At 70.1% G+C, this 53,748-nt stretch carries 61 protein-coding genes and 1 tRNA gene (2 of these 62 only partly in view); 29 read left to right on the top strand and 33 right to left on the bottom strand.

The annotated features are described in order from the left end of the window. The 3 genes from cbiQ to AB0J76_RS00325 all read right to left on the bottom strand — a co-directional run. Window positions 1-113, bottom strand: the 5' portion of a protein-coding gene (gene cbiQ, locus AB0J76_RS00315) for a cobalt ECF transporter T component CbiQ (RefSeq protein WP_352322300.1). The gene continues 643 nt to the left of window position 1, outside the view; 113 of the gene's 756 nt are visible here — the first part of the coding sequence; it begins with the start codon at window positions 111-113; its stop codon lies off the left edge, out of view. A 23-nt stretch (window positions 114-136) separates the two neighbouring features. Continuing rightward, the gene (locus AB0J76_RS00320; RefSeq protein WP_352322302.1) at window positions 137-1,144 is read right to left on the bottom strand and encodes an energy-coupling factor ABC transporter permease; all 1,008 of its coding nucleotides are present in this window, start codon (window positions 1,142-1,144) and stop codon (window positions 137-139) included. Between the two features lie 74 nt (window positions 1,145-1,218). Next, window positions 1,219-3,072 (bottom strand): glycosyltransferase family 2 protein, encoded by a 1,854-nt coding sequence (locus AB0J76_RS00325; RefSeq protein WP_352322304.1) that lies wholly within the window; start codon window positions 3,070-3,072, stop codon window positions 1,219-1,221. A 271-nt stretch (window positions 3,073-3,343) separates the two neighbouring features. On the opposite strand from AB0J76_RS00325, the gene AB0J76_RS00330 reads away from it, so the two are divergent. Beyond that, a complete protein-coding gene (locus tag AB0J76_RS00330; RefSeq protein ID WP_352322306.1) occupies window positions 3,344-3,736 on the top strand; it encodes a hypothetical protein in 393 nt (130 codons plus the stop codon). Between the two features lie 313 nt (window positions 3,737-4,049). After that, the gene (locus tag AB0J76_RS00335; RefSeq protein WP_352322308.1) at window positions 4,050-4,991 is read left to right on the top strand and encodes a D-2-hydroxyacid dehydrogenase family protein; all 942 of its coding nucleotides are present in this window, start codon (window positions 4,050-4,052) and stop codon (window positions 4,989-4,991) included. A 6-nt stretch (window positions 4,992-4,997) separates the two neighbouring features. Here the strand turns inward: AB0J76_RS00335 and AB0J76_RS00340 are convergent, their stop codons facing one another. Continuing rightward, window positions 4,998-5,567, bottom strand: a complete 570-nt coding sequence (locus tag AB0J76_RS00340) for a CGNR zinc finger domain-containing protein (protein ID WP_352322310.1) — start codon at window positions 5,565-5,567, stop codon at window positions 4,998-5,000. 71 nt (window positions 5,568-5,638) lie between these two features. Between AB0J76_RS00340 and AB0J76_RS00345 the strand changes: the two genes are divergently transcribed. From AB0J76_RS00345 to AB0J76_RS00370, 6 genes are all read left to right on the top strand, one after another. Next, window positions 5,639-6,388 carry a class I SAM-dependent methyltransferase gene (locus tag AB0J76_RS00345; protein ID WP_352322312.1) on the top strand — a complete coding sequence of 250 codons (750 nt, stop codon included), beginning with the start codon at window positions 5,639-5,641 and terminating at the stop codon, window positions 6,386-6,388. Between the two features lie 54 nt (window positions 6,389-6,442). Next, window positions 6,443-7,213: an arylamine N-acetyltransferase gene (locus AB0J76_RS00350; protein ID WP_352322314.1), complete on the top strand. Its 771-nt coding sequence runs from the start codon at window positions 6,443-6,445 to the stop codon at window positions 7,211-7,213. A gap of 41 nt (window positions 7,214-7,254) precedes the next feature. Then, window positions 7,255-7,809 (top strand): class I SAM-dependent methyltransferase, encoded by a 555-nt coding sequence (locus tag AB0J76_RS00355; RefSeq protein ID WP_352322315.1) that lies wholly within the window; start codon window positions 7,255-7,257, stop codon window positions 7,807-7,809. 143 nt (window positions 7,810-7,952) lie between these two features. Then, the gene (locus AB0J76_RS00360; protein ID WP_352322317.1) at window positions 7,953-8,771 is read left to right on the top strand and encodes a hypothetical protein; all 819 of its coding nucleotides are present in this window, start codon (window positions 7,953-7,955) and stop codon (window positions 8,769-8,771) included. A 231-nt stretch (window positions 8,772-9,002) separates the two neighbouring features. Beyond that, window positions 9,003-9,575 carry a DUF6461 domain-containing protein gene (locus tag AB0J76_RS00365; protein WP_352322319.1) on the top strand — a complete coding sequence of 191 codons (573 nt, stop codon included), beginning with the start codon at window positions 9,003-9,005 and terminating at the stop codon, window positions 9,573-9,575. A gap of 126 nt (window positions 9,576-9,701) precedes the next feature. Continuing rightward, on the top strand, window positions 9,702-10,295 hold the full coding sequence (locus AB0J76_RS00370) for a hypothetical protein (RefSeq protein ID WP_352322321.1): 594 nt from the start codon (window positions 9,702-9,704) through the stop codon (window positions 10,293-10,295). Between the two features lie 268 nt (window positions 10,296-10,563). Here the strand turns inward: AB0J76_RS00370 and AB0J76_RS00375 are convergent, their stop codons facing one another. Next, a complete protein-coding gene (locus AB0J76_RS00375; protein WP_352322323.1) occupies window positions 10,564-10,860 on the bottom strand; it encodes a hypothetical protein in 297 nt (98 codons plus the stop codon). A gap of 54 nt (window positions 10,861-10,914) precedes the next feature. Between AB0J76_RS00375 and AB0J76_RS00380 the strand changes: the two genes are divergently transcribed. Continuing rightward, window positions 10,915-11,397 carry a hypothetical protein gene (locus AB0J76_RS00380; RefSeq protein ID WP_352322325.1) on the top strand — a complete coding sequence of 161 codons (483 nt, stop codon included), beginning with the start codon at window positions 10,915-10,917 and terminating at the stop codon, window positions 11,395-11,397. 601 nt (window positions 11,398-11,998) lie between these two features. On the opposite strand, the gene AB0J76_RS00385 is transcribed toward AB0J76_RS00380, so the two are convergent. From AB0J76_RS00385 to rlmB, 4 genes are all read right to left on the bottom strand, one after another. Then, a complete protein-coding gene (locus AB0J76_RS00385) occupies window positions 11,999-14,734 on the bottom strand; it encodes a hypothetical protein (protein ID WP_352322327.1) in 2,736 nt (911 codons plus the stop codon). A gap of 17 nt (window positions 14,735-14,751) precedes the next feature. Continuing rightward, window positions 14,752-14,979, bottom strand: coding sequence for a hypothetical protein (locus AB0J76_RS00390; RefSeq protein WP_352322329.1), 228 nt, complete (start codon window positions 14,977-14,979; stop codon window positions 14,752-14,754). Between the two features lie 357 nt (window positions 14,980-15,336). After that, window positions 15,337-15,409 (bottom strand) — tRNA-Thr (locus AB0J76_RS00395). 20 nt (window positions 15,410-15,429) lie between these two features. Further along, a complete protein-coding gene (gene rlmB / locus AB0J76_RS00400) occupies window positions 15,430-16,401 on the bottom strand; it encodes a 23S rRNA (guanosine(2251)-2'-O)-methyltransferase RlmB (RefSeq protein ID WP_352322330.1) in 972 nt (323 codons plus the stop codon). 304 nt (window positions 16,402-16,705) lie between these two features. Between rlmB and AB0J76_RS00405 the strand changes: the two genes are divergently transcribed. Both AB0J76_RS00405 and AB0J76_RS00410 read left to right on the top strand, forming a co-directional pair. Then, window positions 16,706-17,392, top strand: a complete 687-nt coding sequence (locus tag AB0J76_RS00405; protein WP_352322332.1) for a class I SAM-dependent methyltransferase — start codon at window positions 16,706-16,708, stop codon at window positions 17,390-17,392. 112 nt (window positions 17,393-17,504) lie between these two features. Next, window positions 17,505-17,837 carry an NIPSNAP family protein gene (locus AB0J76_RS00410; RefSeq protein WP_352322334.1) on the top strand — a complete coding sequence of 111 codons (333 nt, stop codon included), beginning with the start codon at window positions 17,505-17,507 and terminating at the stop codon, window positions 17,835-17,837. A 111-nt stretch (window positions 17,838-17,948) separates the two neighbouring features. On the opposite strand, the gene cysS is transcribed toward AB0J76_RS00410, so the two are convergent. Both cysS and AB0J76_RS00420 read right to left on the bottom strand, forming a co-directional pair. Next, complete coding sequence (gene cysS, locus AB0J76_RS00415) at window positions 17,949-19,340, bottom strand: cysteine--tRNA ligase (protein ID WP_352322336.1); 1,392 nt, start codon at window positions 19,338-19,340, stop codon at window positions 17,949-17,951. A 43-nt stretch (window positions 19,341-19,383) separates the two neighbouring features. Beyond that, on the bottom strand, window positions 19,384-19,800 hold the full coding sequence (locus AB0J76_RS00420; protein ID WP_352322338.1) for a PPOX class F420-dependent oxidoreductase: 417 nt from the start codon (window positions 19,798-19,800) through the stop codon (window positions 19,384-19,386). Between the two features lie 29 nt (window positions 19,801-19,829). On the opposite strand from AB0J76_RS00420, the gene AB0J76_RS00425 reads away from it, so the two are divergent. Beyond that, window positions 19,830-20,849 carry a DUF2637 domain-containing protein gene (locus AB0J76_RS00425; protein ID WP_352322340.1) on the top strand — a complete coding sequence of 340 codons (1,020 nt, stop codon included), beginning with the start codon at window positions 19,830-19,832 and terminating at the stop codon, window positions 20,847-20,849. Between the two features lie 99 nt (window positions 20,850-20,948). Here AB0J76_RS00425 and AB0J76_RS00430 read toward each other — a convergent pair whose 3' ends face one another. The 4 genes from AB0J76_RS00430 to AB0J76_RS00445 all read right to left on the bottom strand — a co-directional run bounded on the left by AB0J76_RS00430 (window position 20,949) and on the right by AB0J76_RS00445 (window position 22,765). After that, complete coding sequence (locus AB0J76_RS00430; RefSeq protein WP_352322341.1) at window positions 20,949-21,218, bottom strand: GlsB/YeaQ/YmgE family stress response membrane protein; 270 nt, start codon at window positions 21,216-21,218, stop codon at window positions 20,949-20,951. A gap of 98 nt (window positions 21,219-21,316) precedes the next feature. Then, window positions 21,317-21,607 carry a GlsB/YeaQ/YmgE family stress response membrane protein gene (locus AB0J76_RS00435; RefSeq protein ID WP_352322343.1) on the bottom strand — a complete coding sequence of 97 codons (291 nt, stop codon included), beginning with the start codon at window positions 21,605-21,607 and terminating at the stop codon, window positions 21,317-21,319. A 187-nt stretch (window positions 21,608-21,794) separates the two neighbouring features. Beyond that, a complete protein-coding gene (ispF, locus tag AB0J76_RS00440) occupies window positions 21,795-22,265 on the bottom strand; it encodes a 2-C-methyl-D-erythritol 2,4-cyclodiphosphate synthase (RefSeq protein WP_352322345.1) in 471 nt (156 codons plus the stop codon). Window positions 22,266-22,282: 17 nt separating this feature from the next. Next, window positions 22,283-22,765 (bottom strand): CarD family transcriptional regulator, encoded by a 483-nt coding sequence (locus AB0J76_RS00445; RefSeq protein WP_043624891.1) that lies wholly within the window; start codon window positions 22,763-22,765, stop codon window positions 22,283-22,285. Window positions 22,766-23,016: 251 nt separating this feature from the next. On the opposite strand from AB0J76_RS00445, the gene AB0J76_RS00450 reads away from it, so the two are divergent. After that, window positions 23,017-23,598, top strand: a complete 582-nt coding sequence (locus AB0J76_RS00450; protein WP_352322347.1) for a copper chaperone PCu(A)C — start codon at window positions 23,017-23,019, stop codon at window positions 23,596-23,598. Window positions 23,599-23,653: 55 nt separating this feature from the next. Here AB0J76_RS00450 and AB0J76_RS00455 read toward each other — a convergent pair whose 3' ends face one another. After that, window positions 23,654-24,346 carry a response regulator transcription factor gene (locus tag AB0J76_RS00455; RefSeq protein WP_352319693.1) on the bottom strand — a complete coding sequence of 231 codons (693 nt, stop codon included), beginning with the start codon at window positions 24,344-24,346 and terminating at the stop codon, window positions 23,654-23,656. After that, the gene (locus tag AB0J76_RS00460) at window positions 24,343-25,524 is read right to left on the bottom strand and encodes an ATP-binding protein (RefSeq protein WP_352319694.1); all 1,182 of its coding nucleotides are present in this window, start codon (window positions 25,522-25,524) and stop codon (window positions 24,343-24,345) included. Before AB0J76_RS00460 ends, AB0J76_RS00455 begins: the two co-directional genes overlap by 4 nt. 123 nt (window positions 25,525-25,647) lie before the next feature. Here AB0J76_RS00460 and phoU point away from each other — a divergent pair, with 123 nt between their 5' ends. Together phoU and AB0J76_RS00470 are read left to right on the top strand one after the other, a co-directional pair. Further along, entirely contained in the window at window positions 25,648-26,292 is a 645-nt protein-coding gene (gene phoU, locus AB0J76_RS00465; RefSeq protein ID WP_352319696.1) for a phosphate signaling complex protein PhoU, read from the top strand. A 226-nt stretch (window positions 26,293-26,518) separates the two neighbouring features. After that, window positions 26,519-27,256: a class I SAM-dependent methyltransferase gene (locus AB0J76_RS00470; protein WP_352319697.1), complete on the top strand. Its 738-nt coding sequence runs from the start codon at window positions 26,519-26,521 to the stop codon at window positions 27,254-27,256. Between the two features lie 27 nt (window positions 27,257-27,283). Here the strand turns inward: AB0J76_RS00470 and AB0J76_RS00475 are convergent, their stop codons facing one another. From AB0J76_RS00475 to mshA, 4 genes are all read right to left on the bottom strand, one after another. Next, window positions 27,284-27,490, bottom strand: coding sequence for a hypothetical protein (locus AB0J76_RS00475; RefSeq protein WP_352319699.1), 207 nt, complete (start codon window positions 27,488-27,490; stop codon window positions 27,284-27,286). Between the two features lie 252 nt (window positions 27,491-27,742). Then, window positions 27,743-28,486 carry a phosphoglyceromutase gene (locus tag AB0J76_RS00480; RefSeq protein ID WP_352319700.1) on the bottom strand — a complete coding sequence of 248 codons (744 nt, stop codon included), beginning with the start codon at window positions 28,484-28,486 and terminating at the stop codon, window positions 27,743-27,745. A 39-nt stretch (window positions 28,487-28,525) separates the two neighbouring features. Beyond that, a complete protein-coding gene (locus tag AB0J76_RS00485; RefSeq protein ID WP_352319702.1) occupies window positions 28,526-29,005 on the bottom strand; it encodes a YbjN domain-containing protein in 480 nt (159 codons plus the stop codon). A 42-nt stretch (window positions 29,006-29,047) separates the two neighbouring features. Continuing rightward, a complete protein-coding gene (gene mshA, locus AB0J76_RS00490; protein ID WP_352319704.1) occupies window positions 29,048-30,325 on the bottom strand; it encodes a D-inositol-3-phosphate glycosyltransferase in 1,278 nt (425 codons plus the stop codon). A 94-nt stretch (window positions 30,326-30,419) separates the two neighbouring features. On the opposite strand from mshA, the gene AB0J76_RS00495 reads away from it, so the two are divergent. Together AB0J76_RS00495 and AB0J76_RS00500 are read left to right on the top strand one after the other, a co-directional pair. Continuing rightward, entirely contained in the window at window positions 30,420-31,166 is a 747-nt protein-coding gene (locus AB0J76_RS00495; protein WP_352319706.1) for an SDR family NAD(P)-dependent oxidoreductase, read from the top strand. Between the two features lie 5 nt (window positions 31,167-31,171). After that, entirely contained in the window at window positions 31,172-31,963 is a 792-nt protein-coding gene (locus tag AB0J76_RS00500; RefSeq protein WP_352319708.1) for a class I SAM-dependent methyltransferase, read from the top strand. A 41-nt stretch (window positions 31,964-32,004) separates the two neighbouring features. On the opposite strand, the gene AB0J76_RS00505 is transcribed toward AB0J76_RS00500, so the two are convergent. Continuing rightward, a complete protein-coding gene (locus AB0J76_RS00505; RefSeq protein ID WP_352319709.1) occupies window positions 32,005-32,514 on the bottom strand; it encodes an O-acetyl-ADP-ribose deacetylase in 510 nt (169 codons plus the stop codon). Between the two features lie 88 nt (window positions 32,515-32,602). Between AB0J76_RS00505 and AB0J76_RS00510 the strand changes: the two genes are divergently transcribed. From AB0J76_RS00510 to AB0J76_RS00530, 5 genes are all read left to right on the top strand, one after another. Then, on the top strand, window positions 32,603-32,959 hold the full coding sequence (locus tag AB0J76_RS00510; RefSeq protein WP_352319711.1) for a BlaI/MecI/CopY family transcriptional regulator: 357 nt from the start codon (window positions 32,603-32,605) through the stop codon (window positions 32,957-32,959). After that, entirely contained in the window at window positions 32,956-33,861 is a 906-nt protein-coding gene (locus tag AB0J76_RS00515) for a M56 family metallopeptidase (RefSeq protein WP_352319713.1), read from the top strand. Before AB0J76_RS00510 ends, AB0J76_RS00515 begins: the two co-directional genes overlap by 4 nt. Before the next feature lie 61 nt (window positions 33,862-33,922). Next, window positions 33,923-34,417, top strand: coding sequence for a helix-turn-helix domain-containing protein (locus AB0J76_RS00520; RefSeq protein ID WP_352319715.1), 495 nt, complete (start codon window positions 33,923-33,925; stop codon window positions 34,415-34,417). A 3-nt stretch (window positions 34,418-34,420) separates the two neighbouring features. Continuing rightward, complete coding sequence (locus tag AB0J76_RS00525) at window positions 34,421-34,831, top strand: hypothetical protein (protein ID WP_352319717.1); 411 nt, start codon at window positions 34,421-34,423, stop codon at window positions 34,829-34,831. A gap of 124 nt (window positions 34,832-34,955) precedes the next feature. Beyond that, a complete protein-coding gene (locus AB0J76_RS00530; protein ID WP_352319719.1) occupies window positions 34,956-35,315 on the top strand; it encodes a DUF2516 family protein in 360 nt (119 codons plus the stop codon). Window positions 35,316-35,331: 16 nt separating this feature from the next. Here AB0J76_RS00530 and AB0J76_RS00535 read toward each other — a convergent pair whose 3' ends face one another. Continuing rightward, window positions 35,332-35,940 carry an SGNH/GDSL hydrolase family protein gene (locus tag AB0J76_RS00535; protein ID WP_352319721.1) on the bottom strand — a complete coding sequence of 203 codons (609 nt, stop codon included), beginning with the start codon at window positions 35,938-35,940 and terminating at the stop codon, window positions 35,332-35,334. 115 nt (window positions 35,941-36,055) lie between these two features. On the opposite strand from AB0J76_RS00535, the gene AB0J76_RS00540 reads away from it, so the two are divergent. Then, window positions 36,056-36,790 (top strand): alanyl-tRNA editing protein, encoded by a 735-nt coding sequence (locus AB0J76_RS00540; RefSeq protein WP_352319723.1) that lies wholly within the window; start codon window positions 36,056-36,058, stop codon window positions 36,788-36,790. On the opposite strand, the gene AB0J76_RS00545 is transcribed toward AB0J76_RS00540, so the two are convergent. After that, complete coding sequence (locus tag AB0J76_RS00545) at window positions 36,787-37,704, bottom strand: GntR family transcriptional regulator (RefSeq protein WP_352319725.1); 918 nt, start codon at window positions 37,702-37,704, stop codon at window positions 36,787-36,789. The genes AB0J76_RS00540 and AB0J76_RS00545 overlap by 4 nt on opposite strands. A gap of 110 nt (window positions 37,705-37,814) precedes the next feature. Between AB0J76_RS00545 and AB0J76_RS00550 the strand changes: the two genes are divergently transcribed. After that, window positions 37,815-38,903 (top strand): FAD-dependent monooxygenase, encoded by a 1,089-nt coding sequence (locus tag AB0J76_RS00550; RefSeq protein ID WP_352319727.1) that lies wholly within the window; start codon window positions 37,815-37,817, stop codon window positions 38,901-38,903. 27 nt (window positions 38,904-38,930) lie between these two features. After that, the gene (locus AB0J76_RS00555) at window positions 38,931-40,535 is read left to right on the top strand and encodes a DUF2207 domain-containing protein (protein ID WP_352319728.1); all 1,605 of its coding nucleotides are present in this window, start codon (window positions 38,931-38,933) and stop codon (window positions 40,533-40,535) included. Window positions 40,536-40,570: 35 nt separating this feature from the next. On the opposite strand, the gene AB0J76_RS00560 is transcribed toward AB0J76_RS00555, so the two are convergent. Continuing rightward, complete coding sequence (locus tag AB0J76_RS00560) at window positions 40,571-41,479, bottom strand: asparaginase (protein ID WP_352319730.1); 909 nt, start codon at window positions 41,477-41,479, stop codon at window positions 40,571-40,573. Window positions 41,480-41,539: 60 nt separating this feature from the next. Here AB0J76_RS00560 and dtd point away from each other — a divergent pair, with 60 nt between their 5' ends. Further along, window positions 41,540-41,971, top strand: coding sequence for a D-aminoacyl-tRNA deacylase (gene dtd, locus AB0J76_RS00565; RefSeq protein WP_352319732.1), 432 nt, complete (start codon window positions 41,540-41,542; stop codon window positions 41,969-41,971). A 5-nt stretch (window positions 41,972-41,976) separates the two neighbouring features. On the opposite strand, the gene AB0J76_RS00570 is transcribed toward dtd, so the two are convergent. The 4 genes from AB0J76_RS00570 to AB0J76_RS00585 form a co-directional block, all read right to left on the bottom strand. Then, the gene (locus tag AB0J76_RS00570; protein ID WP_352319734.1) at window positions 41,977-42,915 is read right to left on the bottom strand and encodes a folate-binding protein; all 939 of its coding nucleotides are present in this window, start codon (window positions 42,913-42,915) and stop codon (window positions 41,977-41,979) included. Between the two features lie 51 nt (window positions 42,916-42,966). Next, window positions 42,967-43,380 carry a Fur family transcriptional regulator gene (locus AB0J76_RS00575; protein WP_352319736.1) on the bottom strand — a complete coding sequence of 138 codons (414 nt, stop codon included), beginning with the start codon at window positions 43,378-43,380 and terminating at the stop codon, window positions 42,967-42,969. A 313-nt stretch (window positions 43,381-43,693) separates the two neighbouring features. Beyond that, complete coding sequence (locus AB0J76_RS00580) at window positions 43,694-43,990, bottom strand: DUF2470 domain-containing protein (protein ID WP_352319738.1); 297 nt, start codon at window positions 43,988-43,990, stop codon at window positions 43,694-43,696. A gap of 2 nt (window positions 43,991-43,992) precedes the next feature. Continuing rightward, window positions 43,993-44,481 (bottom strand): FABP family protein, encoded by a 489-nt coding sequence (locus tag AB0J76_RS00585; protein WP_352319740.1) that lies wholly within the window; start codon window positions 44,479-44,481, stop codon window positions 43,993-43,995. 68 nt (window positions 44,482-44,549) lie between these two features. Here AB0J76_RS00585 and AB0J76_RS00590 point away from each other — a divergent pair, with 68 nt between their 5' ends. Together AB0J76_RS00590 and AB0J76_RS00595 are read left to right on the top strand one after the other, a co-directional pair. Continuing rightward, complete coding sequence (locus tag AB0J76_RS00590) at window positions 44,550-46,043, top strand: sugar-binding protein (RefSeq protein WP_352319741.1); 1,494 nt, start codon at window positions 44,550-44,552, stop codon at window positions 46,041-46,043. A 9-nt stretch (window positions 46,044-46,052) separates the two neighbouring features. Further along, complete coding sequence (locus AB0J76_RS00595) at window positions 46,053-46,415, top strand: DsrE family protein (RefSeq protein ID WP_352319743.1); 363 nt, start codon at window positions 46,053-46,055, stop codon at window positions 46,413-46,415. A gap of 5 nt (window positions 46,416-46,420) precedes the next feature. Here the strand turns inward: AB0J76_RS00595 and AB0J76_RS00600 are convergent, their stop codons facing one another. Then, window positions 46,421-47,134 (bottom strand): glutamine amidotransferase, encoded by a 714-nt coding sequence (locus AB0J76_RS00600; protein ID WP_352319745.1) that lies wholly within the window; start codon window positions 47,132-47,134, stop codon window positions 46,421-46,423. Beyond that, entirely contained in the window at window positions 47,124-48,353 is a 1,230-nt protein-coding gene (locus AB0J76_RS00605) for a MurT ligase domain-containing protein (protein ID WP_352319747.1), read from the bottom strand. Before AB0J76_RS00605 ends, AB0J76_RS00600 begins: the two co-directional genes overlap by 11 nt. A 172-nt stretch (window positions 48,354-48,525) precedes the next feature. Here AB0J76_RS00605 and AB0J76_RS00610 point away from each other — a divergent pair, with 172 nt between their 5' ends. Then, window positions 48,526-48,945: a YjdF family protein gene (locus tag AB0J76_RS00610; RefSeq protein ID WP_352319749.1), complete on the top strand. Its 420-nt coding sequence runs from the start codon at window positions 48,526-48,528 to the stop codon at window positions 48,943-48,945. A gap of 60 nt (window positions 48,946-49,005) precedes the next feature. Here the strand turns inward: AB0J76_RS00610 and AB0J76_RS00615 are convergent, their stop codons facing one another. After that, window positions 49,006-51,975, bottom strand: a complete 2,970-nt coding sequence (locus AB0J76_RS00615; RefSeq protein WP_352319751.1) for an ATP-binding protein — start codon at window positions 51,973-51,975, stop codon at window positions 49,006-49,008. 73 nt (window positions 51,976-52,048) lie between these two features. Continuing rightward, window positions 52,049-53,748, bottom strand: the 3' portion of a protein-coding gene (locus AB0J76_RS00620) for a hypothetical protein (RefSeq protein WP_364388308.1). 244 nt of this gene lie beyond the right edge of the window; only the last 1,700 of its 1,944 coding nucleotides appear in the window; its start codon lies off the right edge, out of view; it ends in the stop codon at window positions 52,049-52,051.

Here is a 53,748-nt window from a genome sequence, read left to right on the forward strand (position 1 = left end):
GCCACCACGACGACGGCGAAGGCGAAGACGGCCAGCAGCTTGCACTGCGGCGGCAGCCGGTGGACGAGGGAGTCGGCCGGCAGGTAGAGATCGTGCCGATGCCCCGCGCCCACCGTCACTCACCGTCTCTCACAGATCAGACACTCACGTTCGTACGGCTGCGCGCGGCGAACGCCACGGCCCCGGCGATGAGCAGCACGAGCCCGACGCCGACGATCCCGGCCACGCCGACCGGGATGCCGCCCACCTCACCGTAGTCGGCCAGCGCCCACGACCCGAACGCGTGGTCGGCCGCCTGGCCGCTGAAGCCCTTGTTCTCGGCCACGGCCTCCAGCCCGTCGGGGTCGGAGGCGGCGAAGAAGGACACCACGCCGGCCAGCACCAGGGTCAGCCCGAGCCCGCCCAGCAGGAACGGCTTGAGCGCGCCCGGCCGGGCCGCCGGCGCCTGCTCGCCCACGGTCGTGGTGGCGCCTTCGGCCCCCTTGAGCACCAGCGGCCTGGCCAGCCCGCGGGCGCCGTACACCAGGTCGGGCCGTACGGCCAGCACGGCGGCGACGGTGGTGGCGGTGATCAGCGCCTCGCCGATGCCGATCAGCACGTGCACGCCGCCCATGGCCGCGGCCACGGCCGACACCTCGATGGGCGCGGTGCCGCCGATCCAGAACAGCAGGGAGAACACCAGCGCCGAGGCCGGCACCGAGATCAGTGCCCCGAGGAACGCCCCGAGCGTCACCCCGCCGCGGCCCCTGGCCATCGCGGTGACCAGCCGGAAGACGCCCCACCCGACCAGCACGGTGACGATGCCCATGATGGTGATGTTGACGCCCAGCGCGGTCAGCCCGCCGTCGGCGAAGAACACGGCCTGCACGAGCAGCACCACGGCCATGCAGAGCACGCCTGTGTAGGGCCCCACGAGTATCGCCGCCAGCGCGCCGCCCAGCAGGTGGCCGCTGGTGCCTGCCGCGACGGGGAAGTTCAGCATCTGGACCGCGAAGATGAAGGCCGCCACGAGCCCCGCCATGGGCGCGGTCCGGTCGTCCAGCTCACGGCGGGCGCCCCGCAGGCAGACCGCTACCCCGGCGGCCGCCACCGCTCCGGCGGAGACGGATGTAGCTGCGTTGAAGAAGCCATCGGGTACGTGCACGGCAACGCCTCCAGAAGGACGAACAAATCCTCCTCACTTTAGAGCATCGTCTTGCACCTGCACATAGGTGGCAATTACTGAAGGAGCTTCCTGAGGATCGTTCGCGGCGTCAGCCGGCGCACAACTGTGCTCAGCCGCCCCTTCCCCGAGGTCGCGTACGGCCGCACGCTGCGCAGCAACGCCGCGCCCCGCCACCTGCGCGGGCCGGCGACCGTGTCGGCGTCGGTCTCGATCCTGAACAGCGCGGGCGGTCCGCCGAGGTCGAGCTCCAGGTAGGCGTCCCAGGTGCCGGGCGGGAGCCGGCCCACCGCCGGCCTGGCCGCGAACCCGCCGCCGGGCAGCGCCGTCACCCGCTCGGCGCGCTCGCGGCCGGTACGCCGTTCGCGCCAGACGATCTGCCTGATCGCCGCGCACTCCGGGACCTGCCCGGCCACGCTGACCTCGCCGTGCACCACGAGCCGGTGGCCCAGCCCCCACCTGGTCCGCTCCAGCCGGACGGTGCCGGGCACGGCGACGACATGGCCGCCGACGTCGATGCTCAGATTGCCGTTGTCCCTGGTGAAGTACGGCAGGGTTACCACGCCGCCAATCAGGCGGGGCTGCGGCCGGGTGACGCCGTTGTCCCGGTCGGCGCCCAGCCGGCCGTGGCGCACCACTCCCTCCAGCTCGACCGCCACCCGCAGGTCCCAGACGCCGGAGGCGAGCGCGGCGGCCTCCACCCGGGCAGTGAACTCCGCGCCCTGCCGCTCGGCCGGGACGACGAGCTCGCCGTGCGGGTCGTTGCGGGCCCGCAGCACCAGGGCCACGCCGTCGTCCTGGCTGATGCCGTCCAGCCCGGCCGTGCCGCTCACCACCAGGCAGTCCCCCTCCCAGCGCAGCCCGGTCAGCCGCCGCCGCACGGTGGCGCTCTCGATGCGGGCCAGCCGGACCAGGCGGTCGACGTCGCCGAGCGCGGCCACGCGCTGCTTGTCGATGGTGTTGAGGCGGTCGTGCACGCCGGGGGTGAACCACTCGTCGCACAGCGCCGCGACCTCCTGGGCGATCTCCTTGCGGCGCACGTCGTCGCTCTCCAGGAACACCGTGCCGAGCTGACTGAAGGCGTCGAGCCTGAAGTGCCGGCGCAGCAGGTGGTCGCGCAGCGGGCCGGGCTCGACATGCCGGGCCATGAGCCGGATGGGCCGCCGGATCATGGTCAGCCAGGCGATCGGGTCGCGGCTGCCCGCCTGCTGCATGATGCTGCTGCCGTCGGACCTGGAGACCAGGTGGTAACAGTCGTAGTCGGCGACCACCGAGATCACGCCGGCGTGGCAGTAGGCGTGCACGGTGAACATGATGTCCTCGCCGACCAGCATGTCCTCGGCGAAGCGGATGCCGTGGCGCTCGACCATCTCGCGCCTGAACAGCTTGAAGCAGCTCAGGCTGTTGTAGACGTTGCTGTCGGCGAGGGTCAGGCGCTCGGCGTTCTGCTGGAACATCGAGGCGGGGGCCCGCCTGCCGTGGCCCACGATCTTGCCGAGCACGATGTCGGAGCCGTTCCTGTCGGCCATGGCGACCATGCGTTCCAGCGCCTCGGGGCCGAGGTGGTCGTCGGCGTCGCAGAAGAAGACGTACCGGCCGGTGGCGTGGGCGAGGCCGACGTTGCGCGGCCGGCCGGCGCCGCCCGACCCCTCGATGTGCACGACCTTGACGCTGGACTGGTGGTAGGTGGCGTAGAGGTCGAGGAGCTCGGCGCCGCCGTCGGTGGAGCCGTCGTCGACGACGATGATCTCCTTCTTCACCCGCTGCACGAGCGCCGAGGTGAGGCACCTGTCCAGATAGGGACGGCAGTTGTGCACCGGGATGACGACGCTGACGTCGACCGTCTCGTCGTTGTTGCCCGCCGCCATCGCCATCACTGCCGTCACCTCGGAGTCACGTTGCGCCGCCATGTCGTTTCAGTATGTGACGAACGCTCGTCGCCGCGGGGGCCGATCGGCCGTCTTGGAGTCACCTATTTGCCGACCTTGGCGATTCGTTGCATTCCTCAGATAGACCCCCCAGATGGCTCTAATCAGCGCATTCACCAGGGACCGAATGAGTTTCAGGGGAAAATCCTCGACCTGCCAGAGGAAGAAAACTCTCCGCCGGGATCAAGGACGTACTCCGTGGGCGTCTCAGGTCATCCTCCGGCGGGGTACACACGTCTACAGTTAGGCAACCTTGACCGGGGAGGTGGCGGTAATGGCATCGAATCTTCGCTGGCATCGGGCGGGCGGCACGGGCATGGGCAAGGCCGAGTTCGCTCGTTCATCGGCGCGCCTGACGGAGCTCTTCCAGTGCTCGGCGATGCTGCGACGTACGCGGATGCGGGCCGAGGAGATCGTCGACGAGGCCCGCACGCTGCTGGCCGAGGCCGAGGCCGAGGAGTTCGCCGACCCCGACCGCATCGAACGTCTGCGCGGCCAGCTGGAGGAGGCTCGGGCTTCCTACTCCAAGGTGCTGACCGCATATGTCACGATCTGCCGTAGAATCAACCAGGAGCGGCAGGAGATTCTGGCGATGCAGATGGACATCGAGTTGAACCGTGATTCTGGCCTGTCGGGAGTTGCCTGATGATTTGTCCGGGACAATTCCCGGAACCCTCGATGGAATGACTCCCCCTCCCTCCGGCCCGCGCCTCCCCTGAGAACGTTTCAGATAGATGTGAACCTATGTGACATCTGAGACGTCTTTTGTTCAGGGAGGCCCACCATGCGCGTCCTTGACGGTCTGGCATCGCCGGACCTGGAGGAGCTCAACCTGGAGCTGATCCTGGTCGCGGCGCTGCACGAAGAGGCGGAAAGGCTAGCCGCCGAATGAACGGGCTCCAGCTCCCCGGCCCCGCCGGGGAGCTGGAGCAGGGGGCCGCGGCGTAGGATCACGGATCATGCTGCGCTGCGCCGTCCTCGACGACTACCAGGGCGTGGCCCTCGGGCTGGCCGACTGGTCGCGGGTCCGGGCCACGAGCTTCCGGGCCCACTTCACCAGCCAGGACGAGCTGGTGGCGGCCCTGGCCGACTTCGAGATCGTGGTCGTCATGCGGGAGCGCACGCCGTTCGGGGCGGAGCTGTTCGAGCGGTTGCCCCGGCTGCGCCTGCTGATCACCACGGGCATGCGCAACGCCTCCGTCGACCTCGACGCCGCCCGCGCCCGCGGGGTCACCGTGTGCGGCACCGGCAGCGCCTCCACCCCGCCGGCCGAACTGACCTGGGCGCTCATCCTCGGCCTGGCCCGCCACCTGGTGCCCGAGGCCACGGCGATGCGCTCCGACGGCCCGTGGCAGAGCACCGTCGGCATGGACCTGCACGGCGGCACGCTCGGGCTGCTCGGCCTCGGCAAGATCGGGGCGCAGATGGCCCGCATCGGGCAGGCGTTCGGCATGGACGTCGTCGCCTGGAGCCAGAACCTGACCGCGGCGCGCGCCGGCGAGCTGGGCGTGCGGGCGGTCGCCAAGGAGGAGCTGTTCGCCGAGTCCGACGTCGTCTCCGTCCATCTCGTGCTGAGCGAGCGCAGCCGCGGGCTGGTCGGCGCGCGCGAGCTGGCGTTGATGCGGCCCAGCGCCTACCTGGTCAACACCTCGCGGGCGGCCATCGTCGACCAGGCCGCCCTGGCGTCGGCGCTGCGCGAGGGGCTGATCGCGGGGGCCGGGCTCGACGTGTTCGAGACTGAGCCGCTGCCCGCCGGGCACGAGCTGCGCAAACTGCCCAACGTGCTGGCCACCCCCCATCTCGGGTACGTCACCGGCGGCAACTACGAGACCTACTTCCGCGACGCCGTGCAGGACATCGACGCGTTCCTGGCCGGCGCGCCGATCCGCGTCCTGGCCTGACCCGGCTCACTCCGCTTTCGTCCTGGCCCGGAAGGCGGCGGTCTTGACGCGGTTCTGGCAGGCCGTGGAGCAGAAGCGGCGGGTGCCATTGCGGGAGACGTCCACGTAGACGCGGTCGCAGTGGGGGGCGGTGCAGACGCCGAGCCGGTCGCTGAACTCGCTGCCGAGCACGATCGCGAGCCCGGTCGAGCAGCTCGCCGCCCAGTCGCCCGCCACCGAGCCGCCAGGGCCGTGGAAGTGCAGGTGCCACGGCTCGCCGTCGTGGCGTTCGAGCATCGGCCTGGCCCTGCTCTCCTCCAGCAGCGCGTTCGTGGCCATGGCGGCGGTGTCGACGTCGCCGTCCGCCACCGCGCGGAACACCACGCGCAGCCGGGCCGCGACCTCGGCCAGCTCGGCGGCGTCGGCCGCGCCGATCCCGCGGTGGCCGGGATAGACGCTGCCCAGCGCGCCGGAGGCGGCCGCGGTGAGGTCGTCGGGGACGGCGAACTCGCGCCCGCGCTGCTCGCCCGGGGTCAGCGCGTTGACCAACGCCACGGCGACCCGGACGATCCCATCTGTGTGACTGTTGTAATCCACTTGACCAGTTACACCTTCGCGTTCTAAGTTGTGACTGCTCAAATCCTAGACGACAGTTACAGGGAGATCCGATGCTCACTCAGGAAGCCGCGCTGGCATGGATCGAGCGCTGGGACCGTCAGCAGGAGGGCTACCTGCCCGACCGGGAGGCCCGCTTCACCGCGCTGATCGACGCGGTCGAGGCGCTGGGCCGGCCGGATCCCGTGGTCATCGACCTGGGGTGCGGGCCGGGGTCGTTGTCCGCCCGGCTGCTCGAACGCCTGCCCTCGGCCACCGTGATCGCCGTCGACGCCGACCCGCTGCTGCTGGGGCTCGGCCGGGCCGCCTACCCGGGGCTGCGGTTCGTCTCGGCCGACCTGCGCACCGGCGGGTGGACCGAGGCGCTCGGCCTCGACCGTCCGGCCGACGCCGCCGTCAGCACCACCGCGCTGCACTGGATCTCGCCCGAGGAGCTTCAGGAGACGTACGCCGAGCTGGCCGGCGTCCTGCGCCCCGGCGGCATCCTGCTCAACGGCGACCACATGGACTCCTCCTCCCCCACCCTGGCCCGGCTGGAGCACGCGGTGCACCAGCGGGAGACCGACCGCGTCTTCGGCGACCGCCGGCCCGAGGACTGGCGCGCCTGGTGGGACGCCATCGCCGCCGACCCCGCCTTCGCCGACCTCAACCAGGAGCGCAGCACGGCCGGCGCATCCCATCACGGCTCGGAGTCCCACCTGGTCGAGCAGCACGTCAGCGCGCTGACCAAGGCCGGGTTCGGCGAGATCGGCACGTTGTGGCAGCGCGGGAACAACCGCCTGCTGTGCGCCGTGCGAAGCTGACCCGCGACGCCATCCGGCGGGCGCGGGCAGGCGAGACGTGGTTTCCTGTAGGTCATGGACGAGTCGCAAGTCACCCGCTACCTGGACAGATTCGGAGCGTCCCGGCCGGTGCCGCCGGACGTCCACGGCCTGCGGGCCCTGCAGCTCGCGCACCTGCGGGCGGTGCCGTTCGAGAACCTGAGCATCCACCTCGGCGAGCCGATCTCGCTCGCGCCCGACGCCCTGTTCGACAAGCTCGTCACCCGCCGCCGCGGCGGCTTCTGTTACGAGCAGAACGGCCTGTTCGCCGCGCTGCTCACCGCGCTCGGCTACCGGGTGACCCTGCTCGCGGCGCGGGTGTTCGGCGGCGGCCGGCCGGGGCCGCTGTTCGACCACCTCGCGCTCCGCGTCGACCTCGACGAGCCGTGGCTGGTGGACGTCGGCTTCGGCGACTTCGCCGACGAACCACTGCGGCTCGACGAGCGCGCCGAGCAGAAGGACGGCGCGGGGATGTTCCAGATCGTGCCCGCCCCCGGGGAGCACGGCGATCTGGACGTGTCGCACAACGGCGAGCCCGCCTACCGGCTCACCGAGCGGCCGTACGAGCTGGCCGACTTCGTGCCGACCTGCTGGTGGCAGGCGACCTCGCCGGACTCGCACTTCACCAGGTCGCCGGTGTGCTCGATCCGCACGGCCGAGGGGCGTACCACGATCAGCGGGCGCAAGCTGATCGTCACCCGACAGGGCGAGCGCGCCGAACGCATCCTGAACGAGAACGAGCTGCTTCCGGCCTACCGGGAGCACTTCGGCGTGACGCTCGACCGGGCGCCGGCGGCGGGGGCCTGACCCGGGCAACATCCGTGTCGGCTGAACTACGGTGGCCGACCATGGCCGAGTGGATGTCCGCCGAGATCTTCGCGCTGGAACCCTCGGCCACGATGCGGTCGGTACTGATCTCCCGCCTGGCCGAACGTCCTGACCTGCTCGAACGGGTCACCGTGCTGCCCTGCGACGCCCTGAGCCTCGACCTCGACGAGCCGGTCGAGGCCATCGTGATGATCAACGTGTTGTACGCCCTGGAACCCGGCTACCGCGGGCGGCTCTGGCCCGTCCTGGCCGACCATCTGGAGCCCGGCGGCCTTCTCGTCCTCACCTGGCGCGACGGCGGCCCGCCGAAGCCCCGTCCCATGCGGCGACTGGGCTCCCGCCGGGTGGGCCGCCACACGTACACGGTCTCGTCCGAGATCGTCGAGTCGGACGGCGAACGCGCCACGTGCCGTTACCTCTACCGGATCGCGCAGGGCGACGAGGTGCTCAGCGAGGAGGAACTCGTCGGGCACGCCTACCGTCCCGCCTGGGAGACCCTCCGGGACGAACTCGTGCGCGCGGGTTACGTCCGGACCGCCGCCCCCGACGGCCTCCTGGCCTGGCGACGCGCCTGATCGAGGTCAATATTCGAGCTTCCGGCGAACGTCCGGTTTCTCGGAAATCGTCGGCACACGATTGTTACGAGATATCACCCATACGTCCAACACCGTTCTCTTACTCTTTTCCCTGCTATATCCACAAAAAAAGAAGGACACTGATGAAACTCCTCTTCGCGGGCCTCGCCACCACGGCGGCGGTCGTGTGCGCGGCAGCCGTACCCGCTCAGGCCGGATCCTCGGCAACCGCGCAGGCCGCTCCGGCGGACGCGGTGAAAGTCCTGAAAGCCCAACTACTACCGGGCAAGAGCGTGAAGATCGCCCAATTAAGCAGCATCACCGTTGATTTCTCCGTCGACGACCAGGCCATGCAGGTGCAGGTGAACACCCGCACCGACGGCACGCTGGCGTTCGGCAAGGGCAAGGTGGCGGCCGCCGACCTGCGCGTCCGCATGTCGTCCCGCCAGGGGGCCGAACCTCCCTACCGGGTCGTCGCCGAAGGCAGGAACGCCTACGTGACCAACCCCGGCATCGCCAAGGCGTTGCCCGCCGGACGCTCCTGGATCGGCTCGCGGACCAGCGAGCGCGAGAACCCCATCCTCGACACGGGCGTCACCCCTGCGGACCTGAAGTTCATGCTGGACAACTCCTCCGAGGTGGCCACCGGCGAATACCAGGGCACCGCCACCCTCGCCGCCTACCGGCACGACAAGTCGGCCGGCGAAGGCAGCGTCGAGTTCCACCTGTACTTCGACAAGAACAACCTGCTCACCCGCGCGGTCGTCGATTCGACCTCCTCCTCGGACGGCGACGCCTACCGCCAGATGGCCTTCCACACCGACACCAAGTACTCCGGCTGGGGGGCCAAGGCGAAGATCAACGTGCCGGTGGCCGGCAAGGTCGTCAGCGAGAAGAAGCTCACCCCGAAGACCCGCAGGGCCGTCATCAAGGCCGGCTACCCGCAGACCGGCCCCTTCTGACCCCTTCACCGGGCCCGGCGCCACCGGCCTCCCACCCGCAGGCCGAGGTGGCGGGCAGGCGGGGCTGCCGCCCGCAGCCCCGCCCGCAGGCGATACACGGTCATGAATCCGGCCGCCGTCCTCCAGCAGGGATGCTGACCCACCTCTGGACTTTTCCGCACGACGCACGCAGGCGGCCGCCTACCGACGACGCGAGCTGTTCCTGTCGGTGCCGCCTGCCAGCATGACGGCATGTCCTTGCAGCCCCTTGATCTCTCCTGGCTCTGCGGCGAATACGCCGAGGAGTGCTACAGCTTCATCTACGTGCGCGCCACACCCGAAGAGGTGGTCGCGCGCCTCGGCGGCCGCTGGGAGGACTTCACACCGGGCCCCTTCCCCGATGACCCCGACTACTTCTCGAACCCGGGAGACCCTGTCGGCGTCGCCTCCATCGGCGACTGGACGTTCATCTTCGACCCCGACTGGCTCGGCACCGGCGAAGACCTGATCATCGAGCTGTCCAAGGGCACCCGCCTCGTCTCCCAGGCCGCACTCGGCGTCAAGGACCTCGACTACTTCTACTGGTGCGAGGACGGCGAGATCAGATTCGGCTGGGGCGGCGACGACGGCTTCCTGACGGAGACGCCCGCCGAACTCGTGGACACGATGGAGGAGATCGACAGGCTCTACCCGTCGCGTCCCCGGCTCTACAGAGGCCCGTCCTTCCTGCTCGTCGAGCACCTGACCGGCATCAGGGCGACGGAGCACCTGCTGAAGAGCTCCACGTTCAGATGGGGCGTCATCCCACCCGCGACCAAGCCCTGACGTCGGCAAGCCCGACACGCGTCGAGGCCTCCAGACGGCTCTTCGAGCACATCCCCCGAGGAGATCCTCGCCGCCCACCTCTACGGCGGCTGCACGGACACCCGATTCCTTTGGATACTGCCGGCCATGGTCATCATCGAAGTCGTCCTGGAGACCCACGACGCGGTGGACTTCACGGCCTGGCCGATCACCGAGCCGTCGAACGACCGCCTTCTGGCTCTCTCCGGCCGGATGTCCATCGCCGACGTCGGGACGGCCATGGCCGTGATCTTCAGCTACAACGGCCTCCCGATCACGCACGCCGCCGAGTTGACCGAGGCGCAGCTGCGACAACACCTCGCCGAAACGGGCGGCCTGATCGCTCCGGGCGGTCTGCGCTTCCGCGACACCACCACCGACGTCGACGTCCCGCCCGGTTGCTGTTTCGGCCTGGAGAACTGGCGGGACTGGTGGGAGGTGGCCCGCGGGCGCGAACCCTGGCTCGGACACGACCCCACGCCGCACATCACCCATGTGGGACACGTCATCCAGCTCCGGCAGCACGTCGATGACCCCCCGTCCATCGAGATCACCCGCGACCAGCTCGCCGGCCTGCTCACCACGGCCCAACAGCACTTCTCCGGGTTCCTCGACCTCGCCCGGCAATGGGCGACGATCACGACCCCGGGGCCGGCCGACCGGCTCGTCGCAGCCCTCGACCAGCACTTCGCGATCACTTGAGCCTTCTCACCCTCGGCCGGCTCCCCCAAGGCCGGATGTTGTGCCACCATGATCGCCTCGCAAACGGCAAGGGAGACTGTTTGGTCCTCTTCTCCTGTACGTCGTGCGGCGCCGTGCTGACCGCGCGGGTCGCGCGGGTGGCGCTCCCCGGCCACTCCGGCCAGAAGTACGGCCATGACCTGCTCCCCGGTCTTCTGGAGCCGGGAACATACGTGGTGGACCCTGGACATGGCCGACCATGGGCTCCCTTGATGCCCGAACCGGAAGATCACGGCGTCCGGCAACTGACGTACCACATCACGGGCCCTCCGGACAGGATCGGGATCGCGCCGGGCGACGTCCGCGGAACCGTCTTCATCCCGGACCGGTTGGGCGGCTGCTGTTGCGGCTGGGACGGCCAGTACGGTCCCAACCTGGCCTGCGCCAGGTGCGGCTGCCCGGTGGCGACCCGCGTCGACGACTGCGGGTTCTGGCAGGTGGTGTGGCTGGAACCGGACGCCGTGCGCCCCGTCGCCGTCGCCGGCCCCGTCCAGCGGGTGATGGACTGGACGGAACTGCCGAGCACGCCGCCCGTTGATCCGCTTGGTTTTGGAGCCCCCAGTGGGAGGCCGCAATCGCGGTGGCCCTGGCACACCTGGTGGCGGTTTCGGGCGGCAGGCGGGTGTCCGTCCCTGAGGGGCTCGTCGCGGAGACGTTTCGCCGGACGATCGACAGCCTGCTCCCTCCCGGGCCGCCGGAACGACACCTCGTCCTGGCCGGCCCCGGCCTGTCCACGCCGATCACTGACATGGCCCTGGTGCCGAAGCACCCGCAGACCGGTGAGGCATGGCCGTGTGACGCGGGCGCGGTGGTGCCGCTCGCTGCGGACGTGTGGACGTACCTGGCCTTCAACGACGATCGGCGGCTCATGCCCGCGGCGTGCGGGATGCCTGCCGCCGTCCGCCGCGACGACCCGCCCGCGCTGCTGCCGCACAGGCTGTTCCATCCCGATGGCCGCGTGTTCTGCAACACGCTGGAGCGGCTGGCGGCGGTTCGGCCACCGTGGCTGCGCCGCCTTCACGCCTCGATCAAGGACCGCCCGTACCTGGCCCCGTTCGCGTAGACCTCCCCGCATCAGCGCCGAGATCCGGTCCCGTCTGCGGGACCTGACCAGAGCTCCCGCAATCGCATCGCCCCCGAACGCCACGGTCGTCCAGTCCGCCGCAGGCGGTGCCATGGCAACACGCTCCCGCTCCTGGGCCTGTGCGTCTCGGCCGTGAAGCTGCGTCACGAGCTGCAAGACCGGGCCCGTGAACAGGCCGGCGACAAGTGGAAGGACTCAGACCTGGTGTTCACCACGAGACGGCACACCCATCAAGCCACAAACCCTCAACCGCGCCTTCGAGGCCCACTACAAGAACGCCGGTGTCCCGCGCATCCGCTTCCATGACACCCGGCACACCTGCCTCGCTCCTGGCCGCCCTCGACGTCCATCCGTGCGTGGCCATGCGCATCCTCAGATAATCGCAGACCTCTGTAACGATGAACGTCTACACGCAGATCCCCAGCCCTGAGACGTAAGGCTCTCAAGCGGCTACATGCCCTCTTGACTAGCGAGTGAGACAATCAAGCGTCGACCAATAGCAGTAACCTCTCTGGCCCGTTGATCGGCACCCTCTGACATCTCTCAGCGGGCACCGATTACGACAAGTTTCTTGCTACCACTAGCCACGCGACAGAACTTTAGCTCTGCGCTCACTACCGAAGCCCAAGCCATGCCTGTAGATCTCTGGGACCCAGTAACGACCATCGGCACCTCTCTCAAAAACACCAGCCGATACAAGGAAATCCGCATCTTCGGTGGTAAGATCAACCTCCTCCAGCACAAAAGGAACTGTTACTGGGTTTTTGAGCAGCTGTAGTTTAGTGAGAAGCTCGCCCACTTCCTGGTTTTCCGCCTGGATAGATTCGATCTTATTCTTGCTACATGCCAGCAACGCCTTGCGCATTGCGCTAGGAATGAGTACGCGGTCTTCGTAGGCACCTTGAGAAATGGACAGGCGTGCCGCCTCCGCAAGGAATACCACCACGTCTCTGGCTTGCACTTGGCCGTTGTAGTCCCCGAGAGCTGCTGGCACCCAAAGATGAGAACGAGCTTCCTTCGACTTCTTAGTTCCCATCTTCCAGCCCCAAACCTGTATAAGCTTCTCCACTACATCATCGTGAGAAAGCTCAGTGATCTGATCTACGGGCACCCTCAAGGGGAGGGCATCTGCATAAGCTGCTACCCAGAGAGCTAGCCGCAACGCTTCCTCCTTATCCCATCGCAGGGCATAGGAATCGTATCGACTCAAGAGCTGACCACTGTTTTGCCGCACAGCTCGACTGACCAGGTCCTGGCGCACAAAAATCACAAGCCCGAATGGCCGCCCTCGCAGAGAGCGCAGCCAGTTAAGGACGTCCACCAGCAAAACACGTAGGGCCGTTCGCTTTACGTCGCTATCAAGGGTTTGAAGCAGATCCTCTAGTCCATCAATAACGAATACGGCTGGCGCCCGCTTCGCAAGTTCCGTCAGAGCAGTCTCTACTCCAGTGTTGACATCTGGCACGATGCCCGCCGCAGCCGCGAGGCATTCGAGCCAGAGGCGCCGCCACGCCAGATCATCCGCTCCAAGCGTTGCAAGCCCCTGCTTCAGCCGGTCACGAATGTCTTGACCACTGTCGGGTACCGAAACTTGCCCAAAATGATTGCGAGCAAACTCTTCTCGTAGCTGCTGCGGCGTCAGATCACCATATTCTAGATTGTCTGACTCAAGGACTGGGATCACGGGCGCCGATAGGCGAACTCCCGCAATACCCGACCGCTCTGCAAAGGAAGACCAGGTTCGAGCTACGCATGCCTTCGAGTATAGAAAGGTCTTACCAGCACCCTTCGCCCCTACCACTAGCACCAAAGGGGGCTCCGTACGATGATCGCTCAGTAGCCGACGAAGCGGATCGGTCACTAGGCAACCGCCGGCCGATGATAGCCCCTTGCGTTCCGCGTATATGAGTTGCTTTGCAGTTTCTGCAAGCTTTCGACGCAATGACTCCAAGTCAGCCCCACCCGATGCCTCATTCCCCTTGGCCGCAGACGAGGGTGTTGGGATGATTGATTCCAATGTATCGGCTATACCGCAATGCTCCAGCACACGAAGGACTGGCTCCCATGAGGCAGGCAGAGCAAGGAGTTCTTCACGGAAAGGACTCAGGATAGGTCTCGACAGGACCCCTGTATCCACTTGCGAGGTCTCATCGACGCCCTCTTCACCGCCGGAACCTTCTCTAAGCGCAACAGACAATGCGTCGCCGAGCCTGAGACAGGCATCCTCAACCTGAGCCCCATGCGCATCCTGTCGGTACTGAGTAATTATTATCGAGCTCGCCGGATCCGTCCCTTTCAAAGTGGGTGCGCGGTGTCCTACTTGCCGAACCAGCATCTCAGTACCAGTGAGGGATTGATCACTGATGGTGGTAACGAAAATCCGCTGCACTCGAGGATCCAGCAGAATTGGAGCCGACAATTCAGACGCCCCTGCACGAAGATCCACAATAACGGTATCCGCCCCCACGCGAACAGCTAGAGCCGCCAGCGCCTCTGTCAAGAAGTACGGCGACCGCCCTGGCGTTAGAAGATCTGTTGGCTCAATCCGCGGAGGGCCAAGAAGAAGTCGGCGGGTCGACGGCACTACCGTCAAGCTGCCTTCGCCTACATAATGACCAACCTGCTGATTCGGTAGATATTCTGCTGCAATATCAACCGCTTCCGAATAACCACCGTCTTCCGCACTCTGCAAGAGGGCCAAAAAGTCTTCGTAGCTGAAGTCCAACTGCCCACCTTGAGCCTTGTGCATCCATGTTATGCCGGGGGCTTCAAGATCGGCGTCAATCAAAATCGTCTTACCGCCGCGCCTTGCCACCACATCCGCCATGGCGACCGCATGAAGAGTCCGACCAACCCCTCCCTTAAAGGAGTGAAAGGCTAGCAGTTGCACGTCACCTGCGAATCGATCGCTGGATGGCCGCTGGAATGGTTGGGCCATCTGTCGCGAAACGTGCTTTTCACGCAGCAAGGGAATACGACGGGCCCGCCGCTCGTCGCTCGATTCGAAGTTTAGAGTGACGGGGAGGCCGACAAATGTCTCGGTGCGTGGATCATCAAGACGCAGCACAAGGACTCCGTCTCTCCATTCGGTGGAGCCAGCGCCGAAAGCTTGGTCGAGCCAGCACTTCACATCTTGCGCATGCGTGCCAACAAGTACGACCACTTCTAGTGCGTCCCACCAGCCGTCTACGGCCAGGAGCCACTGAGGCCACTCACCCATCCTCGCGAGCAAAGCGAGGTGCTCTTCAACATCGACCCATGTGAAGAGATGCTCAGGCGGCTGAACAGTATTTTCTGGGCCCACCATGTCAGCCATCGCCATGTCTTCCTTCCTCAGTCCTGCTCACACCAAGTGATCAATGCACGAAGGGCGGCTTGGGCTTCCTGTTCATCCTTATCCTCCAGCTTTGCACCATAGCGCCATACTTGATGTAATTCACTGAAAGCCACAGAGTTCTGCGTGGCCAGACGGCAGGTCTGAAGTCTGTCGAGATGATCTCCGATTGTTCGCGGCATGCCGAGATCTTTGGCTAGCTTCCGCAGGTCGTGCGTGGTCTCCACTGCGGAGGAGTCACGATGCGCTCCTCGCACGAGGATCCTCTCCTTCAGGCCGCACTCTGCAGCATAGAAGAGCAGCAGACATACGGTTGCCGAGTCTCCGGTCCTCTCCAACTCGTCAGCGCTCTGACGTAGCTGCACCCGTCGCTTTAGCAGCGCCTTTGTGCCCACATGGACTACCACCACAACATCATGTCACTCGTGGCCTCCGGCTGCAGCACGGCAAACGCGGATCATACCCTGGAACGTTTGGTCCAAGCGCCGCGTGAAACCGAGTCGCGGATCCGGTTGCTGTACAGGTCCGCTGTACAACCGCGCAAAGGCCCCTCCCATGTACCGGAAGGGGCCTTTGAGCTGCAGAGCCGACGAGGGGAATCGAACCCCTGACCTTCTGTTTACAAGACAGATGCTCTGCCGATTGAGCTACGTCGGCACGGCCTACCAGTGTAGACGCTAGCGGCGCCTGTGACGAGCGACCTCGTACAGGGCCACGCCGGCGGCGACCCCGGCGTTGAGGGATTCCGCGGCGGCCTGCATGGGGATGCGGACGACGACGTCGCACTGCTCTCGCACCAGCCGACCGAGGCCCTTCCCCTCGGAGCCCACCACGACCACGAGCGGCTCGGCGAGGAGGTCGGCGTCGCCGATGTCGATCTTGCCGGCGCCGTCGAGGCCGACGATGAAGAGGCCGGCTTCGCGGTATTCGCGGAGGGCGGCCGTCAGGTTGGAGGCGCGGGCGACGCGCAGCGTGGCGAGCGTGCCGGCCGAGGTCTTCCACGCGCCACCGGTAACCCCGGCCGAGCGGCGGGACGGGATGAGCAGGCCATGCGCCCCGAAAGCGGTGGCCGAACGGGCGATGGCGCCCAGGTTGCGCGGGTCGGTGACCGAGTCGAGCGCCACGATCAGCGGGACCTCGGCCGCGTCCTGGGCCAGTTCGACCAGCTCGGACGGGTGCGCATAGTCGTAGGCGGGGATCTGGAGCGCGATGCCCTGGTGGACGACGCCCTCCGTCATCCGGTCGAGTTTGTCACGGGTGACTTCGAGCAGCGCGATCCCGCGCTCCGCCGCGATCTTGATGGAGTCGCGTACGCGGTCGTCGTTCTCGACGCGCTGGGCTACGTAGAGGGCGTTGGCGGGCACCCCGGCCTGCAGCGCCTCCAGCACCGGGTTACGGCCGCCGATGTATTCGGGGGCGTCCTCGGAACGCTTCTGCCGGGCCGGGCCGCTGCCCGGACGGCGCGTCTCGCCGCCGCGGTCCTCCCTGGCGATGCGCTCGGACCTGGCCTTGTCCTTGTACCAGTGGCGCATCTCGGCAGGCGGCGTCGCGCCCCTGCCCTCGAGCGACCGGCGCTTCTGGCCCCCGGTGCCCTTGGAGGGGCCCTTCTTCTTCGCGGGCCTGCCCGATGCCCTACCGCCTGCTGCCATGCCATCAAGGGTATCGGCCCGCCGACCCACCCGATCCCGCCGGGCAAGGCCCCCACCCGATCCCGACGTCCCGCATACGACCGGCCGCGGCACACCCGGCGAGCCGCCTGCCCTCAGAACCCACGCACCGCCTCACCGAACGTCTTGCGCCAACACATCACCCATCGGGCCGCACATCACGACGATCGCAGGCCCGCCCGCCCCTCTCCCAGCGAACCCTCCCCGAACAGCGCAAAAGGCGTCCACCTCTGAACCGGCCCCAGGCAACTCCTAGAGCCCCCATGGCCGGTTATCGTCCTGGGCCATGACTGAGTCCGCCTACCTCCACGCCACCCGAACGGCCTACGACACCGTCGCCCCCGAATACGCCGAACTGCTCAGGAACGAACTCGACACGAAGCCCCTGGACCGGGCCATGCTGGCCGCGTTCGCCGAGCTCGTGCGGGGCCCGGATGCCGGAGAGGTGGCCGACCTGGGCTGCGGTCCGGGCCGCGTCACCGCCCACCTCCACGCGCTCGGGGTGAACGCCTTCGGCATCGACCTGTCGCCAGGGATGATCGACGTCGCCCGCCGGAGCCACCCCGGCCTCCGCTTCGACGTCGGCTCGATGACCGCGCTGGACCTGGCGGACGCGTCCCTGGCCGGCGCCGTCGCGTGGTACTCCACCGTCCACACCCCGCCGGACCTCCTGCCGACGGTGTGCGCCGAGATCCACCGGGTGCTGGCGCCGGGCGGCCACCTGCTGATCGCGTTCAAGGTCGGCGACGAACGCCGCCACCTCAGCCAGGGCTACGGCCACAAGCTGTCGCTGGACGTCTATTGGACTCCCCCGGAGCACATCGCCGACCTCCTCGCCAAGGCCGGCCTGTCCCTGGATGCCCAGCTCATCCGCGAGCCCGACGAGAGCGAAAGACCCCGCTCAGGCCGGCAGGCCTTCTTCCTGGCCCACAGACCAACCGACAAGCCGGAAATCGCAAGCACCAGTTCTTAGCCACAGCCCAGAAGACCGAACCCCCACTGACGGAGGATGTCAGCGACCACCGAATAACGTGCCGCCCACCCAGCACTTCCCCGACCGGAACGTCCCCCGAAGGAGCACCCGCATGATCCTGGAGATCCGCACCTACCGCCTCAAACCCGGCACCCGCGCAGACTTCCTCCGGGTCATGCACGAAGAAGCCCTCCCCCTCCTGGCGAAGGCCGGCATCGACGTGGTGAGCAGCGGCGCCTCCCTCGTGGACGAGGACGGCCACGAGGAGGCGTACCTCATCCGCGCGTTCCCCTCGAAAGAGACCCGCGACGAGCAGGAGGACGCCTTCTACAGCAGCCCGGAATGGCACCAGGGCCCGCGTGAGGGCATCGTCTCGCGCATCGACGGCTACCACACGATCGTGATCGAAGCCACCGACGCCGCCGTCGCGGCCCTCCGCGGCTGACAGCGGACGCGGGAGGCGCCCGCCGTGGCCGACGACGGACGCGGGAGGCTCCCGCCGCAGCCGACGACGGACGCGGAAGGCGTCCGCCATCAGTTCAGGAGCGGCGGAAGGTCAGCGGGAAAGCTCCCAGCGGGCGCCGTGCGGCGTGTCCTCGACCGTGATGCCCGCCGCGGCGAGCTGGTCGCGGATCGCGTCGGCCGCCGCGTAGTCCTTACGGGCGCGCGCGGCCTTGCGCTGCTCCAGGGCCACCGCCACGAGCGCGTCGACCACCGGCGACAGGTCGGAACCGCCCCCGCGCCACTGCGGCGAGCGAGGGTCGAGGCCGAGCACGTCGAGCATGTTCTGGGTCTCGGCGAGCAGCCGCGCGATGGCCTCCTTGTCGCCCCGGGACAGCGCCACGTTGCCCTCGCGCACCACCTCGTGCACCACGGCGAGCGCCTGCGGCGTGCCGAGGTCGTCGTCGAGCGCGTCGGCGAACGCCTGCGGAAGGGGCGCGTCGGCGTCGACGTCGTGGATCACCTCGGCGGCGCGGGTGACGAAGCCCTCGATGCGCTGGTAGGCCGCCGCCGCCTCCAGCAGCGCCTCCTCGGAGTACTCGATCGAGGAACGGTAGTGGGGCGCGGCCAGGTAGTAGCGCAGCTCCACCGGACGCACCTTCTGCACCATCTCGGGGATCAGCAGCGAGTTGCCGAGCGACTTGCTCATCTTCTCGGCGCCGATCTTGAGCATGCCGTTGTGCATCCAGTAGCGGGCGAAGCCGTCGCCGGCGGCCTGCGACTGGGCGATCTCGTTCTCGTGGTGGGGGAAGATCAGGTCGATGCCGCCGCCGTGGATGTCGAACGTCGCCCCTAGGTATTTGGTGGCCATCGCCGAGCACTCCAGGTGCCAGCCGGGACGCCCGAGCCCCCACGGCGTGGGCCAGGTCGGCTCGCCCGGCTTGGCGCCCTTCCACAGCGCGAAGTCGCGCGCGTCGCGCTTGAGCGACTCGTCGTCGGTGTCGGCCGCGGCCCGCATGTTCTCCAGCTTCTGGTTGGAGAGCTTGCCGTAGTGGTCGGCGTAGGACTGGACGCTGAAGTAGACGTCGCCGCCCGAGGCGTAGGCGTGGCCGCGCTCGATCAGCCGCTCCATCAGCGTGATCATCTCGGGCACGTGGCCGGTCGCCCGCGGCTCGACGGTGGGCGGCAGGCAGCCGAGCGTGTCGTAGGCCCAGGTGAAGGCCCGCTGGTTGCGCTCGGCGATCACGAACCAGGGCACGTCCTCCGCGGCCGACACCCTGATGATCTTGTCATCGATGTCGGTGACGTTGCGGCAGAACGTCACGTCGTAACCGGAACGCGTGAGCCAGCGCCTGAGCACGTCGAAGTTCACGCCTGAGCGGATGTGCCCGATGTGCGGAGGAGCCTGCACGGTCGCCCCACACAGGTAAATCGACGCCCGGCCGGCTTCGACCGGAACGAATTCACGGGTGGCGCGCGTGCTGGTGTCGTAGATGTGCAGGCTCACAAAGGCAAGGCTAACGCCTCGGAGGCTCTTGTAGGCCGATTACTCAGCCTCGCACCGTGACCTTGTCAGGACGGATCCGGATGATCAGGCGCTCGGTGCCCGGCTTGTCCTCCCAAGGCTCGCCTGTGTACTTCTGGGCCAGCTCCTGGATCAACGCGCCCCCGGGGTCCTCCTCGATCGTCACCCGGCCGCGCACCTCCACGTAGCGGTCGGGGCTCTTCGGGTCGATGACCAGCAGACTCGTCCGCGGGTCGCGCTCGAAGTTGCGCGGCTTCACCCGCCCCCGGACGGTCGAGAACAGGACGTCGTCGCCGTCCGTGCGCACCCACACCACGGTGGACTGCGGCCCGCCGTCGGGGTTGAGGCTGGTCACCGTCGCATGATTCGGGGCATCCAGGAGTTCGCGCGCTTCTTCCGGCAGCTCGGGCATGTGTCTCCCTCGATCGGTCGTGATCCCCATTCTTCTGTAGTCTCGAAGGCGCCATGGACGTGACTCCCCCCTCTACGCTCCGTCGCCTGGGCATCGCCCTGGCCGGGCTCGCGGTGGCCGCTCTGACCGGAGCCGCCTGCGCGCTGTCCTTCGACGATCTGCGCGCGCTGGCCGTCACCGGCGAGGCGCGGCAGGACCTCGCCTTCCTCTATCCGGCCGCCTTCGACGCGCTGCTCGTGGTCGCGCTGCTCGGCGTGCTGCTGCTGCGCCCAGCCCGGCCGCTGGTGCGGGCGCAGGCCGCCACCGTGCTGGTCCTGCTCATCGTGGCCGCCGCGGCGGCCGACGTGGCGACCGCGCTGCGGTTCACCTTCGACGCGCGCCAGGTGGCCGTGGGCGTGGCCCTGGCGCCCTGGGTCATGCTGGCCGTGGCCCTGTGGCTCTGGCTGCTGCTGATCAAGCACGTCCAGGCTCACCGGGCCGCGGCGCGCGAGGAGGAGGACGACGACGACTTCGTGCCCTTCCATCCGGGCCGCGCGGCCGACACGCCGCCGCCGCTGGTGACCGAGGCGCCCCCGCCCGTGCTGGAGTCCACGCCGCTGGTGGGGCCCACGGCCGCGCCGGAGACGCCCCCGGTCCCGATGCAGGTGTCCGAGTGGCAGGCCGTCCCGCAGGAGCCGGAACCCGAGCCCGTACGAGCCCCTGAGCCCGAACCGGAACCGGAACCCCAGCACGAGCCGCAGCCCGAGCCCGAGCACAAGCCGGAGCCGGAACCTGAACCGGAGCCCGCGCCCGAGCCCGAGCCGTTGAGGCGGCCGGTCCGGTGGGGCGACCGGGTGAAGCCGACCGACGTCCTGGTCCACCCCCGATCCGACACCCGGGCCACCGACACCCGCGACGTCGACACCCAGCCCGTCCCCGTCATCGAGGACGACCGCAGGAGCCGCCCCGCCACCGACGAGCCTCGAACGCCCCAGAGCGACTCTGAGGACACCGCGCCACACCCGGTGATCCACGAGGACACCCAGGCCCCGTCCGGCCGCCTGCGCAGCACTCCGCGCCCGCCGGACCCCGAGGAATAGCGGCCACACCCCAGGAAACGCAAAGACGAGAGGCCCGTCCGGGATGATCCCGGACGGGCCGTTTCGTGTGCGTCTATCTCGTCTACACCCCTGGCGCCGCTAGACCCTGGAGCCGCGGCGTAGGCCCGCGACCAGGCCGACACCGACGATCGCCAGGACGACCTGCATCACGAGCTCGATCCAGTCGATGCCGGGGGTCGTCTCGACGCCGAGCACCTGGGCGATGAGGGTGCCCAGCAGGGCGGCGACGATGCCGACGACGATGGTGAGGATCCACCCGATGGCCTGCCTGCCGGGCAGCAGCAGGCGACCGATTGCGCCAATGACGGCGCCAATCACGATGGCGCCAAGGATGGACTGAATGGTCATGACACGAAACCTCCCCGTGAGAGTGAGCCGTTCACTCTCACGGGGAGCTTCGCTACCCGATCGCCGACGATTATGCGCCGGCTTTACGAACGAGCAGGTCAGGTCGTGGTTCGACCGGTGCGGCCACCGCGTCCGCCCCAGCCCATCCGCGTCACGAGGAGCACGCCGACCACAGCCAGGACGAGCTGGAGTATGTGTTCGAGCCAGTCGATGCCCTTGGTGTCGGCCCAGCCGAACGCCTGTGCGATCAGGGTGCCGATCAGGGCGGCCACGATGCCCACGATGAGCGTCAGGCCAATGGACATGTTCTGCCTGCCAGGCACTATCAGCCGGGCCAGCGCACCGACGATGGCGCCGATGACTACTGCGGAAACGATCGCGCCGATCATGTGTAGCTCCCCCCGAGACGTTCACATGTCTTAGATGGGGACATACCCGACACCTGGGGAAACTACCCACTGAGGAAGGCGGCGGTCCGTACCGCGCCAGTGACGAACCGCCGCCCCCACAGTTGGCGGGTTCGGCGACGACCCGCCGGGACACCCTCACGCATCCCACACATAAGACGCTGAATGCCTAGGAAAGGTTGACCACGAGGGCCGTGGCGATCGCGGCGATCCCCTCGCCGCGCCCGGTGAGCCCGAGCCCGTCGGTGGTGGTGGCCGAGACGCTCACCGGCGCCCCCACGGCGCCGCCGAGCGCCAGCTCGGCCTCGGCACGCCGAGGAGCCATCTTGGGACGGTTGCCGATCACCTGGACGGCCACGTTGCCGATCTCGAAGCCCGCCGCGCGCACCTGGCGGGCGGTCTCAACCAGCAGGGTGACCCCGGAAGCACCGGCCCAGCGGGGATCGGACGTGCCGAACAGCCCGCCCAGGTCGCCCAGGCCGGCCGCGGACAGCAGCGCGTCGCAGGCGGCATGCGCGGCGACGTCGCCGTCGGAGTGGCCGTCGAGCCCGAGCTCGGCCGGCCAGCGAAGGCCGGCGAGGCTGAGCTCACGCCCCGAGTCCACCGAAGCGAACGGGTGGACGTCGACTCCGACGCCCACCCGTGGAAGATTCGTGTTCAGGAGTTGAGAACCTCGTCGAGCAGGGCCTCAGCCTTGTCCTCATTGGTCTTCTCGGCGAGCGCGAGCTCGCTGACGAGGATCTGACGAGCCTTCGCGAGCATGCGCTTCTCGCCCGCTGACAGGCCGCGCTCGCGGTCGCGACGCCACAGGTCGCGAACCACCTCCGCAACCTTGTTCACATCGCCGGAGGCGAGCTTCTCCAGATTGGCCTTGTAACGGCGCGACCAGTTGGTCGGCTCTTCCGTGTGCGGCATCCGAAGAACATCGAAAACCCGCTCAAGGCCTTCCTGGCCGACGACGTCGCGCACACCGACGAGTTCCGCGTTTTCTGCTGGCACCTGGACGGTAAGGTCGCCCTTGTCGACCTTGAGCACCAGGTAGGTCTTTTCCTCACCCTTGATGGATCGCTTCGTGATTGCTTCGATCCGAGCAGCCCCATGGTGGGGGTAGACGACAGTGTCGCCGACCTGGAAAGTCATGTGACAAGTACCCCTTCCGCTGTACTCCAGGGTACCACGCATCCACAGGCTCCCGGAACAGTGAAATCCTCATAACTGCAGGTCAAAGCCGCATATTGGGGCTTGACAAGTCCTCGACCGTATGAATCGCATTTCCGGACATAGCGAATGACCTGCGGGGGTGCGGATATGACCATGGATTCAGGTGGATATGGTAGGCGCTGCCCAACACCCCATGCGCCATACCGCGCAAGAGCAAGGAGAACCCGCACGTGACCAGCCGTCGCTGGATTGTCGTAGCCGCCGCGTTCTTGGCAGCCCCCGTGCTCGCGGGCTGCGGGGCAGGATTCGACGCCAACACCAACAAGCCGTACGCCCCGAACGAGGCGGTCGCACTCATCGACCAGGGTGCTTATGGCACGCGCGGCATTCACATCCCGCAGGCGTTCATCCTCGGCCCCGACTCCGGCGCCCAGCTCCCGTGGCGCGGTTCAGCCCCGATCTACCTGAACATCCTCAACACCGCGGGCGCCGCCGACACGCTCCAGGCCGTCTCCGCGGGCTCGGTCGGGTCCGTGAAGGTCGCCACGCCGATCCAGCTTCCCCCCAACCAGCTCGTCAACACCGGCAAGCCGCAGCCCCAGCTGATGCTGGAGAGCATCTCCACGAGCCTCAGGGGCGGCGAGAGCGTGCGTCTGGACCTCCAGTTCGCCAACGCCGGGACAGTGACCCTGAACGTCCCTGTGGTCACGCGCAGCCGTGAGTTCAAGGACTACCCGGCCGCCCCCAACGCCACCCCGGTCGCGACGCCCTCGGCGTCGCCCACGCCGACGGCCACCGAAGAGGCCCACTGACGGCATGAGAGAACCCTTGTTCTGGTACGAACCCACGTACCAGAACAAGGGTCGTTCACTCCTCGACGGCGTCGAACTTGTAGCCCAGGCCGCGCACGGTGAGGATGCAGCGCGGGTTGGACGGGTCCGCCTCGATCTTGGCCCGCAGGCGCTTGACGTGGACATCGAGCGTCTTGGTGTCGCCCACGTAGTCGGCGCCCCAGACGCGGTCGATGAGCTGGCCGCGGGTGAGCACCCGGCCGGCGTTGCGCAGCAGCACCTCCAGCAGCTCGAACTCCTTCAGCGGCAGCTGCACCTGCGCGCCGCGCACCGCGACGACGTGGCGGTCGACGTCCATGCGCACCGGGCCGACGGCCAGGACGGCCGTCTCCAGCTCCTCCACCACGTCGCCCTGACGGCGCAGCACCGCGCGGATGCGGGCCACCAGCTCCCGCGAGGAGAACGGCTTGGTCACGTAGTCGTCGGCGCCCAGCTCCAGGCCCACGACCTTGTCGATCTCGCTGTCCTTGGCGGTCAGCATGATGACCGGCACCTTCGAGCGCTGCCGCAGCGAGCGGCACACCTCGGTGCCCGGCAGGCCGGGCAGCATCAGGTCGAGCAGCACGAGGTCCGCGCCGTTGCGGTCGAACGTGTCGAGCGCCTCGGGCCCGGTCGCCGCGACCGACACCTCGAAGCCCTCCTTGCGCAGCATGTAGGACAAGGCGTCGGAGAAGGACTCCTCATCCTCAACCACTAGAACTCTGGTCATTTTGCGGCCTCCAGGGGAATCGAGGGTGGTACTGCCACCGCCGTGCCGCCGAAGGCGGGCAGACGGAGGGTGAAGGTGGAGCCGGAGCCTTCCTTGCTCCAGACGGACACCTCGCCCGCGTGGGCCGCGGCGACGTGCTTGACGATGGCCAGTCCGAGCCCGGTGCCGCCGGTCGCCCGCGACCTGGCTGCGTCGACGCGGAAGAAGCGCTCGAAGATGCGCTCCAGAGACTCCTCGGGGATGCCGATGCCCTGGTCGCTGACGCTGATCTCGACGGAGTCGCCGGCCGGGCGGACGCTGACCACGACCCGCGTGTGCTCGGGGCTGTAGGCGACGGCGTTGTCGATGAGGTTGCGCAGGGCGGTGACGAGCAGCTCGTCGTCGCCCCAGATGCGCAGGCCCTCGGTGCCGCCGGTGACCAGCGTGATGTCCTTGGCCACCGCCTTGGTGTTGCAGTGGTCGATGGCGTCGTGGACGGCCTCGTCGATGGCGACCTGGCCCGGCGTGGGGATGGGCTCGGCGCCCTGGATCCTGCTCAGCGTGATCAGGTCCTGGACCAGGTAGGTGAGCCGGGCGGCCTCGTGCTGCATGCGCCCGGCGAAGCGGGTGACCGCCTCGGGGTCGTCGGCGGCGTCCTGGATGGTCTCGGCCAGCAGGCTCAGCGCGCCCACGGGGGTCTTCAGCTCGTGGCTGACGTTGGCGACGAAGTCGCGGCGCACGGCCTCCACCCTGCGCCGCTCGGTCTGGTCCTCGGCCAGCACCAGCACCTGGCCGTAGGAGCCGAGGGGGGCGACGCGGACGGCGAAGTTCGTCGTCTCCTGACCGAACTTGTGGCCGGCGACGTCGATCTCGCTCTCGCGGATCTCGCCGTCGCGGCGTACCTGTCTTGCCAGTGCGAGCAGCTCCGCGGCCATCAGCCTGTCGCCCTTGACCAGCCCGAACGCGCGCGCGGCCGAGCTGGCGCGCAGCACGCGGTCGTGCGCGTCGAGCACGACGGCGGACGAGGGGAGCACGGCGAGCACGGAGGCCACGCCCTGCGGCAGCGCCGCTCCGGTCTCGACGCCGTCGGCCGATTCGGTCCTCTTCGGAGCCTCGATCTGGTTCCGGTAGAACAGGACCGCCAGGGCTCCCACGACGAACCCGGCCAGGGCCGCGAAGCTCATGGCCATCTCACTCATGCCTCCGATGGTAGGTGGCGAAGTTCAAGGGACAGACCTCTCACCTGCGGATGAACAGCCCTTTCCTGGAAAGTTCATCTCGCAGTAGAGGTTCGTTCATCGAGTGGCACGTACGGTGACGACATGCGCGACGCGTACCATGAAGAACTTGATCTCCTGACGGGCAAGCTGGTCGAGATGACGAGGCTGGTCCGCTCGGCCATCTCCCGTGCCACCACGGCCCTCCTCGACGCCGACCTCCAGCTCGCCGAGAGCGTCATCTCCCGTGACCAGGAGGTGAACGCCCTCTTCGCCGACATCGAGTCGTCGATCTTCGAGCTGATGGCCAGGCAGCAGCCGGTCGCGGTGGACCTGCGGATGGTCATCACTGCGCTGCGCATGGGCACCGACCTCGAACGCATGGGCGACCTGGCCGTCCATGTGGCCAAGGTGGCCCGGCTGCGGCACCCCGACTCGGCGATTCCGCCCGAGACTCGCTCGACCATCGTGGAAATGGGGCAGATCGCCGAGAACCTGGTCACCAAGGCCGGGAGCTGCGTGGCCTCCAGGGATGTGGAGTCGGCCCTCGAGCTGGAGGAGGACGACGACGCGATGGACCGGCTGCACCGCCGGCTGTTCCGCAACATCCTGGCCAAGGACTGGCAGCACGGCGTGGAGCCGGCGATCGACATCACGCTGATCGGCCGGTACTACGAGCGGTACGCCGACCACGCGGTGCGGGTGGCGAGGGACGTCGTCTACCTGGTCACCGGCTCCCGTCCCAGCTGACGGCCTCCCCGGGAGGCAGGCTCTTCATCCGGACGCAGCGGGCGGCACCTGTCGGGGGGCCGCCCGCTTCGCACGTCCCCCGGCATGGGGGCCAGACAATCCGGCATGGGGGCAAGACCATCCGGCGGGACGAACAGCGGCGAACAGCGACAGACCCTTGCCAAGCGCCCTGTCTCCTGGCCAAAAGCGGATGCGGCGACGTCTCCGCATGTGGCAGGCTCCGCCGGTGAATCGTGAACAGATCTCCCGACTCGCCCACGCGGACCATCCGATCGCGGCTCCGCTCGACGACGACTCGGTGCGCCGCCTTCTCGACCGCGCCCTCCCCCAGGGCGACTCGCGCGTGCTCGACCTCGGCTGCGGCGGCGGGGAGTGGCTGCTGCGCGCGCTGGGCACGCACCCCAAGCTGCAGGCGGAGGGCGTGGACATCGCCGAGGGCTCGCTGGCGCACGCCCGCGACAGCGCGGAGGCGCTCGGCGTCCACGACCGGCTCGTCCTCCATCGTGCGGACGCCGCCGAGTTCACCTCACCGCACGCGTTCGACCTGGTGATCAGCGTCGGGGCGACGCACGCGTTCGGCGGCCTGCTCCCCACGCTCGCGGCGGCGCGCGAGCACCTGGCTCCCGGCGGACGCGTCCTGGTGGGAGACGGTTTCTGGGCCCAGGAGCCGTCCGCCGAGGCGGTGGAGATGCTGGGCGAGCTCACCGGCCTGCCGGCCCTGATGGACCGGGTCACCGCCGACGGCTGGACGCCGGTGCACGGCCACATCAGCACGCGTCAGGAGCTCGACGACTACGAATGGGCCTGGACGGGCTCGCTGGCGTCCTGGGCTCTGGACAACCCCGACCATCCGGACAGGTGCGAGGCCCTCACGACGGCCGACACCCACCGCGCCGAATGGCTGCGCGTCTACCGGGACGTCTTCGGGTTCGTCACCCTCGTCCTGCGCCCGACGTCCGACTGACGGGCCGTGCTCTCAGGCCCGGTCACGTCAGGAGGCCGCCTGCCGGCTCCTGCACACGTGCCGCCGTGCCAGCTCGGCCCAGACCGCGGCGGCACGGGCGTACGGGCCCCTGGCGGTCTCCTCGTGGTCCCCTCGCTCGGTGACCCGCCGCACGAAGAACTGCGCCGCCTCGAAGCACAGGACGTACTCCTCGCAACAGGACGCTTCGACCACGCGTACGAGCCCGCGCGACACGCAGGGCTCCCACGTCGGCACGTCAGACCGTCCCGCCCGGAACGCGGGCTTCCCCGGCGGACGGAAGGGGGCAGGAGCGCTCAGCTCTGGCAGAGGTGCTCACATCCCCGAAAGCATAGGCACCTCGCCCCAGAACGGCGCACACATTTCAGTGTCCGGCATCAGTGCCATACCTTTCCCACCGCCGCCCCCGGCTCACGCCGGGGCGCGCGAGGGACGGGAGCCCCTCGCGCGCCCGACGGGCTGCAGGGGTCAGCGGCCCTGGTTGGCCACCGCTTCGATGGCGGCCTTGGCGGCCTCCGGGTCGAGGTAGCGCCCGCCCCGCACCTGCGGCTTGAAGTCGGCGTCCAGCTCATAGGCCAGCGGGATCCCCGTGGGGATGTTGAGCCCGGCGATGTCGTCGTCGCTGATGCCGTCGAGGTGCTTGACCAGGGCCCTCAGCGAGTTGCCGTGCGCGGTCACCAGGACCGTGCGCCCGGCGGCCAGGTCGGGGACGATCTCGTCGTACCAGTACGGGAGCATGCGGTCGACGACGTCCTTCAGGCACTCCGTGCGCGGCATGAGCTCCGGCGGCAGGAGGGCGTAACGGGGGTCGCCGGCCTGGGAGTACTCGTCGTCGTCGGCGATGGGCGGCGGCGGCACGTCGTACGAGCGGCGCCAGAGCATGAACTGCTCGTCGCCGAACTCCTCACGCGTCTGGGCCTTGTTCTTGCCCTGCAGGGCCCCGTAGTGGCGTTCGTTCAGCCGCCAGCTGCGCTTGACCGGGAGCCAGAGCAGGTCGGCCTCGCCCAGGGCGAGCTGGGCCGTCTGGATGGCCCGGGTCAGGAGGCTGGTGTGCAGGACGTCGGGCCGCAGACCGGCCTCCTGCAGGAGCCGGCCGCCGCGCCGGGCCTCGTCCTCGCCCTTGGCCGACAGGCTGACGTCCACCCAACCGGTGAACAGGCCCTTCGCGTTCCAGTCGCTCTCACCGTGCCGTAGCAGCACCAAAGTCGCCATGCGGCCAATCCTATGGCCGCCGCCCGCGGCGCCGTCAGGTCACTGCCCGGGGTCGGCGAAGCGGGCGAAAGCCTGCAGGTTGGCCAGGGATTCGCCGCGTTTGGCACGCCATTCCCACTCCCGCCTGATGGAGGAGGCGAAGCCCAGCTCCAGCGCCCGGTCGAACCAGTCGTCGGCGTACGTCAGCACGCAGCCGAGCAGCCGGTCGACCTCCTCCTCGCTGACGGCGGCCAGCGGCACCCGGCCGACGAGGTAGACGTCGCCGACGGGGTCGAGGGAGAAGTGCACGCCGTACATGGCGCCGTTCTTGCCGAGGAGCCAGCGGTAGAACTCCTCGTGGTTCTCGTCCGGCCGGCGGCAGAAGAACGCCTCGACGTGCAGCACCCGCTCGCCGACGATCAGCCAGGTCATCGTGGCGAGCTTGTGCTGTCCGGGCAGCCTGACCAGGAACGCCCCGGGCCGCGGCTCGTCGTAGGTGACGTCCGCGGCCTTGAGCGCGGCTTCGACGACATCGCGCATGGGATACAGCTTAGGAGCGCGCGACGCCGGGCCGGCAAGCCGCTAGAAGTTGAGCGCCACAGGCATCTTGTGCAGATTCGCGACGGCGCCCGCGTACACCTCCATGAGCCGGCCCGCCGTCGCCTGCCAGCCGAATGCGGCCGCGTGCGTACGCGCCCCCCGCGACAACTGCTCACGCCATTCCGGCAGGGTGACCAGGCGGTGCAGGACGCGGGCCCATTCGTCGGGGTCGTGCCCGTCCACCAGCACGCCGGAGACCCCGTCGTCGACGGCGGTGCGCAGCCCGCCCACGGCGGCCGCGGCGACCGGCGTCCCGCAGGCCTGCGACTCCAGGGCCACGAGCCCGAACGACTCGCTGTAGGACGGCACGACGGTCACGTCCGCCGCCCGGTACCAGTCGGCCAGTTCCTCCTGCGGGGCCGGTGGCACGAGCCGGACGACGTCCGAGATGCCCAGCTCACCGGCCAGTTCGGTGAGGATGGACGGCCGGGCCAGCCCGTTGCCCGACGGCCCGCCGACGCAGGCGACGACCAGCCGGCCGCGCAGCGAGGGGTCGTCGATGAGCATGCGCGAGGCCGCGCGCAGCAGCACGTCGGGGGCCTTGAGCGGCTGGATGCGGCCCACGAACAGCAGCACGCGGGCGTCCTGCGGCAGGCCGAGCCGCTGCCGGGCGGCGCCCTGCGAGGCGGGCTGGAAGACGGTGAGGTTGACGCCGGGGTTCACGACGGCCACGCGCTGCCGGGCGGCGCCGTACAGGTCGATGAGCTCGCGGGCCTCGTCGGCGGTGTTGGCCACGAGGCGGTCGGCGATCTCCACGACCTGTTCCTCGCCCACCACGCGGGCCTGCGGCTCCGGCTTGTCGTCCTGGGCGAGCAGCAGGTTCTTGACCTTGGCCATGGTGTGCATGGTGTGCACGAGCGGCACGCCCCAGCGCTCCTTGGCCAGCCAGCCGACCTGCCCGGACAGCCAGTAATGGGAGTGGATGACGTCGTAGTGGCCCGGTTCGTACATGGCCTCGGTGCGCAGCACCTCCGACAGGAAGGCGCACAGCTGCCCGGGCAGGTCCGCGCGGTCCATCTCCTCGTACGGCCCGGCCGTCAGGTGACGTACCAGGACGCCTGGGGCGAGTTCGGCCACGGGCGGCTGGTCGCGGGCGGTGGCCCTGGTGAAGATCTCCACCTCCACGCCGAGTTGCGCCAGTCTCCTGGCCGACTCGACGATGTACACGTTCATCCCACCGGCGTCGCCCGTGCCGGGCTGGTCCAATGGCGATGTGTGCATGCTGATGGTCGCGACCCGGCTGACCCGTCGTCGCCTCACTCGACATCACCTCCAAGCGGAATACAACTATCCGAATTTTTTCGACATTCCCTGCCGCGGTTCGCACCGCGTCCGCCCTGGCAGGATGAGGGGCATGCAGAGAACGGCAGTGGTGACCGGCGCGAGCGGCGGCATCGGCGAGGCGACCGCGCGGCGGCTCGCCGCTGAAGGTTATGTGGTGGTGGCGGGCGCGCGGCGCCGCGACCGGCTGGACAAGCTGGCCGCGGAGGTGCCCTCGATCAGGCCGGTGACGCTCGACGTGACCTCTCAGGAGTCGGTTGACGCGCTGGTGGGCTCGCTCGACCGCTGCGACGTGCTGGTCAACAACGCCGGTGGCGCGCTCGGCATGGAATCGGTCACGGACGCCCTTCTGGACGACTGGCAGCAGATGTACGACACGAACGTACTCGGCTCCCTACGCATGACCCAGGCGCTGATCCCCAAACTCGTGGAGTCGGGCGACGGCGTGCTGGTGATGCTGACCTCGACCGCCGCCCTGGTCTCGTACGAGGGCGGCGGCGGCTACTGCGCGGCCAAGCACGCCCAGTCCGCGATGGCCGAGACCCTCCGCCTGGAGCTGGTCGGGCAGCCGGTCCGGGTGGTCGAGATCGCGCCGGGCATGGTCAAGAGCGAGGGCTTCGCGGTCACCCGCTTCCGCGGCGACGAGGCCGCCGCCGCCCGCGTGTACGAGGGCGTCCCCGACCCGCTGAGCTCCGACGACGTGGCCGACGCCATCGCCTGGTGCGTGACGCGCCCGTCGCACGTCAACATCGACCGCCTGGTGATCAGGCCGCGCGCCCAGGCCGCCCAGCACAAGGTGCACCGCGTCAGCGGCGGCTGAGCCGGATGGCCAGACCGGTCGGCGCGATCACCCGCGGCACGACGTGGCACAACCGGCTGCGCCGGGTCGACCGCTGGACGGCCGCCGTGCACGGCCCGGCCCTGCGCGCCGCCGTCCGCCCGCTCGTCGTCGACCTCGGCTACGGCGCCTCGCACACGACCACGCTCGAGCTGTTCACCCGGCTGCGCGCGGTCGTGCCCGACGTCGACGTGGTCGGCATCGAGATCGACCCGGCCAGGGTGGCCCTGGCCAAGCCGTACGAGCGGGAGGGGCTGAGCTTCGTGCTCGGCGGCTTCGAGCTGCCCGTCCCGCGCCCGCCGACGCTGGTCCGCGCCTTCAACGTGCTGCGCCAGTACGGCGAGGCGGAGGCGTGGCACTACTGGGACGTGCTGTGCGGCAAGCTGGCCCCCGGCGGCGTGCTGGTCGAGGGCACCTGTTCCGAGACCGGGCGGCGGGCGGTCTGGGTGGGCCTGTCCCCCGACGGCCCGCGCACGCTGACGTTCTCCGCCCGGTTCGACGCCTTCGAACGGCCTTCCGACCTGGCCGACCGGCTGCCGAAGACCCTCATCCACCGGAACGTCCCGGGTGAGCGCATCCATGCGTTCCTGCGCGACTTCGACCACGCGTGGGCGGTCAGCGCCCCTTACGGGGTGCACGGGCTGCGGCAGCGCTGGCTGGCGTCCGTGCGGCTGCTGGCCGGGCGGTGGCCGGTGGCGGTGCGGCCGCCGCTCGGCGGCCCAGCCCGATGGCGGCTCGGCGAGCTGACGCTGCCCTGGTCGGCGGTGGACCCGCGCTGACGGGATCCGGGCTGACGGGATCCCGGCTGACGGGATCCGGGCTATCGGGAGACCTGGGCGAGGAACACCTCGTAGGCGGCGGTGTCGAAGAGCACGAACCTGACCTCCTCGACCGAAGTCACGGCCGCGCGCACGGCGGCGACGGCGATGCGGGCGGCGTCGTCGAGCGGCCAGCCGTAGACGCCCGTGGAGATCGCGGGGAAGGCCACCGTCCGCGCGCCGAGCTCGTCCGCCACCCGCAGCGACTCCCGGTGGCAGGAGGCCAGCAGCTCGGAGCGGTCCTGCGACCTGGAGTAGACGGGCCCCACGGTGTGGATCACCCAGCGGGCCGGCAGCAGCCCGGCGGTGGTGGCGACGGCCTGTCCGGTCGGCAGGCCCTTGCCGTAGTGCCCGGCGCGCAGCCGTCTGCACTCCTCCAGGATCTCCGGCCCGCCGCGGCGGTGGATGGCGCCGTCGACGCCCCCGCCGCCGAGCAGCGAGGAGTTGGCCGCGTTCACGATCGCGTCGGCCCGCTGCTCGGTGATGTCGCCCTGCACCAACGTGACATTCATCTCACCGAGCCTGCCAGGCGGGCTTCCGCGCCGCCACTTGCCGCTCCCGGATGCCAGCTCGACGCTTTGTAGAGCTACCCTGAAGGACGTGAAGGGTCTTGGCGAGCTTGAGCGCAGCATCATGGACATCCTCTGGGCGGAGCACAACCCGCTGACCGCCCGCGAGGTCGGCAGGCTCATTGCCGATCGCGACCTCGCCCCCACGACGGTGATGACCGTACTCGACCGCCTCACGCGCAAGGGCTTCCTGGAGCGCACCAGGGACGGCCGCGCGTGGCGTTACGAACCGGCCGCGAGCCGTGACGCCTACATCGCCGAGCTTATGCTTGAGGCGTTGGACCTGACGGGCGACCGATCGGCCGCCCTGACCCGCTTCGCCCAGGCCGTGTCGGGCCCGGAGGCGGAGATCCTGCGGAGAGCCCTCACGGAGCTGGAGGAAGAGTGATCACGGCAGCGGTGCTAGCGGCGCTCGCCACGGCGTGCGCGCTCGGCTCCTGGCGTTTCACGACGGCCCGGTGGACCTCCCGTGCCCCGAGGCTCGCCATCATCGTCTGGCAGTCCCTGGGCGTGGCCTGGGGCCTGGCCACCACCGGCGCCATGCTGGCCTACGCGGTCCAGCCCTACAACGTGGGCGTGCTGCCCGGGCTGATCGCCTTCGCCCGCGGCAGGACGCCGGTCGAGGCGTGGGACCCGCTGCACGTCCTGGCCATGATCGCCGGTCTCACGTCGCTGGCGGTGCTGGTCGTGGTGCTGCTGACGGCCGGCGTGCAGGCGTTGCGCGCGCGGCGGCGGCATCGCGTGCTGCTCGCGCTCATCTCCCGCGACGATCCGGGCGTGCCGGGGGTGCGGGTGCTCGACCATCCCAGCGCGGCGGCGTACTGCGTGCCGGGGTTGCGCTCGCAGGTCGTGGTCAGCGCGGGCGCGCTCGAGCTGCTGTCGCAGGACGAGATGGCGGCCGTGCTGGCGCACGAGGCCGCTCACGTGCGCGAGCGGCACGACCTGGTGCTGCTGCCGTTCGCCGCGCTGCGCCGGGCGCTGCCCTGGTCGAAGGTGGTGGCCGACGCGCAGGCGCAGGTGGAGCTGCTGATCGAGATGGCCGCCGACGACCGCGCCCGCCGCTACTGCTCGCCCCGCAGGCTGGCGACGGCGCTGCTGCGGTTCGGTACGGCCGGCGCCATGCCGACCCCGCAGGGCATGCTCGGCGTGCACGCGCACAACGTCATGGCCAGGGTGGACCGCCTGATCAAGCCAGGGCCAGAATTGTCAGCATTTGTCCGGTACGGCTACCTCGCCCTCTCTGTGAGCTTGCTCACCACCACCCCCTTCCTGTGGGTCTACCAGCTCTAACCGCTTGCAGGTGTTAGCCGTTCCGTTTGCAATTGCAAGCACGGGACGGCAGACTGTGGGTATGGCACTACCGAAGGTCGGCTCGATCGGCGAATACATCCGCGAGCAACGGCAACAGGCGAAGATCTCGCTGCGCCAGCTCGCGCAGGCGGCAGGGGTCTCCAACCCCTACCTGAGCCAGATCGAGCGCGGGCTGCGCAAGCCGAGCGCGGAGATTCTCAACCAGATCGCCAAGGGTCTGCGCATCTCCTCGCAGGCGCTCTACGTGCAGGCCGGCCTCATCGAGGACCGGGAGCCGCCGAGCGACGTGATCACCGCGGTCAACGCCGACACGCTGCTCACCGAGCGGCAGCGCCAGGTGCTGATCGACATCTACGAATCGTTCCGCAAGGAGAACCGCACCGAGGGCGAGCAGACCTCCCAGAACGCCCGCCCTCAGCACGACTCCACCGCGGACGACGAGCCATCGCTGCCCGAGGAGTATCTCGCCGCGCTTGAGCCCTACGCGGCCTCCCCCGGCAACGGGACCGTCACCCAGGAAACCAAGGAAGGTTAACCCATGACGCTTGCCACCGAGGTCAAGAAGCTCACCGACTCCAAGCCCTTCTACGCCTTCGCCGGCGCCGGCGACTTCGCCGTCGAGAAGCTGCGCGAGCTGCCCGAGCAGCTGCGTCAGCTCCAGTCCCGCCGCTCGGAGCTGGCCCGGGACCTGCCGGAGAAGACCCGCGCGTACGCCGACAAGGCCGAGGGCTTCGTCCGCGAGTTCCCGGACAAGGCCCGCGAGTACGCCGACCAGCTGAGCAACAAGGCCACCGAGGTCTACGAGGAGTTCGCCACCCGTGGCCGCAAGGTCGTCAGCAAGACGACCGGCGAGGCCGCCCTTGAGCTGGAGGAGGTGTCGGAGGCCGCAGAGCCGCCCGTCGCCGAGCCCGTCAAGAAGACCACGCGTACGCCTCGGGCCAAGGCCTGAGTGAGCGAGCGGGCCCGCCTCCCCGGAGGCGGGCCCGTTTCTGTTCCGGTGCCCGCTTGTCGGGGACGCCTATTAGGCTGGGGCCGATTTCATCGCGGCGTTGGGTGGAGCCAGCAACATGAATATGATCAACGGCGTTTTCAACTTCCTCTTCCTGGTGCTCGCCGCCGTCATCTTCGGCATGTCGGTCTACGCGCTGGTGCACGCGGCGCGCGTGCCGACCAACGCGTTCGTCTCGGCGGGCAAGCTGCAGAAGAAGATCTGGGTGCTCATCCTCGCGCTGGCGACCCTGCTGTCCGGCGGCGGCGCGCTGGGCTACTTCAACGACTTCATGCTGATCGGCGGCTTCCGGTTCATCGGCCTCAACGGGCTCGGCCTGTTCTCCATCCTGGCCGTCATCGCCGCCACGATCTACATCGTCGACGTCAAGCCCGCCGTCAAGGGCATGGGCCGCGGCAACAGCGGCCCCTACGGCCCCTGGTAGGCCGGACCGGCCCCGATCAGGCCAGCTCCGCCGCCAGCCAGGCGGCGATGCGCTCGTGCCCGGCGAACGTGGGATGCACGCCGTCGGGCAGCACCGTCTCCGACGGCCTGCCGGTCACCCATTTCCGGCGCATCGGGTCCAGGAACGGCACGCCCGCGGCGTCCGCCACCTCCGCCAGGGCGTCGCGCACCCGGTAGGCCTTGGCCGGGGTGTCCTCCAGCCAGATCGGGCCGACCATCACGACCTTGGTGACCGGCCAGCGGCGGCGCACCTCGGCGAGCAGGGCGGCCGCGGCCTCGCGCACCTGCCCGGTGCTCCAGCGCTGGTCGTTGTGGCCGCCGGAGATCACCAGCACGTCGGGGGCCGGCCGCCAGGCCAGCTCCTCCTCGAACGACCGCCGGAACGTGCGGCCCACCTTGCCCTCGTTGAGGTAGCCGGTGCCACCCGCGCCGGCGATGACCGGCTGCCAGCCGAGCAGCCGCGCCGACTCCGAGGCGTAGGTCCGCCAGGGCGGCACCGGGCCGGATCCGACCGTGAAGCTGTCGCCCACGAACATCATCACCGGAACCGCCGGACGGACCGGCGGAACGGCCTCCGGCACCCGCTGCGGCGGCGTCCGGGCCACCGCACTCGTACATGCTGAAATTCCAGCAAATATCCCCATTATTGCGATGACCGGGGCGATTCTTCCTCGAAGCGTCAGGCCACGCATAATCACCCCGGGGCACTAGGCTGCCGATATGACCGCCGACCTCCACGGGCGCACGCAGCGGCTCGAACTGTCCGACCAGAGCCTGCGAGATTTCGAAGCCGTCGTGCTGGACGCGACGCCTGAGGGGATCGTGCTGAGCAGGTCGGCATTCTATCCAGGCGGGGGCGGCCAGCCCGCCGATCACGGAGTTCTGGTCTGGCAGGGCGTGGAGACGCGCATCGTCGGGGTGCGCAAAGGCGACGATCTCTACCTGATCCCCGCCGAGGGCGACCCGATCCCGCCCGCCGGCACGGTGGTCGAGGCCGCCGTGGCCGACGCCCGGCGTTCGGCGCTCATGCGTACCCACTCGGGGCTGCACGTGTTGTGCGGCGTGGTGTTCAGGGACTACGGCTGCCTGGTCACCGGCGGCAACATGGACGAGCTGAGCGCCCGCATGGACTTCGACCTGCCCGAGGTGCCGCCCGGCTTCAAGCAGGCCGTCGAGGACGCGTGCAACGCCGAGATCGCCGCCGACCGCCGCATCGACGTGCGCGTGCTGCCGCGGCGGGAGGCGTTCGAGATCCCCGACATCATCCGCACGGCAAGCAACCTGGTGCCCGAGGCCGTCCAGGACGTGCGCATCGTCGACATCGTGGGCCTCGACACGCAGGCCGACGGCGGCACCCACGTGGCCTCGACCAAGCAGATCGGCCGCATCAAGGTGGCCAAGATCGAGAGCAAGGGCCGCGGCTTCCGCCGGCTGCGCATCGCGATCTCCGACTAGCGCCCCTCGACCAGCCCGGCGAGCCCGTCGAGCAGCGCGTCGAGACCGAAGGCGAACAGCCGGTCGAGGTCGAGATCGAACTCGCCGCCCAGCTCCTCGATGACGCCGGTGAAGGCGGTCAGCCGCCCCGACTGCGCCAGCGCCTGGAGCTCCCCCTCCCGGCTGCTCATCCACTCGTCGGCGGTCAGCCCGGTCGCGGCCTGGGCCCGCTGCTCCATCTCGATGTTGGCGGCCAGGCCCTGGACGAAGCTGAACAGCAGGGTGTGCACGTGCATCTTGCCGACCGGGTCGAGGGGCGAGCCCTCCAGCGTGCGCATGACCCACTCGGTGTGGGCGATCAGGCTGGCCGAGGGCAGCGGCCTGGTCAGTGACGTGACCCTGGCCATCCACGGGTGGGTGCGGTAGCCCGCCCACTGCACCCGCGCGGCGGTCTCCAGCCTGGCCCGCCATCCGTCGGGCGGCGGGTCGGGCAGCGGGAACTCCCTGATCACGTGGTCGATCATGAGCATGACCAGGTCGTCCTTGCCGCCGACGTGCCGGTAGAGGGACATGGTGGCCACGCCCAGCCGGCCCGCGACGCCGCGCATGGTCAGCTCGGCGAGCCCGTCGGCGTCGGCGATCTCGACGGCCGCGGCCACGATGCGGTCGCGGGTCAGGTCGTCGCCGGACGGGACGGGGGCCCGCCGCGCCCTGCCGCCGCGGGTCTCGGCCACGATCGTGCCGACGCGCGGCTCGGCGACCACCACGCCGTCCTGGGCCAGGACCGTGAGCGCCTTGGCGGCCGTAGCCAGCGCGACCTCCCAGTCGCGGGCGAGCTGCCTGGTGGAGGGCACCCGGTCGCCGGGGCGGAGCCGGCCGTCGGCGATGCGGCGCCTGATGTCCTCGACGATGCGCGCGTAGGGCGGAGCGGTCATCACTACCCCTTCTCTGTACTAGTACAGATCTTACCAGTGAAACCTTGTGAGCTGCTGTATGTACGACGTACATTCAGCTTCGCGTACAACGTCAACACAAGGAGCGGGTCATGAGGGTTCTGGTTTCAGGAGCGAGCGTCGGCGGTCCCGTCCTGGCTCACTGGCTGCGGCGGCGCGGCTTCGAGGTCACGCTGGTCGAGCGCGCGCCGCGCCCGCGCAAGGGCGGCCAGGCCGTCGACCTGCGCGGCGCCGCCCTGGTCGTGGCCGACCGCATGGGCGTCCTGGAGCAGGTCAGGGCCGCGCGGACGACCATGCGCGGCATGTCCATGGTCGACGGCGACGGCAACGAGATCATGCGCAGCACCGAGGAGACGATCAGCGGCGGCCGGCTCGACAGCCCGGACGTCGAGATCGCCCGCGACGACCTCACCGCGATCGTCGGCGCCGTCACCGACGCCCCCTGCCGCTACGGCGACTCCATCGCCACCCTCGCCCAGGACGCCGGCGGCGTGGACGTGACCTTCGACAGCGGCGTCCGGGACCGCTACGACTACGTGATCGGCGCCGACGGCCTGCACTCCAACGTCAGGCGGCTGGCGTTCGGCCCGGAGGAGCGCTTCCTCAAGCACCTCGGCATGTACGTCTCCATCTACACCGCCGACAACTTCCTCGGCCTGGACCACTGGCAGCTCTGGCACCGCGCGGGCGAGGCCGGGTTCGGCCTGTTCAGCGACCGCGAGCCGGCGGTGATGAAGGTGAACATGGGCTTCGCCGCGGGCCCGATCGACTACGACCACCGCGACGTCGAGCAGCAGAAGCGCCTGGTCCAGGAGCACTGCTCGGGGCTGCGCTGGGAGGCGCCCAAGCTGCTGGCGGCCATGTGGCAGGCCGACGACTTCTACTTCGACGCCATGGCCCAGGTCGAGATGGACCGCTGGTCGCAGGGCCGGGTCGCGCTGGTCGGCGACGCCGCCCACTGCCCCTCGCCGCTGTCGGGGCAGGGCACCAGCCTGGCCCTGGTGGGGGCGTACGTGCTGGCCGAGGAGCTGGGCCGGGCCACCGAGGGGGCGTTCGACCGGTACGAGCGGCGCATGCGGCCCTACGTCGCCCTGAACCAGGCCCTGGCCCTGGAGAACCCGGGCATGGCCGCCGCGCCCGAGAGCGTACGCCGGGCGGCCGACGCCATCACCCTGGATTGACACCCGCAACCGCTACGATGTCCCGCCATGACGGGTTTCAGACTCACATTGGCCGCCCTGGGAGCCACCGCGCTGACGTTGCTGGCCACCCCCGCCCTGGCGGAGGCCGGGATCACGGACCAGGTGACGATGACGCTCGCCAAGGACGGCACTCTCCACGTGGTCGAGAAGATCACCGGGGCGTCCGGCGGCCTCAAGCGCACCCTGCTCACCAAGACCCGCTACGACGACGACAACGACCGCGTCTACCGGGTCACCGACGTCAAGGGCGGCAAGCTCGACGGCGACGTCCTGACCGTGACCGGCCAGACCGTCGAGTACGACGTCAAGGGCGCGGTGACCACCTCCGGCGGGGCCGAGGAGCTGCGCTGGTTCGCCGTCAGCGGCTGGAACGTCCCCGTCACCAAGGCGACCGTCCAGGTCAGCGGGCCCGGCCAGGTGCAGAACCTGTCGTGCTTCGCCGGCGACCTGACCTCGGCGATCGGCTGCACCTCGGCCTCGATGGACCACACCGCCACCCGGGCCGAGTTCGAGCAGGACAACCTCGCCGCCGGCCAGGCCCTGACGGTGGTCGTCGGCTTCCCCAAGGGGGCCAGCTCCGGGACGCCCATCCTGGAGCGGCGTTTCTCGCTGGCCTCGGCGTTCACCCTCGACCTGGTCACCGGCGGCGCGCTGGCCGGCCTGCTCGTGCTGCTGCTCGGCGGCGTCGGCCTGCTCTACTGGACGCGCGGCCGGGACGCCCGGGTCGCGGGCCACGAGAAGGGCGGGGTCGATCCCATCCAGAACGGGCACTTCACCCCGCCGGACGGCGTGCGTCCCGGCCAGATCGGCACGCTGGTGGACGAGCAGGCCGACGTGGTCGACGTGACCGCCACCATCGTCGACCTGGCCGTCCGCGGCTACCTGCGGATCGACGAGCAGCCCCGCCAGACCTACGACGCCCCCGACTGGCTGCTGGTGAGGCTGCCGAACGCGCCGGTCAACTCGCTGCTGACGTACGAGCGCGCCCTGTACGACGCGGTCTTCGACGGCCGCGACGCGGTGCTGCTCTCCCAGCTGTCCGGCTCGTTCGCCGGCCATCTGGGCAAGGTGCGCGACGCGCTCTACTCCGACGTGGTCGAGCAGGGCTGGTTCGCCCGCCGTCCCGACACCGAGCGCACCCGGTGGACGACGATCGGCGTCGTGCTGATCGTCCTGGGCCTGCTGGCCACGGTCGGGCTGGCCTGGTTCACCACGTACGGGCTGCTGGGGCTGGCCCTGGTCATCGCGGGCGGCGCGCTGGCCGTCGGCGGCCAGTACATGCCGGCCAAGACCGCCAAGGGCTCGGCCGCGCTCGCGCACACGATGGGCTTCCGCGAGTACCTGTTCTCCGGCGACCTCGGCGAGGTGCCCGAGCAGCACCGGGTGGAGCTGTTCTCGCGCTACCTGCCGTACGCGGTGATCTTCGACGGGGTCGAGCACTGGTCGCGGGTGGTGGCCTCGGTGACCGGCAACGGCCACCAGGCCGACAACCTCTACTGGTACCACGGTCCGGCGGAGTGGGACCTGTCCAAGTTCGCCGGGTCGATGCGCACGTTCACCACGACGACCTCGGGGGCCATCTCCGCCAGCCGCCAGTTCCGCACCCTCTAGACACTCCGCGTGGCGGCGGCTCAGGGCTCACCCCGCTAGCGGATCCGCAGCTCGCCGACCGGCCGGCCGCCGCCCAGCAGCGCCGGCCGGGCCAGCTCGGCCAGCTCGGGCGCGTCCAGGCCGAGCGATCGCAGGGCCGCCACGGTGACGGGCACCCGGGCCCGCTGCGAGCCGTCCTCGATCTTGATCGTGCCGGCTCGGCCGTCCTCGAACGCGAACGCGTCGAACGCCTCCGCGCCCGCCTTCAGCATCAGCCCGGGGATCGCCCGCATGAGCTTGGCCTCGGGCCGGTCGGTGCCGGACGTCCACTCGGGGTGGGCGCGCATGGCGTCGAAGATGCGCCGCTCGAACGAGCCCTCCGCGGCCAGCGGGAAGGCCCTGAACGCCTTGGTCACCCCGAGCATCGAGACGAAGAACAGCGGCGCGCCGCAGCCGTCCACGCCGGAGGCGGCCACCCGCTCGCCGGTCAGGTCCTCGACCGTCGCGCGGATCGCGCGCTGAAGCGGGTGCGCGGGCTCCAGGTACGTCGTCAGCGGCCAGTCGTTGAGCACGCAGGTGGCCAGCATGGCGGCGTGCTTGCCGGAGCAGTTCATGTAGACCCGGCCGAACTCGGTCGAGGTGCGCTCGTACGGGTGGTCCTCCGGACACAGCAGGGCGGACTCGTCCAGGCCCGCTCCGGTCAGGATCTTCCGTACGCCGTCCACGTGGAACGCCTCGCCGGAGTGCGAGGCGCAGGCCAGGGCCAGCAGCTCACCCTCCAGCTGGAGGCCGTTGCGCAGCATGCCGAGGGCCTGCAGCGGCTTCATCGACGATCGCGGCGAGGCCGGCACGTGCACCGCCCCCCGCGTCTCCACCGGGACGCCCTGCGCGTCCACGGTCAGCATGCGGGCCTGATGGGTGGACTCCACGAACCCAGACCGGACAACCTCGACAACAAGCGACATTACGCGCCCCCTTTCGGCATGAGTCTACGAACAGTTCTTTCTGCGCCAGAATGGGATGCCATGCGGGCAGTCGTACAACGAGTGAGCTCGGCCTGCGTCGAGGTCGAGGGGCAGACGGTCGGCGCGATCGACGAACCGGGGCTGCTCGTCCTGGTCGGCGTGACGCACACCGACACCCGGGCCGAGGCCGCCAAGCTCGCCGCCAAGTTGTGGGGCCTGCGCGTGCTGCACGGCGAGAAGTCGTGCTCCGACGTCTCCGCCCCGCTCCTGGTGATCAGCCAGTTCACCCTCTACGGCGACGCGCGCAAGGGCCGGCGCCCCACCTGGCAGGCCGCGGCCCCGGGGCCGGTCGCCGAGCCGCTGGTGCAGGCCGTGGTCGAGGAGCTGAGGGCGCTCGGCGCGCACGTGGAGACCGGCCGCTTCGGCGCCGACATGAAGGTCTCGCTGGTCAACGACGGGCCGATCACGCTCGTCCTCGACATCGACGCCTAGCGGGGTCAGCGGATCCGGCGGCGCAGCGAGGGGTCGATGCTGACGTTGCGGCCGGCGTCCGGCGGCACGACGACCTCCTGGGCGGCGGCCACGCCACCGGCCAGCAGCGGCGCGTCGACCGGGACCGTGCGCTTGACCACGGCCAGCGCGATCGGGCCCAGCTCGTGGTGGCGGGCGGCCGAGCCCACGACGCCGATCTCCTGACTCTCGAAGATCACCGGGTCGCCGTGCGCGGGCAGGGTGTCGACGCTGCCGTCGAGGTGCAGGAACACCAGGCGGCGCGGCGGGTGGCCCAGGTTGTGCACGCGCGCGACCGTCTCCTGGCCGCGGTAGCAGCCCTTGCTCAGGTGGACGGCCGAGCCGATCCAGCCCACCTCGTGCGGGATCGTCTTGTGGTCGGTCTCGAAGCCGAGCCGCGGCCGGTGGGCCTCGATGCGCAGCGCCTCGTACGCCCACAACCCCGCCAGGGGCCGGCCCAGATGATCGGCCAGCTCGGCCCGCGGCACCAGGAAGTCTTCGGTGGCCGTGGAGAGCACCGCCAGGTCGTCGGCCCGCGACACCTCCACGCGCAGCATGAACCGCATGCGGTCGAGATAGTCGACCAGGCTCTGCGCCGTGCCGGGCTCGACGTGCGCCAGCACGCTCTCGCCGTCGTCGACCAGCGTGAGGTGGTGCAGGACGCGGCCCTGGAGGTCGAGGTCGAGCGTCTGGGTCCACTGGCCGGGCGTCAGCGTGTCGAGCTTCTGCGAGGTCAGGTCGTTGAGCCATTTCAGCCGGTCGGCGCCGGAGATGCGGACCACCTCGCGGTTGCTGCGGTCGACGACCGCCTCACCCTTGGCCAGCGCGCGCTGCTCGGCGAACAGGTCGCCATAGTGCGCGGCTACGTCGGCGTCCGGCCCGTCGGCCGCGACGGCGCCGGGGAGATCGAGCAGAGGGCTACGCATGCATCCAAGGCTATCCGCCCCCGCGACGGCGCCCGACGCCGGTGCCGCGGGTCAGCGGCAGTTGCTGCAGCGGCCGAACACCGTCAGGTGATGGACGTCGGCCGCGAACCCCAGCTCCTCGTCGAGCCCCTTCACCAGCCCCTCGGCCAGCTCGGGACGCACCTCGAAGACCTCGTCGCAGCCCCGGCACACCAGGTGGACGTGGTCGGCCTCGGCCGCCAGGTGGTAGGTCGGCGCGCCGTGACCGAGGTGGGTGTGGGTGACCATGCCGAGCTCTTCGAGCAGTTCGAGCGTGCGGTAGACCGTGGAGATGTTGACCCCGCGCGCCGTCTCGCGCACCTTGGTGCAGATCTCCTCGGGCGTGGCGTGCTCCAGATCCTTGACCGCTTCGAGCACGAGCTGCCGCTGCGGGGTGACCCGGTAGCCCTTGGCGCGGAGTTCCTCGTGCCACTGCGTCTCGGTCATGCCCCCGAGTGTAAAGCGCACGATCGCCTGTTCGCGGCCGTCCGATAATTACTTGCCCCCGGCGCTCGCGACCGCATAGCTTCATGAGTACGCGGAAAGGAGGTGGTCCGAATAATGGATAGTCATAGTCGGGCTAGCGAGGTGGTTGTCCGCTAGCGCTGCGGACTGTTGTCTCGTGTCGCAAGCGAATCCGAGGCAACCACCGGGGCCCCTGGCAGCCGGAGGGCGGGATGACGCATCCCGACCATGGTCCATCCGGCCCGTCTGCTCGGCAGGCGGAGTGTTGCCCGGGGCCCTTCTTTGTTTTCTCCCCTCAGTGTTCCCCGTGGGGTTCGATCCCCAGTTCGGCGCAGGCCGCCCGGTAGAGGCGCACGACCGCCTTGCGCACCTGGGCGCGCTCGGTCAGCGTCTCGCCCCAGGGCACGCGCACCCGCTCGCCGCCGTCGACCGTGAACTCCATCGCCTCGGCGTCGACGTCGCTGGTCACCGCCGAGGTGGCCTGCGGCCGGCCGCCGAGCCCGCGCACGATGACCAGGGCGTCGCCGGTGTGGTCGTCGTTCATGTGGCGCTTGATCGCCTCGACGGCGTCGGGGGTGAACGGCGAGGTCATGCTCAGGACACCTTCTTCAGCTCGGCCGACATGTGGTCGGTGAGCGGGTGGCCCACGGCGGCCATCTCGTAGGCCCACATCAGGTTGCCGTTGACCAGGCCGTAGAGGCGGTGGCCCGCGGTGTACTCCTTGGCCGTGGAGGTGCGGGCCACGACGTCGGTGCGCAGCTCGATCTTGTGGAAGACGACCTCGCCGATGTAGATCTCGACGATGCCGGTGGGGTGTGCGAGCACCACCTCGATCTGCCGGTCGGGCTGCGGACGCCAGTAGCCGGACTCGGTGGCCAGCGGCCTGACCCGGTTGCCGTCGTTGTCGAGCAGCCAGGTGCGGCTGACGTAGGTCAGGAACGGCTTGCCGTTGTGGCCGAACTCGATCTCCTGGCCGAAGTTGAAGCTCTCGATCGTCGGATAGCCGCCCACGCCGGCGCCCTCCCAGCGGCCGAGCAGGAACGCGATCTGCTCCAGAGCGGGGTGCACCTCAGGTTCTTCCATGCTCACCAAGCCTAGCGCCGGTGACTAACCTTCTGGATCGGGGAGAGGTCTAGCCGGGGGGAGTCGCGATGCTGGATGCCTGGGCCGTGCCGCCGCACGTCGACGTGCTGTTCGTGGGCGCCCATCCGGACGACGAGTACCAGTCGTTGTCCACGTTCGGGCAGTGGCGCGAACGCCTGGGGCTGACCACCGGCGTCGTGACGATCACCCGCGGCGAGGGCGGCGGCAACGCCGCCGGGCCGGAGAAGGGCGCCGCGCTCGGCCGGATCAGGGAGGCCGAGGAGCGCGAGGCGGTCGCGCACGCGGGCATCCGCGACGTCTTCTACCTGGACAGACCGGACTTCTGGTACACGTTGTCGGCGCCCCTGACCGCCCGCGCGTGGGGTCCGGGCACCCTCCGGCGGCTGGTCGAGACGATCAGGACGACCAGGCCCTCGACCGTGGTGACGATGGACCCGCGGCCCTTCAACCAGCACGGCGGGCACCAGCTCGCCGCCCGGCTGGCCGTCGAGGCGTTCCGGCTGGCCGCCGACCCCGCCGCGTTCCCCGGGACGGGCGCGCCCTGGCGGGCCACCCGGCTGCTGACCCAGAACTGGGGGCTGCGCGGCCCCGTGGGCCCCGGCTGCGCGACGGCCGGCATGCGCGACCCGGCCACCGGGCTGCCGCAGCTCGGCGTCTGGGCGGGCGCCTGGTCGCCGCGCCACCGCGTCACGTGGGCCCAGCGGGAGCGCGACGCCGAGCGCGCGTACCGCACGCAGGGGTTCGCCGCGCGGCCGGCGAAGGTGACCGGGCCGTTCGGCTGCGACTGGTTCTCGGTCGTCTTCGACGGCGGGCGGCCGGTGCCCGCTCCCGTCGTCGAGCAGGCGGGCCTGCGCCCTCTGTACGCCGAGTTCCGCGACTGGGCACGCGCGACCGGCCTGCCCTGGCTGGCCAATCGGGCACAGCCCGACTATCCCGAGCCGCCCGCCACCACCCTCCCGGTCGCCGGACGCGCCCCCAAGCTCGACGGCCTGGCCTCACCCGGCGAGTACGCGGGCCCCGCCCTGCCCCTCGCCCACTGGGAGGGCGAGCGCTGCCCGGCGGCCGACTGCGCCGCGACCGCCCGGCTGACCCGCCACGGCGCCGACCTCTACGTCCAGGTCGAGGTCACCGACGAGGCGCGCGGCGCCGCCCTCGACGAGTGCGAGCGCCACTGGCGCACCGACGCGGTCGAGATCGCCCTCGACCCGCGCGGCGACTCCGACGACACCTCGACCACGTTCAAGCTGGGCGTCCTGCCCTACACCGCCAAGGGCGGCCCGTGCGCGGCCCGAGACGCCGACGCCCGCCAGGGCCCCGCCCCGCGGGTGGGCGTGGCGTCCGCGGCCCACGACGGCGGGTACGGCGTCGAGGTGCGCATCCCGTTCGCGCTGCTGCCCGCCCCGCCCACCGCGCTGAGAGCGAACGTGCTCGTCTACGACTCCGACACCGGGGACAGGACCGGGCAGACGCGCCTGGCCTGGTCGCCGTTCGGCAGCGCCCAGGCCGATCCGTACGTGTGGGGCCGCGTCGGTCGGGGTTAGGGTGACGCCATGGCACGATCTTTGGTGATCAAGGTGACCGCGGGGGCGGACGCCCCTGAGCGGTGCAACCAGGCATTCACGGTGGCGGCGGCCGCGCTCGCGAGCGGCGTGCCGGTCTCCCTCTGGCTGACCGGCGAGTCGTCCTGGTTCGCCCTGCCGGGGCGGGCCAAGGAGTTCTCCCTGCCGCACGCGGCGCCGCTGGCTGACCTGCTGGAAGCCGTCCTGGCGGCCGGCCGGGTGACCCTGTGCACGCAGTGCGCCGCCCGCCGCGACATCACGGTCGACGACGTGATCGAGGGCGTGCGCATCGCCGGCGCGCCGGCCTTCGTGGAGGAGGCGGTCAGCGAAGGCGCCCAGGCCCTGGTCTACTAGGCCCGTCAGCCGGACAGGACGGTGCTCAGCCGCTCCTGGCGCAGGGCCTCGTAGCGGGAGTCGTCGAGCGGCGTCAGCTCGCCCACGCGCCACGACAGCAGCAGGTCGGCCAGGGCCGGGTTGCGCGCCAGGGCCGGGCCGTGCAGGTACGTGCCCACCACGTGGCCCGCGTAGCAGCCCTCGAAGCCGTCGCCGTTGCCGACCCCGGCGACCGTCTTGGACAACGGCCGCACGCCAGGGCCGAGGTGCGTGACGCCCATGTGGTTCTCGAAGCCGGTCAGCGTGGGCAGGTTGAGCGCGGCGTCGACCTCGGCGACCAGCTCGCCCACGGCCCGGGCGGGGCCGCGCGAGCTGGCGATGTCGAGCAGGCCGATGCCGTCGACCGGCTGGCCCTCCTCGCCGCCGAACGTGCTGCCCATGATCTGGTAGCCGGCGCACACGGCCAGCATCGCCGCGCCCCGCGCGATGGCCCGCTGGAGCCCGCCGTCGCGGCGCAGGCGCTGGGCGGCCAGGATCTGCGGACGGTCTTCGCCGCCGCCGATCAGGTAGATGTCGCCGGTCTCCGGCACGGGGTCGGCCGAGCGGACGTAGACGGTCTCGACCTCGATGCCCCGGCGCTGCGCACGCTGCTCCAGGACGAGCACGTTGCCCTGGTCGCCGTAGGTGCTCAGCAGGTCGGGGTAGATCCAGACGATGCTGAGGGCGCTGTCAGACGGCACGTCCGAACTCCGATCGGATCTGCTGGAAGGCGGTGTAGTTGGCGATCACGTCGACCCGGCCGGGCGGCTGCATGGCCAGCGCCTCGGAGAAGGAGCTGCACAACGTGAACGGCACGTCGGCCACGTCGAGCCGGAGCGCGAGGTCGAGCCGCCGCTCACCGGTGACGAAGACCGGACGGCCGCGCAGGATGCGGTAGTCGACGTCCCACAACCACGAGGTGTCGCGGCCGTCGGGGCCCTGCGCGTTGACCGACAGGATGATCGGCAGCTGCGGGTCGGCGACGTCGAAGGCCTCCAGCCAGCCCGCCGGGTTCTTGGCCAGCAGCAGCCGTGCGTGGCGGCCCTCGCGCTCGACCGTGGTGTAGCGGCCGGCCACCGAGGTGACCTCGCGCAGCCGGGGCAGCGCCCGGTCGGCGGGCAGCCCGAACGCCTCGGCCACGGCCAGCGCCATCACCGCGTTGGAGCGGTTGGCCAGGCCGGGGAGCTGGATGTCGAGCAGCCAGCGCTGCCCGCGCGGGTCGATGGCGACGTCGTCGTCGAGCACCCACTGCGGCTCTGGACGGTGGAAGGTGCACTCACGGCAGGACCAGTCGGCGTCCTTGCGGTCGAGGGGGCCGCCGCACTCGGGGCAGCACCAGGAGTCCTCCTTCCAGCGCTGCCCGCCGGCGACCCAGGTGACCTTGGCGGCCGTGGAGGCCCCCCAGGTGACGAGGGGGTCGTCGCAGTTGGCGATGACGTGGGTGGGCCTGCCCGACAGCGCCCTGCGCCACTTCTGCGCGAGCAGCCAGATCTCGGCCGCGCGGTCCATCTGGTCGCGGCTGAGGTTCATCAGGCAGACGACGCCGGCGCCGGTGGTGTCGAGCACCTCCGGCAGGTACTTCTCGTCGACCTCCAGCACGCCGTAAGGGGCGCCCTTGTGCTGGGAGAGCGCCGAGACGTGGCCCGCCGGCATGTTGGCGCCGAAGGCGTTGGTGGCGACCTCGCCCATCTCCAGCAGCGCGGAGGTGATCAACCTGGTCGTGGTGGTCTTGCCGTTGGTGGCGCTGACCAGGGCCAGCTTGCGGTCGCGGGCCAGCTTGCGCAGGAGGTCGGGCTCGAGCATCAGGCCCACCCTGCCGCCGATCACCGAGCCGTCACCGCGCCCGGTCATCCGCGAGAGCGTGGCGGCACTGCGTCCCAGGGCGCTGGCGAGCTGAGCCCGCAGAGGAAGCTGGGTCATGCACATGGATCCTAGTCGCCGTTGAGTCCTACTCTGGAGTTGCACACGAAAACGCGGCCCGGTTGGTAGCCCGGGCGAAGCATCACGTATCCGCCCTTCCAGGGATGTCCGGTGTGCCGGAAGCGGCCTGTCCAGGTCGCTTTCCCGGCATTTCTGGTGAAGGGCGGAGAAGATGGTCACGTTGTCGGTCTATTTGGACGGCCCGTTCTGGGTCGGGGTGCTGGAGGTCGCCGAGCGCGGGCGGCTGCGGGCGACCCGGTTCACCCTCGGGTCCGAGCCCACCGATCCCGAGCTGCACGCGTTCCTCATGCGCCATGGCGTTTCGCTGCTGGAGCAGGCCCATGCCGCGCCCGCCGTGGCCGGCGGGGAGCGCGAGCGGCGGGTCAACCCCAAGCGGGCGGCCAAGCTGGCGGCGCGGGCCGCCGCCCAGGTGTCCGTACGGAGCACGGCCGCGCAGGAGGCGATGCGGCTGGAGCTGGAGAGCCGCAAGCAGCAGGCCGCGCAGGGACGGCGGGAGCGGCGGCGCGAGCTGGCCGAGCACAAGCGCGAGGTGGCCCGCCGCAAACGCCTCGAACGCCGCCGCGACCGCTGACCCGCCCCCGGGCGAGCTCCAGGGAGCTCCAGGGTGAAGGGGCGTCAGGCCGAGGGGGCGTCAGGCCGAGGGGGCGTCGACGAAGGCGATCTCCGGGGCGCCCCCGTGGTCGAACGGCAGGACGAACCGCTGCGGCCACGACAGCACCCCCTCCAGCCAGCCCGCGCCCATCGTCTGGCCGACGTGCCTGATCCTGGCCGACGCCTCGATGCCGATCGCCACGTTCGTGATGTCGCGCTGCACGCTCTCGTTCTCGTCGTCGCCCAGGATGACCCGCCAGGCCAGGGCCCGGTTGTGGTCCACCTCCATGGACAGCGGGTGGTGGCGCAGGGCCTTGGCGCGGTGGCCGAGCAGCTCGGCGTGCACCAGGTCGGCCGTGCCGTTGCCGTTGGACTGGCGGAACAGGGCGTACTCCATGGGCGGGGCCGGGCTGCGCAGGTTGGGGGCGGGCTGGCCGTACGGGAAGAGCCGGTCGACCTCGTGCAGCCAGCGCACCTGCGGGATCACCCACGACGCGCCCGGACGATCGCCGCCGGGCTCGGCCCCCGACAGCAGCCGCGCGGCGACCTCGGCGGCCTTCTCGGTGAGCAGCGCCGGGTCGAACCAGCTCCGCAACGACCAGGCCCGCCGCTGGACGGCGCGTTCGACCAGCGTGGCCAGCAGGCACTCGCGGCGGCGGGCGGGCAGCTCGCTCCAGGCGGCCGACAGGGCGCGCGGCACGCCGGGCAGCGGCCGGTTGCTGACGAAGGCGAGCACGACCGTGTCGCACCAGATGCGCAGCCAGGCCCAGTCGGGCCCGTCGGCGAGCACGTCGGCCTCCCTGAGCTCCACCAGGGTGCACGCCTGGCCGGTACGGCACTGCGCCCCGCACGCGGCCGACCTGCGCCCGCGGATGGGCGGCTGGGGGCCCGGCAGCGGCTTCTCCCGCGACTCGCCCAGCGGGACGCGCACCCGCAGCGGCCGGTCCATGCCGTCGGCGAAGACCGCGGCCGAGCCCGGCTGGAGCGAGACGACGTGCCTGGACTGCTCGTCGCTGAGGTTCATGGCCGCGCCGACGAGCTTCCTGTCGTCCTCGGCGGGCAGCCGGTGGACGACCTTCAGCGCGGTGTTCTTCACGACGTCGGAGACGAGCTTGGTCGGGATCTGCTCGGCCACCACGATGCCCTCGCCGTACGCCCTGATCTCGGCGAGCAGGCCGGCCAGCAGCTCGACGGCGTGCGTGGAGGCCCGGCCGTGGCCGCGGTCGCGCAGCAGCCGGTGGGCCTCCTCGATCACGATGACGTGCCGCAGCCCGGCCGACTTCTCCTTCCTGGCCCGCATGCGCAGGTGCTCGACGATCCGGATGATCAGCGTGCCCATGAGGAACGCCTTGTCCTCGTCGTTGGCGACGTCCTCGATGGCCAGGACGACGTTGCGTTCCAGCAGGCCGCCGATGTCGGCCGGGTGGCCGCCCTCGAAGAAGCGCCCGGCCGAGCCGACCCGCAACGACCGCAGCCGGAGCGAGATGAAGCCCTCGACGTCGGCCTGGACCTCGCGGCCGTAGCCGATCTCCTTGATGACGTCCATGGCGTGCTGCTGGAGCTGTTCGAGCGTCGGCACGCTGGGCGGGACGTTCGAGCCGGGCACGGCGCCGCCGGTCACGACGTCCCAGCCGGTGGCCTCGTAGACCCGTTGCAGGGACAGCGACATGATCTGCGGGAACGGCTCCTCGGCGTCGAAGGCGGCCATGAACAGCGCCCGAATCATGTCGATGTGCGCCTGGACGGGGTAGCCGGGCTCGGGTTCGAGCGGGTTGACGCTGAGCGGCACGCCCTCCGGGGCCGAGGGGTTGATCACCGTCACCGGGTCGGCGATGCGGCCGGCCATGGCCGCGTACTCGGACTTGGCCGGCTCGATGGCCAGCCACGGGATGCGCGCCTCGCTGAGCTGCTCCAGCAGGTGCCGGACGGTCTGGGACTTGCCCGAGCCGGTCGCGCCGGTGACGAAGGCGTGCCTGTTGAGCGTGGCCAGGGGCACCCGGAAGCTGCCCACGCCTCTGTCCTGGCCGTCGAGGATCTCGCCCAGCTCCAGCTCGCCGCCGTCGGCCTCGGACGTCACGTCGAAGAAGCCGGAGTCGAGCACGCGTACGCCGGGCACCTCGCGCCTGGGCAGCCCGGCCAGCGCGGCGAGCGCCCCGGCGGTGGCCGCGAAGGGCGCGGCGGCGCCGTCGGCCGGGTCCTGCATGGTGATGGCCAGGGCCTCCGACAGCGCGTAGACCGCGCCGTGCGCGCTGCGCAGCCGGTACGGGTGGTGGCTCATCTCGACCGACCCGACGAGCACGGGCGCGATCTGCCGCAGCTCCTCGGCGGTGGCCCCGCCGGCCAGCACGCGCACGTTCCACAGGCCGGCCTCGCGGAAGGCGTCGAGCTCCTGCATGCGGCGCTCGGCCCGCTCGGCGTCGAACCGGGAGCGCTCGGAGGCGTCGCCGTACTGCCGCAGGACGTTGAGCTGGGTGCGCAGGTGCGCCACCTCGGCGTCGAGCAGGTCGGTCGGCTCGGCCACCACCAGCCAGGCGAACGGCCGCGACATGAGCGTGACCAGCGTCGACTCGAACAACGTGGGCCGCTTCAGCTCGTCGGGGTCGGACCCGGCGAACTCGCGCCCCCGCCCGCCCAGCGGCGGCGCCTGCCGGCCGGGGCACGGCGTCCAGACCAGGTCGGCGAGGTCGGCCAGGTACTCCTCGTCCAGCTCGATCCCCCGCGCGCCGCCCGGGAACAGCAGCGGCTGGGGCCCGGTCGGCAGGCCGGGCACGTCGGTCGCCCGGCGCGGCTGGCGCGGCGGCGAGAGCGGGCCGGCATTGGTGATCAGTTCGAGCGGCGCGCCGGAACCCCGCGACAGCCACCCGATGACGAACGGCCGGTCACGCTGCGCCGCCGACAACACGGCGGGCAGCACGGTGACGAAATCCCATTCCGCCGACGAGCTTCGCGAGGGTGCGGCGATCGACTGGATCCGATACCAGGGCCCGCTCAGCGAGACACTCGGCTGCATCTTCAATTCCCCCACAGTCGGTTCTCAGTAAAATCCCGCTGATCGTCAGCTCCTCACCACGCCCTTGACCAGGTCATTGCCTGCCCTTGCGCCAGTCAAGGCGTGGCGGTGGTGGCCCGAGGTTGGGTGGCGGCTCCTCGCCCTCGTCCTTGGCCTCCAGGGCGAGCACGGCCTCGCGCACCTCCTCCAGGTCGCCGAGCGTGGTCTTGGGGAAGGTGAGGATGGCCGGGTTGGCGTCGGCCAGCCGCACCCGCCTGCCCTCGGCGGTCGCGTCGGTGACGATCACGGACGTCGTGGGGAGCTGCTGGAGCTGGTGCGGCTCGACCAGGAACTCGCGCGAGCGGTGGAGCACGCGCTCGGTCTCGGAGATCTTGTCGGCCGTCCGGCCCCACTCGGTGGACTCGGTGATGTCCTCGACCAGGTCGGCGTGGCCGTCGCCGCGGTCATGGCGGGCGTCGTCCACCTGGGAGATGGTGGAGGTGTAGCCGCCGTCGAGGCCCGGCAGGGCGTCGCTGATCGTCTCGGTGAGCTGGGCCAGCTCCAGCCGGTGCTCGGTGCCGACGTGCTCGCTGGCGACCCGGGCGTCCTCGGCGTTGCCGAGGCGCATGAACGCCACGGCCGCGTGGCCGCGCCCCAGCCGCTCCTTCACGGTGGGGGTCAGGCTCCGGTACGTCAGCACCAGCCCGGTACGCGAGGTCTCGCACGCGTCCATGAGCCGGTCGAGCACGTCGCCGCGGAGCTTGTCGGCGCCCGCCACGATGATCGTGTGGTACCAGGGCCGGTCGGAGGCGGGCGACTGGCGCAGGATGTGGGTGAGCGCGGTGGCCACGTACGTGCCGAGCACCCGGTTGCCGAACACGCCGGCCTGCCGGTCCATGCTCACCACGCGCAGCCGGGCGGGCGGCAGCCGCACCGCCTGGGTGCCGAGCGTCTCCAGCTTGCGCAGCTGCGACTCCAGGGCCCAGGCACGCTCGATCACCACCCGGTCGCTCACGCCGCGGCCGAACAGCGTGCCGATGCGTTCGAGCTGGGTCGCGGTGATCAGGCCGAAGCGCAGGTCGTCCCGCGGGTCGCCGACCTGGGCCAGGGCCCGCAGGGCGGCGGTGACCTGGCTGATGGTGGCGTTCTCGCCGAGCACTTCGAGCACCCGTTCCAGGATGGCGTTGTCGAAGCTGAGGTCGCGGGTGGTGCGGTGCTCCTCGCTCACGCTCACCACGTGGGCCAGCACGTCGGCGAACGCCTCCGGCTTGAGCGTGGCCCCGAGGTCGAGCTTCGGCAGGTCGACCGGCAGCACCCAGACCAGCGGGTCGTCGCCGCCCTTGCGGGCCAGCTCGATCAGGTCTTTGGCGATCGCGCCCTCCGACAGGTCGAGCACGGTCAGGTGGCCGCCGCTGTAGAGCCGGGTGGCGCCGAGCAGGGTGATGAGCGCGGACCAGCCGGGCAGCGTGCCGCCGGCCACGTCGATGCGGTCGATCTCGTCGGGGACGGCGACGGCGTACCAGGTGAGCTGGCGTTCGTGGCGTTCCTTCGACTCCTGCCAGTCGCGGTAGCGCCGGGCGTGCTCCTCCTGGGCGCGGAACAGCTCTTTGTCACGTTCCTGACGTTGCCGGTCGTCCCTGGCCTGCTGTTCGAGCACTCGGTAGCGGACCGCCCGGTCGCCCTGGAGCAGGGCGTAGGTGCAGATGCCGGCCACGCCGCCGGCCGCGACCAGCCCGAGGAGCGCGAACGACCACCCGAGGTAGCCGCTGACCGCGGCCACGAGGATCAGCGCGG

The sequence above is a fragment of the Nonomuraea sp. NPDC049624 genome (genome assembly GCF_040675255.1).
In the GTDB taxonomy this organism is placed as follows: Bacteria; Actinomycetota; Actinomycetes; order Streptosporangiales; family Streptosporangiaceae; genus Nonomuraea.

What these genes read in the sequence shown, in the direction of transcription:
- AB0J76_RS00325 (WP_352322304.1), bottom strand. Translation starts at nt 3,072, where the DNA reads ATGGCGGCGCAACGTGACTCCGAGGTGACGGCAGTGATGGCGATGGCG.
- AB0J76_RS00335 (WP_352322308.1), top strand. Translation starts at nt 4,050, where the DNA reads ATGCTGCGCTGCGCCGTCCTCGACGACTACCAGGGCGTGGCCCTCGGG.
- AB0J76_RS00345 (WP_352322312.1), top strand. Translation starts at nt 5,639, where the DNA reads ATGCTCACTCAGGAAGCCGCGCTGGCATGGATCGAGCGCTGGGACCGT.
- AB0J76_RS00350 (WP_352322314.1), top strand. Translation starts at nt 6,443, where the DNA reads ATGGACGAGTCGCAAGTCACCCGCTACCTGGACAGATTCGGAGCGTCC.
- AB0J76_RS00355 (WP_352322315.1), top strand. Translation starts at nt 7,255, where the DNA reads ATGGCCGAGTGGATGTCCGCCGAGATCTTCGCGCTGGAACCCTCGGCC.
- AB0J76_RS00360 (WP_352322317.1), top strand. Translation starts at nt 7,953, where the DNA reads ATGAAACTCCTCTTCGCGGGCCTCGCCACCACGGCGGCGGTCGTGTGC.
- AB0J76_RS00365 (WP_352322319.1), top strand. Translation starts at nt 9,003, where the DNA reads ATGTCCTTGCAGCCCCTTGATCTCTCCTGGCTCTGCGGCGAATACGCC.
- AB0J76_RS00370 (WP_352322321.1), top strand. Translation starts at nt 9,702, where the DNA reads ATGGTCATCATCGAAGTCGTCCTGGAGACCCACGACGCGGTGGACTTC.
- AB0J76_RS00385 (WP_352322327.1), bottom strand. Translation starts at nt 14,734, where the DNA reads ATGGCTGACATGGTGGGCCCAGAAAATACTGTTCAGCCGCCTGAGCAT.
- rlmB (WP_352322330.1), bottom strand. Translation starts at nt 16,401, where the DNA reads ATGGCAGCAGGCGGTAGGGCATCGGGCAGGCCCGCGAAGAAGAAGGGC.
- AB0J76_RS00405 (WP_352322332.1), top strand. Translation starts at nt 16,706, where the DNA reads ATGACTGAGTCCGCCTACCTCCACGCCACCCGAACGGCCTACGACACC.
- AB0J76_RS00410 (WP_352322334.1), top strand. Translation starts at nt 17,505, where the DNA reads ATGATCCTGGAGATCCGCACCTACCGCCTCAAACCCGGCACCCGCGCA.
- AB0J76_RS00420 (WP_352322338.1), bottom strand. Translation starts at nt 19,800, where the DNA reads ATGGGGATCACGACCGATCGAGGGAGACACATGCCCGAGCTGCCGGAA.
- AB0J76_RS00430 (WP_352322341.1), bottom strand. Translation starts at nt 21,218, where the DNA reads ATGACCATTCAGTCCATCCTTGGCGCCATCGTGATTGGCGCCGTCATT.
- AB0J76_RS00435 (WP_352322343.1), bottom strand. Translation starts at nt 21,607, where the DNA reads ATGATCGGCGCGATCGTTTCCGCAGTAGTCATCGGCGCCATCGTCGGT.
- AB0J76_RS00445 (WP_043624891.1), bottom strand. Translation starts at nt 22,765, where the DNA reads ATGACTTTCCAGGTCGGCGACACTGTCGTCTACCCCCACCATGGGGCT.
- AB0J76_RS00455 (WP_352319693.1), bottom strand. Translation starts at nt 24,346, where the DNA reads ATGACCAGAGTTCTAGTGGTTGAGGATGAGGAGTCCTTCTCCGACGCC.
- AB0J76_RS00460 (WP_352319694.1), bottom strand. Translation starts at nt 25,524, where the DNA reads ATGAGTGAGATGGCCATGAGCTTCGCGGCCCTGGCCGGGTTCGTCGTG.
- phoU (WP_352319696.1), top strand. Translation starts at nt 25,648, where the DNA reads ATGCGCGACGCGTACCATGAAGAACTTGATCTCCTGACGGGCAAGCTG.
- AB0J76_RS00480 (WP_352319700.1), bottom strand. Translation starts at nt 28,486, where the DNA reads ATGGCGACTTTGGTGCTGCTACGGCACGGTGAGAGCGACTGGAACGCG.
- AB0J76_RS00485 (WP_352319702.1), bottom strand. Translation starts at nt 29,005, where the DNA reads ATGCGCGATGTCGTCGAAGCCGCGCTCAAGGCCGCGGACGTCACCTAC.
- AB0J76_RS00495 (WP_352319706.1), top strand. Translation starts at nt 30,420, where the DNA reads ATGCAGAGAACGGCAGTGGTGACCGGCGCGAGCGGCGGCATCGGCGAG.
- AB0J76_RS00500 (WP_352319708.1), top strand. Translation starts at nt 31,172, where the DNA reads ATGGCCAGACCGGTCGGCGCGATCACCCGCGGCACGACGTGGCACAAC.
- AB0J76_RS00505 (WP_352319709.1), bottom strand. Translation starts at nt 32,514, where the DNA reads ATGAATGTCACGTTGGTGCAGGGCGACATCACCGAGCAGCGGGCCGAC.
- AB0J76_RS00520 (WP_352319715.1), top strand. Translation starts at nt 33,923, where the DNA reads ATGGCACTACCGAAGGTCGGCTCGATCGGCGAATACATCCGCGAGCAA.
- AB0J76_RS00525 (WP_352319717.1), top strand. Translation starts at nt 34,421, where the DNA reads ATGACGCTTGCCACCGAGGTCAAGAAGCTCACCGACTCCAAGCCCTTC.
- AB0J76_RS00530 (WP_352319719.1), top strand. Translation starts at nt 34,956, where the DNA reads ATGATCAACGGCGTTTTCAACTTCCTCTTCCTGGTGCTCGCCGCCGTC.
- AB0J76_RS00540 (WP_352319723.1), top strand. Translation starts at nt 36,056, where the DNA reads ATGACCGCCGACCTCCACGGGCGCACGCAGCGGCTCGAACTGTCCGAC.
- AB0J76_RS00545 (WP_352319725.1), bottom strand. Translation starts at nt 37,704, where the DNA reads ATGACCGCTCCGCCCTACGCGCGCATCGTCGAGGACATCAGGCGCCGC.
- AB0J76_RS00550 (WP_352319727.1), top strand. Translation starts at nt 37,815, where the DNA reads ATGAGGGTTCTGGTTTCAGGAGCGAGCGTCGGCGGTCCCGTCCTGGCT.
- AB0J76_RS00555 (WP_352319728.1), top strand. Translation starts at nt 38,931, where the DNA reads ATGACGGGTTTCAGACTCACATTGGCCGCCCTGGGAGCCACCGCGCTG.
- AB0J76_RS00560 (WP_352319730.1), bottom strand. Translation starts at nt 41,479, where the DNA reads ATGTCGCTTGTTGTCGAGGTTGTCCGGTCTGGGTTCGTGGAGTCCACC.
- dtd (WP_352319732.1), top strand. Translation starts at nt 41,540, where the DNA reads ATGCGGGCAGTCGTACAACGAGTGAGCTCGGCCTGCGTCGAGGTCGAG.
- AB0J76_RS00570 (WP_352319734.1), bottom strand. Translation starts at nt 42,915, where the DNA reads ATGCGTAGCCCTCTGCTCGATCTCCCCGGCGCCGTCGCGGCCGACGGG.
- AB0J76_RS00575 (WP_352319736.1), bottom strand. Translation starts at nt 43,380, where the DNA reads ATGACCGAGACGCAGTGGCACGAGGAACTCCGCGCCAAGGGCTACCGG.
- AB0J76_RS00580 (WP_352319738.1), bottom strand. Translation starts at nt 43,990, where the DNA reads ATGACCTCGCCGTTCACCCCCGACGCCGTCGAGGCGATCAAGCGCCAC.
- AB0J76_RS00585 (WP_352319740.1), bottom strand. Translation starts at nt 44,481, where the DNA reads ATGGAAGAACCTGAGGTGCACCCCGCTCTGGAGCAGATCGCGTTCCTG.
- AB0J76_RS00590 (WP_352319741.1), top strand. Translation starts at nt 44,550, where the DNA reads ATGCTGGATGCCTGGGCCGTGCCGCCGCACGTCGACGTGCTGTTCGTG.
- AB0J76_RS00595 (WP_352319743.1), top strand. Translation starts at nt 46,053, where the DNA reads ATGGCACGATCTTTGGTGATCAAGGTGACCGCGGGGGCGGACGCCCCT.
- AB0J76_RS00605 (WP_352319747.1), bottom strand. Translation starts at nt 48,353, where the DNA reads ATGACCCAGCTTCCTCTGCGGGCTCAGCTCGCCAGCGCCCTGGGACGC.
- AB0J76_RS00610 (WP_352319749.1), top strand. Translation starts at nt 48,526, where the DNA reads ATGGTCACGTTGTCGGTCTATTTGGACGGCCCGTTCTGGGTCGGGGTG.
- AB0J76_RS00615 (WP_352319751.1), bottom strand. Translation starts at nt 51,975, where the DNA reads ATGCAGCCGAGTGTCTCGCTGAGCGGGCCCTGGTATCGGATCCAGTCG.